Origin of the sequence: Porphyrobacter sp. AAP82 (genome assembly GCF_000331285.1) — a bacterium.
Taxonomy (GTDB): Bacteria; Pseudomonadota; Alphaproteobacteria; order Sphingomonadales; family Sphingomonadaceae; genus Erythrobacter.
In genome coordinates, this window is the sequence record NZ_ANFX01000012.1 from 1 (window position 1) to 57,671 (window position 57,671).

At 65.1% G+C, this 57,671-nt stretch carries 40 protein-coding genes and 2 pseudogenes (1 of these 42 running past the window's edge); 20 read left to right on the plus strand and 22 right to left on the minus strand.

The features are described 5' to 3' along the window. Positions 1-7,379 (minus strand): peroxidase family protein (locus D620_RS16520; RefSeq protein WP_017664165.1); only part of this gene is annotated, 7,379 nt, incomplete at its 3' end. 874 nt (positions 7,380-8,253) lie between these two features. On the opposite strand from D620_RS16520, the gene D620_RS15650 reads away from it, so the two are divergent. Beyond that, on the plus strand, positions 8,254-9,159 hold the full coding sequence (locus D620_RS15650) for a response regulator (protein WP_081596504.1): 906 nt from the start codon (positions 8,254-8,256) through the stop codon (positions 9,157-9,159). A 283-nt stretch (positions 9,160-9,442) separates the two neighbouring features. Here D620_RS15650 and D620_RS0102305 read toward each other — a convergent pair whose 3' ends face one another. The 7 genes from D620_RS0102305 to D620_RS0102350 form a co-directional block, all read right to left on the minus strand. After that, positions 9,443-10,762 (minus strand): HlyD family type I secretion periplasmic adaptor subunit, encoded by a 1,320-nt coding sequence (locus tag D620_RS0102305; protein WP_026091889.1) that lies wholly within the window; start codon positions 10,760-10,762, stop codon positions 9,443-9,445. A gap of 34 nt (positions 10,763-10,796) precedes the next feature. Continuing rightward, positions 10,797-12,548, minus strand: a complete 1,752-nt coding sequence (locus D620_RS14500) for a type I secretion system permease/ATPase (RefSeq protein WP_017664169.1) — start codon at positions 12,546-12,548, stop codon at positions 10,797-10,799. Further along, positions 12,549-14,459, minus strand: a complete 1,911-nt coding sequence (locus tag D620_RS14505) for a TolC family outer membrane protein (RefSeq protein WP_081596506.1) — start codon at positions 14,457-14,459, stop codon at positions 12,549-12,551. A gap of 642 nt (positions 14,460-15,101) precedes the next feature. Then, complete coding sequence (locus D620_RS0102330; RefSeq protein ID WP_017664174.1) at positions 15,102-15,707, minus strand: response regulator; 606 nt, start codon at positions 15,705-15,707, stop codon at positions 15,102-15,104. Continuing rightward, positions 15,707-16,072 carry a response regulator gene (locus D620_RS0102335; RefSeq protein ID WP_017664175.1) on the minus strand — a complete coding sequence of 122 codons (366 nt, stop codon included), beginning with the start codon at positions 16,070-16,072 and terminating at the stop codon, positions 15,707-15,709. The genes D620_RS0102330 and D620_RS0102335 overlap by 1 nt, the downstream gene beginning before the upstream one ends. Beyond that, positions 16,069-17,637, minus strand: a complete 1,569-nt coding sequence (locus tag D620_RS0102340) for a PAS domain-containing sensor histidine kinase (protein ID WP_033375983.1) — start codon at positions 17,635-17,637, stop codon at positions 16,069-16,071. Before D620_RS0102340 ends, D620_RS0102335 begins: the two co-directional genes overlap by 4 nt. A gap of 243 nt (positions 17,638-17,880) precedes the next feature. Next, positions 17,881-18,429, minus strand: coding sequence for a PilZ domain-containing protein (locus D620_RS0102350; protein WP_017664178.1), 549 nt, complete (start codon positions 18,427-18,429; stop codon positions 17,881-17,883). Positions 18,430-19,091: 662 nt separating this feature from the next. Here D620_RS0102350 and D620_RS15500 point away from each other — a divergent pair. From D620_RS15500 to D620_RS15905, 5 genes and pseudogenes are all read left to right on the plus strand, one after another. Further along, positions 19,092-19,606, plus strand: a pseudogene (locus tag D620_RS15500) (DDE-type integrase/transposase/recombinase); the annotation flags it as partial. A gap of 432 nt (positions 19,607-20,038) precedes the next feature. Next, positions 20,039-20,491, plus strand: a complete 453-nt coding sequence (locus D620_RS0102360; protein WP_017664179.1) for a TonB-dependent receptor plug domain-containing protein — start codon at positions 20,039-20,041, stop codon at positions 20,489-20,491. 10 nt (positions 20,492-20,501) lie between these two features. After that, positions 20,502-20,846 (plus strand): hypothetical protein, encoded by a 345-nt coding sequence (locus tag D620_RS0102365; protein WP_033375985.1) that lies wholly within the window; start codon positions 20,502-20,504, stop codon positions 20,844-20,846. Positions 20,847-21,110: 264 nt separating this feature from the next. Then, on the plus strand, positions 21,111-22,298 hold the full coding sequence (locus D620_RS0102370; protein WP_017664181.1) for an acyl-CoA dehydrogenase family protein: 1,188 nt from the start codon (positions 21,111-21,113) through the stop codon (positions 22,296-22,298). A gap of 45 nt (positions 22,299-22,343) precedes the next feature. Next, positions 22,344-23,195: pseudogene (locus D620_RS15905) on the plus strand (hydantoinase/oxoprolinase N-terminal domain-containing protein); the annotation flags it as partial. A 1,871-nt stretch (positions 23,196-25,066) separates the two neighbouring features. Here the strand turns inward: D620_RS15905 and D620_RS0102380 are convergent. The 8 genes from D620_RS0102380 to D620_RS0102415 all read right to left on the minus strand — a co-directional run bounded on the left by D620_RS0102380 (position 25,067) and on the right by D620_RS0102415 (position 34,159). Beyond that, positions 25,067-25,396, minus strand: coding sequence for a hypothetical protein (locus tag D620_RS0102380; protein WP_017664183.1), 330 nt, complete (start codon positions 25,394-25,396; stop codon positions 25,067-25,069). Continuing rightward, entirely contained in the window at positions 25,393-26,610 is a 1,218-nt protein-coding gene (locus tag D620_RS0102385) for a molybdopterin-dependent oxidoreductase (protein WP_017664184.1), read from the minus strand. Before D620_RS0102385 ends, D620_RS0102380 begins: the two co-directional genes overlap by 4 nt. Continuing rightward, positions 26,607-27,218: a 3,4-dihydroxy-2-butanone-4-phosphate synthase gene (locus D620_RS0102390; protein WP_017664185.1), complete on the minus strand. Its 612-nt coding sequence runs from the start codon at positions 27,216-27,218 to the stop codon at positions 26,607-26,609. The genes D620_RS0102385 and D620_RS0102390 overlap by 4 nt, the downstream gene beginning before the upstream one ends. Beyond that, positions 27,218-27,790 (minus strand): NADPH-dependent FMN reductase, encoded by a 573-nt coding sequence (locus D620_RS0102395; RefSeq protein ID WP_017664186.1) that lies wholly within the window; start codon positions 27,788-27,790, stop codon positions 27,218-27,220. Before D620_RS0102395 ends, D620_RS0102390 begins: the two co-directional genes overlap by 1 nt. After that, positions 27,787-29,277 (minus strand): glycerol-3-phosphate dehydrogenase, encoded by a 1,491-nt coding sequence (locus tag D620_RS0102400; RefSeq protein ID WP_017664187.1) that lies wholly within the window; start codon positions 29,275-29,277, stop codon positions 27,787-27,789. The genes D620_RS0102395 and D620_RS0102400 overlap by 4 nt, the downstream gene beginning before the upstream one ends. Then, on the minus strand, positions 29,274-30,371 hold the full coding sequence (locus D620_RS0102405; protein WP_017664188.1) for a putative sulfate exporter family transporter: 1,098 nt from the start codon (positions 30,369-30,371) through the stop codon (positions 29,274-29,276). The genes D620_RS0102400 and D620_RS0102405 overlap by 4 nt, the downstream gene beginning before the upstream one ends. 94 nt (positions 30,372-30,465) lie before the next feature. After that, a complete protein-coding gene (locus D620_RS0102410) occupies positions 30,466-31,728 on the minus strand; it encodes an MFS transporter (protein WP_017664189.1) in 1,263 nt (420 codons plus the stop codon). A gap of 103 nt (positions 31,729-31,831) precedes the next feature. Next, complete coding sequence (locus D620_RS0102415) at positions 31,832-34,159, minus strand: TonB-dependent receptor (RefSeq protein ID WP_017664190.1); 2,328 nt, start codon at positions 34,157-34,159, stop codon at positions 31,832-31,834. Between the two features lie 164 nt (positions 34,160-34,323). Between D620_RS0102415 and D620_RS0102420 the strand changes: the two genes are divergently transcribed. The 9 genes from D620_RS0102420 (at position 34,324) to D620_RS0102455 (ending at position 43,444) form a co-directional block, all read left to right on the plus strand. Then, positions 34,324-36,312, plus strand: coding sequence for an alpha-glucosidase (locus tag D620_RS0102420; protein ID WP_051020516.1), 1,989 nt, complete (start codon positions 34,324-34,326; stop codon positions 36,310-36,312). Next, positions 36,309-37,313 (plus strand): LacI family DNA-binding transcriptional regulator, encoded by a 1,005-nt coding sequence (locus D620_RS0102425; RefSeq protein ID WP_017664192.1) that lies wholly within the window; start codon positions 36,309-36,311, stop codon positions 37,311-37,313. Before D620_RS0102420 ends, D620_RS0102425 begins: the two co-directional genes overlap by 4 nt. Positions 37,314-37,315: 2 nt before the next feature. Continuing rightward, a complete protein-coding gene (locus tag D620_RS0102430) occupies positions 37,316-38,230 on the plus strand; it encodes an aldo/keto reductase (protein ID WP_026091893.1) in 915 nt (304 codons plus the stop codon). After that, positions 38,230-39,321, plus strand: coding sequence for an LLM class flavin-dependent oxidoreductase (locus D620_RS0102435; protein ID WP_017664194.1), 1,092 nt, complete (start codon positions 38,230-38,232; stop codon positions 39,319-39,321). The genes D620_RS0102430 and D620_RS0102435 overlap by 1 nt, the downstream gene beginning before the upstream one ends. A 496-nt stretch (positions 39,322-39,817) precedes the next feature. Continuing rightward, positions 39,818-41,014, plus strand: coding sequence for an acyl-CoA dehydrogenase family protein (locus D620_RS0102440; RefSeq protein ID WP_017664195.1), 1,197 nt, complete (start codon positions 39,818-39,820; stop codon positions 41,012-41,014). Positions 41,015-41,039: 25 nt separating this feature from the next. Next, a complete protein-coding gene (locus D620_RS0102445) occupies positions 41,040-42,170 on the plus strand; it encodes an acyl-CoA dehydrogenase family protein (RefSeq protein WP_017664196.1) in 1,131 nt (376 codons plus the stop codon). A gap of 102 nt (positions 42,171-42,272) precedes the next feature. Then, positions 42,273-42,428 carry a hypothetical protein gene (locus D620_RS16895; RefSeq protein WP_324603060.1) on the plus strand — a complete coding sequence of 52 codons (156 nt, stop codon included), beginning with the start codon at positions 42,273-42,275 and terminating at the stop codon, positions 42,426-42,428. 135 nt (positions 42,429-42,563) lie between these two features. Further along, positions 42,564-42,797 carry a sigma factor-like helix-turn-helix DNA-binding protein gene (locus D620_RS16900; protein WP_017664198.1) on the plus strand — a complete coding sequence of 78 codons (234 nt, stop codon included), beginning with the start codon at positions 42,564-42,566 and terminating at the stop codon, positions 42,795-42,797. A 2-nt stretch (positions 42,798-42,799) separates the two neighbouring features. Next, the gene (locus tag D620_RS0102455; protein WP_017664199.1) at positions 42,800-43,444 is read left to right on the plus strand and encodes an NrsF family protein; all 645 of its coding nucleotides are present in this window, start codon (positions 42,800-42,802) and stop codon (positions 43,442-43,444) included. A 26-nt stretch (positions 43,445-43,470) separates the two neighbouring features. On the opposite strand, the gene D620_RS0102460 is transcribed toward D620_RS0102455, so the two are convergent. Both D620_RS0102460 and D620_RS0102465 read right to left on the minus strand, forming a co-directional pair. Continuing rightward, a complete protein-coding gene (locus D620_RS0102460) occupies positions 43,471-44,502 on the minus strand; it encodes a LacI family DNA-binding transcriptional regulator (protein ID WP_017664200.1) in 1,032 nt (343 codons plus the stop codon). 10 nt (positions 44,503-44,512) lie between these two features. Further along, entirely contained in the window at positions 44,513-45,841 is a 1,329-nt protein-coding gene (locus D620_RS0102465; protein ID WP_017664201.1) for an MFS transporter, read from the minus strand. 176 nt (positions 45,842-46,017) lie between these two features. Between D620_RS0102465 and D620_RS0102470 the strand changes: the two genes are divergently transcribed. The 4 genes from D620_RS0102470 to D620_RS0102485 all read left to right on the plus strand — a co-directional run bounded on the left by D620_RS0102470 (position 46,018) and on the right by D620_RS0102485 (position 51,485). After that, positions 46,018-48,480, plus strand: a complete 2,463-nt coding sequence (locus D620_RS0102470; protein ID WP_026091894.1) for a TonB-dependent receptor domain-containing protein — start codon at positions 46,018-46,020, stop codon at positions 48,478-48,480. A gap of 95 nt (positions 48,481-48,575) precedes the next feature. Beyond that, positions 48,576-49,661 (plus strand): glycoside hydrolase family 68 protein, encoded by a 1,086-nt coding sequence (locus D620_RS0102475; RefSeq protein WP_017664203.1) that lies wholly within the window; start codon positions 48,576-48,578, stop codon positions 49,659-49,661. Continuing rightward, positions 49,661-50,536: an ROK family protein gene (locus D620_RS0102480; protein WP_017664204.1), complete on the plus strand. Its 876-nt coding sequence runs from the start codon at positions 49,661-49,663 to the stop codon at positions 50,534-50,536. Before D620_RS0102475 ends, D620_RS0102480 begins: the two co-directional genes overlap by 1 nt. Positions 50,537-50,582: 46 nt before the next feature. Beyond that, positions 50,583-51,485: an alpha/beta hydrolase gene (locus tag D620_RS0102485; RefSeq protein WP_017664205.1), complete on the plus strand. Its 903-nt coding sequence runs from the start codon at positions 50,583-50,585 to the stop codon at positions 51,483-51,485. On the opposite strand, the gene eda is transcribed toward D620_RS0102485, so the two are convergent. From eda to D620_RS0102505, 4 genes are all read right to left on the minus strand, one after another. Next, complete coding sequence (gene eda, locus D620_RS0102490; protein ID WP_017664206.1) at positions 51,482-52,090, minus strand: bifunctional 4-hydroxy-2-oxoglutarate aldolase/2-dehydro-3-deoxy-phosphogluconate aldolase; 609 nt, start codon at positions 52,088-52,090, stop codon at positions 51,482-51,484. The two genes, D620_RS0102485 and eda, sit on opposite strands and share 4 nt — an antisense overlap. A gap of 2 nt (positions 52,091-52,092) precedes the next feature. Continuing rightward, positions 52,093-53,907: a phosphogluconate dehydratase gene (gene edd / locus D620_RS0102495; protein WP_017664207.1), complete on the minus strand. Its 1,815-nt coding sequence runs from the start codon at positions 53,905-53,907 to the stop codon at positions 52,093-52,095. Further along, positions 53,900-55,339 (minus strand): glucose-6-phosphate dehydrogenase, encoded by a 1,440-nt coding sequence (zwf, locus tag D620_RS0102500; RefSeq protein WP_017664208.1) that lies wholly within the window; start codon positions 55,337-55,339, stop codon positions 53,900-53,902. Before zwf ends, edd begins: the two co-directional genes overlap by 8 nt. A 69-nt stretch (positions 55,340-55,408) precedes the next feature. Further along, the gene (locus D620_RS0102505) at positions 55,409-56,737 is read right to left on the minus strand and encodes a sugar MFS transporter (protein ID WP_051020517.1); all 1,329 of its coding nucleotides are present in this window, start codon (positions 56,735-56,737) and stop codon (positions 55,409-55,411) included. A 162-nt stretch (positions 56,738-56,899) separates the two neighbouring features. On the opposite strand from D620_RS0102505, the gene D620_RS0102510 reads away from it, so the two are divergent. Next, positions 56,900-57,671: the 5' portion of a LacI family DNA-binding transcriptional regulator gene (locus D620_RS0102510; protein WP_017664210.1), read on the plus strand. The gene runs 248 nt beyond the window's last position; 772 of the gene's 1,020 nt are visible here — the first part of the coding sequence; it begins with the start codon at positions 56,900-56,902; its stop codon lies off the right edge, out of view.

The window sequence follows — 57,671 nt, forward strand, 5'->3', positions numbered from 1 at the left end:
GGCAGGGTCTCTTCGACCGGAGCCGCGGGGGTGTCGACCACCGGAGCGGGGGTCTCTTCGACCGGAGCCGCGGGGGTGTCGACCACCGGAGCGGGGGTCTCCTCGACCGGAACCACGGGGGAGTCGACCACCGGGGGCAGGGTCTCTTCGACCGGAACCACGGGGGTATCGACCACCGGAGCGGGGGTCTCTTCGACCTGAGCCGCAGGGGTGTCGACCACCACAGCGGCGGGTTCTTCGGCGAAGATGAACTGGGCCGCAGTGAGCGAGACCGCGCTGGTGTCGGCCACCAGCATCGATTCCGCTCCGATGGTGATGCGAGCACCGCCGCGAGCGGCGTTGATCGAGACCAGCTCGGCAAAATTCGCCGCCGTCACGCCCAGGGCGCTGAGGTCGATCTTGTCGAGGTCGGCCGCGAAATCGGCCACGGTATCACCATTGCCGAAAGCGAAGATGTCGTTGCCGGTGCCCCCGGTCAGCTCGTCATCGCCTTCGCCACCGTAGAGGTAGTCGTTACCCGAGCCCCCCGAAAGCATGTCGTCGCCTTCGCCGCCGTCGAGGGCGTCATTGCCCGAACCGCCGGAGATGACGTCGTCGCCGAACATCCCGTAGAGGAAGTCGTCGTTCGAGCCGCCGGCCAGGCGATCGTCGCCCGCGTCGGCCATGAGGATGTCCGAGGCGCTACCGCCCTGGAAGTCCTGATCGAGCACCGGTACCGCTTCGATAACGGGGGCCGGGGTTTCGAGCGCGACCGGCGCGATATCCGCGGTGGTCATCGGGGCGTGTTCCGTCGCCGACAGGACAGTGCTGTGCGACAACATGCCAGGAGTTGCTGGATCCATGTTGACGATGTCCTGAGGCCTCAGGTCACCGATGATCGTGTCCTGGCCGCCGTTCGAGGTGAAGACGATACGGTGCGCGGATTCGAGCGCCGAAATGTCAACCGTGTCGTTGCCGGTGTTGCCATCGATGGTGATGGTGTTGAAATTGAGGCTGGTCTGGTTAAAGTCGCCGACCACCGTGATGCTGTCGCCCGAGACAGTGCCGCCGCTGGCGCCGCCGGGAGAGGTCACACGCAGGGTGCTGACGATGATTTCCTCGATGTTGTCGAGTTCGGCCATCACGGCGCCGTTGCGGGTGATGACGATTTCGGTGTTGGCATTGAGCACCACGCCCGGGATCGCAGCGATTGCTGCTGCACGGGTGTAGATGATGAAGGCCTCGGCTGTCGTGGTATCCGTTGTGACAGTGAAGGTGTCTTCGTCAGCACCGCCGTCAACGAAATCACGTCCACCGGTGGCGCTTGCCTGGGTGATCGAGTCCGCACCGCCACTGGCGTAGACGAGGTCGTTGCCGCTTCCGCCGTTGATGGTGTCGTTGCCCGCCAGAGCGAAGATCGCTTCGTTGCCGGCGCCACCGTTGATGGTGTTGGCCAGCGTCGTACCTGTTACCACAGTGTGGTTCGTGCCGTTGAAACGCAGGGTCTCAACCGTCGCAACAGTGTCGACGCCTTCGGCACCCGTGTTGTCGGTCACGGTGATGATCGTGCCATTCGAGCTCAACGTGAAATTGCTGCTCGCCCCGGCATAGGCAGCCGTGTCGGTACCCGTGCCACCGTTGATGGTGTCGTTACCGGCACCGCCCCTGATCACATCGTTGCCGTTGCGGCCATTGAGCACGTCGTTGCCGCCAAGGCCGTTCATGGTGTCCGACCCGCCAAGGACGTTCGACGCATCGGCACCATTGGCAACGTCGTCGCCGGCTGTCCCGTTGAAGGTGGTGAGCAGCAGCGGGGTACCCGTCCAGCTGTCCCCGACCACACCGGTGGCGGTCGACGTCAGGCTCTCGGCCGTGCCGATGCCGTCAGTGAAGCTCGCCGTGACCCGCAGGATCGAACCGACCTGGGCCTGACCCGGCGTGAAGCTAGCCGCATTTGCCCCGGCGATGTCCGTCCAGGTGGTGCCGTTGTCGGTCGAGGCTTGCCACTGGTAGGACAGGGTGCCCAGCCCGTTCTCGTCGGCAATGCTGCTGACGTTGAGGGTCAAGGACTGGCCTTCAAGCGGCGTCTGGTCGCTGACAACCGGAGCACCGGTCGCCGCCACAGGGCCGCGCACGATTGCCGAGGTCGCCGCCGAGGTCAGGGTTTCCAGCGTGCCGGTGGTGACGTCGGTGAAGGTGGTGACGACCTTCAGCAAGCCACCGATCTGCGCCGTTGTCGGCGTGAAGCTGGTGCCGGTCGCGCCGGCGATATCGCTCCAGGTCGCCCCGTTGTCGGTCGAGATTTGCCACTGGTGGGACAGCGGACCAACGCCGTTGGCATCGGCAATCGTTGCGGTATCGATCGTCAGGACCTGATCGGAGAACGGCGTGGTATCGCTGATGATTGCAGCACCGGTCGCGGCCTCCGGAAGATCCGCCACAGGAGCGGTCGGAGCCGAGACGAGGACTTCAGCCGTTCCTAGCCCATCGGTAAAGGCAGTCGAGACGCGCAGGATCGAACCAACCTCTGCCTGTGCGGGGGTAAAGCTAGCTTCAGTCGCACCAGCGATATCAGTCCACGTGACGCCGTTGTCGGTAGAGGCCTGCCACTGATAAGCAAGAGTTCCCACACCGTTGATGTCGGCAATGCCGCTGACATCGACGCTAAGGGCCTGCGTTTCAGTGGGCGTCAAATCGCTGATCATCGGAGCACCCGTGGCAGCGATTGGACCCTCCACGATTGCTGCAGTCACTGCCGAGGTCAGGGTCTCCAGCGTGCCAGTGGTGATGTCGGTGAAGGTCGTGACAACCTGCAACAACGAACCGATCTGCTCGCGCGTCGGCGTGTAGCTGGTGCCGGTTGCGCCATCAATGTTCGTCCAGGTCGCACCATTGTCGGCCGAAACCTGCCATTGGTGGGAGAGCGGGCCGACCCCGTTGGCATCAGCAATCGTTGTGGTGTCGATCGTCAGCACTTGACCGGCGAACGGAGTGGTGTCGCTGATGATCGCAGCGCCGGTCGCAGGTTCGGGCAGATCGGCAACCGGAGCGGTGGCAGCCGAAGTCAGCGACTCCGGGGTCCCGGTCAGGTCGAACCACGAGACCTGCACCCGCACCAGCGATCCCACCTCGGCCTGCGTCGCGGTGAAGCTGGCGGCGGTGGCGCTGGCGATGTCGGTCCAGGTCACACCATTGTCAGTCGAGGACTGCCACTGGTAGGCCGGGTCGATCACGCCGTTGGGGTCGATGATGGTGGAAAGGTCGACAGTCAGCACCTGACCTTCCATCGGCGTGGTGGCGCTGAGCGTCGGCGCACCGGATGCGGGCACCGGCACCACGGCATTGATGTCATAGATGACGGGGTTCCCGTCGGCGTCGACGAAGCTCAGCTTCTCGATGTTGAACAGGCGGTCGGTGCCGTCGGTCTCGTTGTTCGCCAGCACGGCATTGTGCGTCACCGTGGTCGAACCGTCGGCGTTGCGGACAAAGCTGTAGTTGGTGTGGATGTCCCGGAAGACGGCCACGTCCTGGTCACCTGCCTGATTGCCGTCGAGGATCTCGCGGATGATCGAAAGCTGGCCGGGGTTGAGCGAACGGTCGAGCATCAGCTGGTCGAGCGTCCTGCCGCCGAACAGCAGGTTGCCCTGCAGATCGACGACCTGGCTGGTCATGTCCTCCGCCGAAGCCATCGGGTTGCCGTCGAGATCGTTGATGCCGATGCGCACGTTGAGCCAGCGGTCGCCATCGATGATGTCGTTGCCGCCATCGCCCTTGATGATGTCGCTGCCGCCACCACCAATGATGATGTCGTGAGCACCATCATTGATGTCGGTCGCAGTTCCGTTGGCATCGAACACCACGTCGGCCGCATCGCGCACCAGCACGGTGATGGTTTCTCCGCTCGTCGTGTTGAGGGTTTGACGGTCGAGATGGTTCACCAGCGCAGCGAAGCCGTCGATACGAGCCACCGACTCCTCGGTGAGCGCGCTCGAAAGCGACAGGAAGGGCGCAGTCGGATCGGGCACGGCGCCCGCGGCTCCGGGGGCAAGCGCCGCACCAAGCTGCTTGTCGCGGCCGGTCAGCACGTCGTTGAGATTCCAGCCCGAGAGGCCTTCGACGAGGTCGTACCTGTCGCGCAGGGTGAACTGCGGCTGGGTGGCAAACAGCGGGATCCCCATGTGCGAGTCAGCGGCAACGGGATTGCCCTTGTTGATCGCCCAGTCGAACCCGGCCATGCCGTTGTTGCGCTGGATGCCGACGCCCTGGAACATGATGTCGTCGCCGGATTCGCCGTCGTAGTCGGTGTCGTTCCCGTAGCCGTTCATCACGTCATGGCCGATGATGGGGCTGTTGAAGAACAGTTCGGAGTTCTCGCCGGCGATGCCATCGAACCCGTCACCGCCTTCAAGCCAGTCGTCGCCTTCATTGCCCATGATGACGCTGGCGTCGTTGCCGCCCTTGGAGAAGTCGTTGCCTTCGCCAGAAGTGACGGTCTTCATGTCGCGTCCGCCGATAATGAAGTCCTGGCCGAGGCCGCCGAACAAGAGGTCTAGACCTTCGCCCGCACTGATCACGTCGTTGCCGGCATCGCCATGGATCACGTCGGCCGCGCCCACAGGGGTGCCGCTGTCGGTGATGATGTCATCGCCGGAGCCGCCGAAAATGTGGTCCACGCCCTGCCCGCCTTCGAGCCGGTCGTCACCGCCGTCACCCCACAAGGTGTCGTCGCCTTCGCCGCCGATCAGCGTGTCCGAAGCCTCGGTACCGCCGAGCACCACATGGTCGACGCCGGTATAGCGCAGGTAGTCGTTCACGCCGTCGCCATCCATATCCTTGCGGATGACCATCGGGCTGATCGCCTGGAGGATCATGTTGTCATGCACCGGATCCGCCATCGACTGCAGGCCCTGGTTCAGTTCGAGGATATAGGCCGGGGTCAGGAACAGCGAGCTCGGCAGGTGCGTCGCGTTGTCGGCATGGAGATCGGTGTTGCGCATCGCCAGTTCGGCCCAGGAGTCGGCTTCGAGCTGGTTCAGCAGGTTCATCCCCTGCGAACGACTGATGTAGTAGAAGCGGTCGCCCGCCTGAAGGTTCTCCATCTGCGCTTCGAAGATGAAGGTGAAGGTCGTGCCGAGCAGGCCGCCGAACGCCATCTTTTTCTCGGCAAGGCCGCCGATCCAGAAGTCGACGAGGTTGAGGCCCGTCTCCTGACCAGCCCAGGCGCCGGTGCCGTTGAGGAAGTCGAGCCGGTCTGCGGGCGCACCCGCCCCGCCCATGACGAGGCCGATCGCGGCGTCGCGCTTCTGCTCGACCGTCACCGCATCGAGGATCGTCTGGTGCTGACCATAGGCGGCAATGAAGTTGATCACCGAAGCCGGGGTCTTGATCGCCAGAGCGAAGTCAAACCAGTTGGCATAGGGTTCGAGCTGCGTGTCACCCGTCTGGGCGAAGAGGTCCGCACGCACCGCATTGAGCGAGGGCACGCCGGTGTCGCGACCACGGGCGATGTTGAGTGCGGCAAGGTCGAGCGGCAGGCCGACGAGGTTGTTGCGCAGCGCGTCGGTGACGAATTCGTCGATTTCGTTGCCGACCTGGCGGGTCATGCCGCGGATGATGGCCCCTGCGGATTCTTCTGCGGTGGTACCGGCCGCTTCGAATGCGACAGGGTTGAGGAAGGCCTCGACCAGACCCATGTCGGTCTGCGTCTGCCCGTCCGCACTGATCATCGGCACGGTCTCGTTGAGCTGCGAATGGCCGAAGCGGTAGACCGCATGGGCGAATTCGGCGGTCACGGCCGGATCGATGTCGACCGTATTCGAGAACACGAAGGCATCGATGTTGGGGCTGACGAGACGCACGAATTCTTCGAACACGAGGTGCTGGTAGACCTGCTCGGTGGTGAATCGGGCGGCATGGAACAGACGCTCGCCGTGCCACTGCAGCGTGGTGAGGTCGGCGGGGATTTCGGTGACGTCCACGGCCAGCCACTCGTTGAGCAGCGCCACATCGCCATTGGCGATCAGTTCGTTCTTGATCTGGTTGACGCGGTTGTTGTGTTCGGAGTGGAACACATGATGGATCGCGGTGAGTGCGATGTTCTCGTTGCCGCGACCGTCACCGACGATGTAGTGCTTGTCGAGCAGTTCGTTGTCGTAGGTCGCGCGGTTGCCGCGCTCGTCGAGCGGGATGGCATTGCCCACGTCGCTGTCGGCGTCGGCGGTCTGGCCGGCCTTCGGATTGGCGTTGTGCGCGATGTCGGCAAGGAAGACATGGCCGGTCGCCATCGCCGTGGAGGCCAGCACCGGTGCGGTAAGGTTGCCTTCGACCAGCGTATCCGGGCTGATCACCAGCTGCGGGAAGCCGTTCGCGCCGGGGATGAAATTGCCATAAAGATCGGTGGCGAGCAGCGGAACGCGGTGCACGTCCATGTCACCAAGCTCGATGCCGAGCACGTTGAGCGCCTGCGCCTTGATGTCGGCCCAGGTCGGCGGGCCGCCATTGGCGCCCTCGAGCAGCCAGCCGGTGGCAACGGGCTTGCCGTCGACCAGCTTGTATTCGCGCAGGAACACCTGATGCGACTCGTTCGAGGTATAGATCTGGTTGAGGTCGATCCACGGGGTGGTGACATTGGTGGCTTCGCGCACGTCGTCCGCCGTGCCGAGGATGCCGTCGGCGCCCGGCTGGTTGGTGGCGCGCGTCAGCACCATGAAGTTGGTCGGGCTGCCCGGCACATAGAGCGGATCATCCGGCTGGAGCGGGATGAACACCGTACCGCTGCCGCCCTTGTTGATCATGGTCAGGCCGTGATCGAAGAACTGGCCGAAGATCGTCATGAAGCCGTTGAGCGGCGCCGTGCTGCCGAGGTCGGTCATGACGTTGGGCAGGACGATCGATGTGCCCTCCACCCCGATCCCGGCGAGCGAAAGCTGCTCGACGGCATCGGCGACGGCGGCATCGCGCTGCGCGAGCGCGTTGGTGAGCAGGCCCGATGCCTCCTGGAGCGCAGCGCCTGTGTCACTCGCTGTCAGCGAACCGGCAGCCGTGAAGGCGCTCTCGGCGGCTGCGAAGTTTGCCTGGGCGCTTTCCGCGGCAATGATCGCGGTGCGCGCCAGATCGGCGCTGGCCATCACACTGTTGTAGAGCGCGCCGCTGGTGATGCCGACCGATGTAAGGGCGGTCATGACCGCGACCTGGTTCTTGAGCGACTGATCGGCGATCAGGTTGGAGATCATGCGCGGGTCGGCGTCATAGACCGAGCCCGAGGTCTGGGCATAGCTGGTTGGCTGGCCCGTGCTCGGGTTGGCGTCAGCCGCGATCCAGGTCGGAGTGGTCTGACGCGGCATCAGCTGGTCGGCCGAACCGCCCGTGGGAGTGACGAGGTTGTTGTATTCGCCGCTCACAGTCCGAAGACCGTAGGGAGTCAGAGCATTTAGAGGATTGCCGAGATTGTCGACAAGCTGACCAGTGGCAGAATGGTTCTCAGCGATTTTAATCTGCTTCAGAATATGAACGAGATCATTGATGTTCAACTTGAGCACTGACTTTACTCCCCACATTACCGTCAAATGGACACCCGCGGTCATTAGATTGTGCGGCTGGCTAGGAACGGAAAAAACTCGGAAATGAGATTTCGATGGGGGCGTCTATTCACGAACGTCCGAAAAAAACAACTGCGTGGCCGAATAATTAACTATAAATACCGTTTCATTCCAAAAATTTAAGAAAATATTTACCATTAATACGAAATCTGTTAACTATTCATCATCCTGAAAATCATCGATTTCCCGATCATTCCATAAAGAACAAATTTCCTATGGGTTTTAGGGCTGGCATTACCGTAAATCCGAGCATCATGACGATTAACCAGCAATAGAAATCATGGCGCTGCCGAATCGCCGATGATCCCGGTCATCTGATGGTGTCAAAAATGGCCTCCCAAGGCGATGGCGGCGCCCGCTCATCATGCGATCCGCCCCATGCGAAAGCGGGGCTTTGGGTGCGCTGTGAACCACGACCGCCTATTCAGCGGCGTGATCCCTGCTTGGACGCTGCCCGGGCCTTTCGCACTAACGCAACCCCCCTTGCCGAGGTTTCGGCACTGGCGGCGCCGCCGGAGCTGTAGCCCATCCTTACGGGTGTATACACTAGCGCGTCGGCATGGCGTAGACGTTAAGGAGGATAAGGCGGATAAGTTAGCAAATGCCCCGGCCCAAGCCAGCGCCGCAATCGGTTTCCGGATGATCCGTCTTTAATACAGGGTGGGACACTTTCAGAATGTATCCATTCTATCTTAATCAGACATCTGTAATCAAAGAAGAATTACAGCCAAGTGTTTCCGGTCGAGAGGCGTATTGCACGGTCATTATTGTCGACGGCGGTGTTGATAGCCGCGATGCAACCGGCGAAGCGATGCAAAAGCTTGGCTATCACTGCCTGGTATCGGCCGATCCGATAGGCGCCATCGAGTTGCTCGAGAATGAACCGGGAATTGGAGTTGTCATCGCCGATGCATCGACAGCCTTCGGGGATGATTTTAATCTTCTGGAAGAAATTGACGCGCGGTTCGGTCTGCTTCGACCGGTCGTGCCAATCATTATGGCGGATATGCCATCGTTGGATATTGCCACCCGGGCGATGCATGGAAATGCAGTCGATCTTCTGAGCAAGCCCTTAAGTGATGAAGAATTGGCGCGCGCGCTGCGCAGAGCCTTTTTGCGGCGCTCTCAACTAGCGAGCATAAAACTTTTAGCGGCCTTTGCGTCGGCCCAACCGATTAATGAGTGTGAGAAGGGCAACACCAGGGCCAATGCGCTTGACGCGGCCCCGGAGCAGACGCTGATAAAGCTGATACGCAGGACGAAAGCCTTCCGGCAACGACGCAATGAATATCTGGGGAGCGAGCTGTTCTCTGATCCGGCCTGGGACATTATCCTCGAACTGACGCTGGCAAAGCTGCAGGGAGAGCCGGTGCCCGTGTCGAGCGCCTGCGCCGCGGCGGCAGTCCCGTTCACGACGGCCTACCGTTACATCGGTAATCTGGTGGATCATCGGATGGTGCGCCGATGGAAGGATCCGCTCGATCAAAGGCGAGTTCTCCTGGAACTTGAGAACGAGACGCTTTCGGTCATGTCCGAAATAATGCTCAAGTCCGAAATATTCACTCGACCTTTGGAGGACTAGAAGCGCGTCATGCGATTGTAATCGTACACAATCGGCTTCGTCGGAGTGTATCCTTCAACCTCCGGTCCTTTCCAAATTTTGGACCTGAAAATTTTTTAAGGCGCTAAAATATGCTTTGGAAAGTTATTTTATTCAGCCTGTCGACAGTGGTAATTTCATTTATCCTTATGAAACTAATTGAAATATTTGCTGTCGAGGGTTGGCAGGACGAAAATGGCTTCCATCGCGGTCAAGAAAGTGAGAGCCGCGACGATCTTTGCCCGTGATAGCTTCTTCAGCATCATCACTGGGTAAATGCCTTGCGTATCTGATCGAGAAGGGGCTTCAAAAGATAGCTCATCAGTGATTGCTCGCCGGTGGCAATGTAGGCCTCGAGAGGCATGCCATTAACCAACGCTGTCTTACCGACAGCATCCAACTCGCGCCCGCTGCTATCGATCTTTACCTTGAAATAGGGTTGCCCGGTTTGCGGATCCTCGATCCGATCCGGGGAGATGAAGGCAACCGTCCCCAATATTTCGGGAGACGACTCCAACTGGAGTGTCGAGAAGCGGAGCCGCACATCCTGTCCGATCCGAACCTGTTCGATATCTGCGGGGCTGACCCGGACTTCCGCAAGCAGCTTGTCCTGGTCCGGCACGATCCGCAGAATGGTCTGGCCGGGCGGTACGAAACTTCCGGGCGTCACATAGGCGACCGAGTCCACAACCCCTGACTGCGGCGACCTGATCGTCGAGCGCTCGAGGGCATCCCCGGCATCGACCAGTCTTAAACGACCTTCACCGAGCTCGGTGACAACTTCGTTGAGTTCTTGACCAGCCGAAGTCCGCAAGTTCTGACGAGCATAACTGATCTCTCTGTTCGTCTCCGTAATCCGCGCCTGAGCCTGACGGATACCGGCCTCTGCAGCGGCGATTTCCCCCCTTAGCACGACGTCGGATCGCTCGATCTCGTTCAGTCTGTTGATCGTTACCAGTTCCTGTTGGTACAGCTTGCGAAGACCCTCAAGCTCTGGGGCCAGAAGCGCCTGCTGCTTGCGCAGCGAAGCAATCCGGCTTTGATGTCCCGCTATCTCTGCCTCAAGCTGCCGAAGTCGTGCCACCAACATGCCCACCTGGGCCTCGGTCTCCGCCCGTCTGGCTTGAAACAGCTCCTGCTCGCGCGCGAGTGAGGTCCCATCGGCGAGGTTTTTACCTGAGGGATCAATCGTGGCAAAGCCGGCATTGCCTGCGCCAAGGAGTTCGGCTTCCAGTCGCTTGCGCCGGGCCGCCAGCGCCGAGACACTATCTGCCGATACCGCAGCGGTCGTTTGGGCGACGTTCGTATCAAGCCGCAAAAGCACCTGACCTTCTGAAACATGCTGACCGTCTGCAACAAGCAAATCGGACAAAACTCCGCCTGTCGGGTGGGTTATGAGCTTTGTCTGACTGGAAGCCGACAGGCTGCCAGGGGCGATCACTGCACCGGATACGGTCACCACGGTCGATAGGGCAGTCATCGTTGCTGCGGTGATGCCGATGCTGAAATAGGCAATACGCGCCCGCCGCTTCAGGTTGGCTTCCGGCAGGGGGCTGTCAGCATCGAATAGGAAATCAGGTGTCATGGTCTGCTTTTCGCTTCCGGGTTGAACGTGCGGCTCAGACACGAGCGGCTTCGGCCTCAGGCATGGTCTGGACATTGCTCCGGTCCTTGATGGCCTGAAGCACAGCGTCGCGAGGGCCGAACGCAACGACCTTGCCGTCAGCAAGGTACAGAATGTGTGTGGCAAACCGCAGCATCGCCTGCCGATGTGTAACGACGACCGCGGTCGAATGATTCTTGCGCAAATTGATCAGGGCCGCGGCAAGCGCCTGCTCTCCTGCCGGATCCAAGTTGCTGTTGGGCTCGTCGAGCACCACCAGGCTGGGTTTCTGATACAAGGCGCGGGCAAGGCCGACACGTTGTCTCTGACCGGCGGAAAGTCGTCGCCCCTCCTCTCCCACTTCCGTTTCGTACCCATCGGGCAACTGCAAGATCAGTTCATGCACACCGGCGTGGGTTGCGGCCTCAATGATGCCTTCCGAAGTTGCGGATGGATCGAAGCGGGCGATGTTTTGTGCAACCGTCCCTTCTAACAGTTCGACCGTCTGCGGCAGGTAGCCGATGAGGCTGCCTAGGACGTCGCTGTCCCACTGAGCAAGCGTCGCACCGTCCAGCCGAATGGTTCCGCCGCTGGGGGGCCATATGCCCACCAGCGCCCGCGCGAGCGAGGATTTGCCAGCTCCACTGGCACCTATCACTCCCACGATCGAGCCCGGCTCGCAGGCAAAGCTTACGCCGTGGAGCGTAGGGGTCTCTTGCCCGGGAGGCACGATCTGCAACTCTGCAACGTCCAACTGACCCTTCGGCCTGTTCAAAGCCACGCGTGTTTCCGGGACTCCAAACTGAAGTAAGGTCTGATTCAGGCGAGCCCAACTCGTCCGCGCCGAAGAGAAATTTCGCCACTGGGCAATCGCCTGATCGATCGGGGCAAGCGCACGTCCTGCAAGAATTGAGCTGGCAAAGATAACGCCGCCCGATGTCTCTCCCGAAATGACAAGCCAAGCGCCTACAGCCAACAATGCGCTCTGGATGAACATCCGCATCGTTTTGCTAATTGTCGAAAGGACGATCAGCGTCTTGTTGACCTCAGCCTGCCGGAGGTTGAGTTGGGCATTGAGTGCAAGGAACATCCGCGCAAATCGTTGCCGCATGCCCAGTGCCTGGATCGTTTCAGCACCCCTGCGCTTGCGATCGAGCAGGTACTGCCTTTTCTGCCCCAGTTCGCTGATCGTGCTAGCGGATTTCTTGTGAAGCTGTTCCGTGACAACTGTCAGCGCGACCAGCACGCACGCGCCGACCAACGCGGCCACGCCAAGCCAAATGTGCAACATGGACAGAATGGCCAGGAAAAAGAGGATCCACGGAAGGTCCATGAACGCACTCGGGCCCGGGCCGGCGATGAAGTTCCGGACCTGCTCGAGATCGCGCATTGGGCCGCCCGTGCGATCTGCCGGATCATTCCTGATCGACAGCTCGTGTGCCGCCCGGATCGCCAATGGATTGATCGAGTGTTCAAGGCTGGAGGCGATGTCTGCGAGAACCGCGCTTCGTTGCACTTCGAAAAACCCTTGTGCCACATAGATAATAGCAGAAAGGCCGAAGAGGCCGAACAACGTCGACAAATTTTGTGATGGAAGCGCCCGATCATACACCATCATCATGTAAATAGACCCGTTCAAGACGAATATATTCACAATCACTGAAATTATAAAGATCGCGATGATCGCGCTATATGATCTTTTCAAAGAGGTCTTGAGATAATTATTTGACTCGCGAAATTCGGCGAGAAGTGCGGATTTCGGTTCCATTCAACGCTCTCCTTCTTCGCCAGAAAGCGGACCGGTCCACTGCGGTACGCCGAGCGTCGAGAAGCGGCGGACGATGCAATTCTGCTTTCCCAACCTCAGATCGTGACACGCCGCTTCGGCGGCCGCGAAGTCCGGGAAAGGCCCGAAAGCAAGACGGAACATCTCGTTTCCGGCGGATCTGAAGCTGGTGATGACCGGCCGTCCAGGCCCAATGAGTCGCTTGGTTTGGCCTTCGATCTCCTGCCAATGCTGCTGCGCGGAGGCCTGCGTGGAAAAGGCTGCCAATTGAATGACCCATTGAGTTGGCTCGAACCGGGTGCTTGGACGAACAGGTTGCGGGGAGAATTCGGGTGTGGCCTTCCGGACGACAGGCGTTTCCTGGCGCTCGGGCGCGGCAGGTCGCACCGGCGGCACTGGAGAGCTGGCTGCCGCAATCGGCAGGTCTTCCACTGCGATTTTTGGCCACGGACCAGCACTCGAAGAAGCGGCGAGCTCCGGTTCGTCGGTCTCCGGGGCGAATGCCAGATCGGACGTGAGGTCGGTTTCAGGCTCGGGAACCAGCTCGGTAGCGCGGTTCCCGACACCCAAGTGATGCGCCTGAGTCCGCCCCATCGTCGTAAGCAGCGCGAATGCGGCCACGTAAGAATCCCGCTGCGCTGACACTAGCTGAACCTGAGCATTACGCAGCTCTTGTTCGGCATTGAGGATGTCGAGGATCGTGCGAGTTCCCACGTCGCTTTCTGCACGGACGCCGGCCAGAGCACTGCGCGCCGCCGTGACGGCGCGTTGACTTGCCATGACGACTGAGCTGGATGCCTGCCAGTTGGCGTATTCGCTTCTGGCTTGTGCAGTCAGTCTCCGCTCAAGATCGCTCACTGCAAGGAGCGCTTGGTTTTCCCTGAGGTTGGCTTCGCGGATACTGGCGGACGTTCGGCCACCCTGGAATAGCGGAACATTTATCGAAAAGCCGACGGTCGCCCCGAAACGGCTGTTATCTGCCTGCGCAGGAGCCTGCATGGAGTTTCCATAACGGCCATTGGCCACGGCAGACACAGAAGGCAACGCGCCCCCCCTTGCTGCGCGCCATTCGTAACGCCGGGCCTCGGAAACAGCGCGCGCCCGCAAGATATCGGGATTTTCGTCAACCGCCGATCTGGCCGCAGTTTCAGGATCCGGAGGCAGGTTCCGAAGAACCGGCATGGGAGCCAGATCGGTGGCCTGCATTCCTGTAACTCTCTGGAATTCCTCCATTGCCTCGATCAAGTTGGCCTCGGCCGTTTCCACCTCGCCTTGCGCAAGGGCAACGCGAGATTCAGCCTGCGCAACATCGGTCCGGGTCAGGTCGCGCACCTGGAAGCGTGCGCGCGTGGCATTGAGGGTCGTCGTCAGCGTATCCAGGTTTTCCCTGCTCAAAACCAGAATCTGGCGATCACGAATCACATTCGCATAGGCCGCGACAACTTCGGAGAAAACTTGCGCTTCGGCAGTTCGCTTGCCGACGTACGAAGCGTCAGATTGTGCCTTAGCTGCCTTGATTTGGTTCTTCACGCTCCCGCCGCGATAAAGGGGGAGGGAAATCCCCCCCTGGACGCTCAGCAGATCGGGGCCAATCCGGGGTCCGACAACAGCTTCGTTGACACTGAGGCTTGCATTGACTTCTGGAAGTCCTGCGGCTCTGGAAATGGTGACCCGCTCGAGATCGGCCTCGTGCTCTGCGGCGGCATTGGCGATGATTTCGCTCCGCGAATAAGCAGCTTGCAGCGCTTGCGTCAGATCTTCAGCCAGGCACGGTCCCTCAATATTATAGACAAGCGCGCCAATGCAAACAACAGGCAGAAGTAACTTTATGGACCTCTGCCTATGTTGGACGACCAATCCCGAATAGATTGAAATTTGGTGCTTGTTTTGCATGGAAAATTGTGTAAAAGATATGTCCTAATCACCCGTTAAGCCCCGCAAGTTCCGATCAATAAATAAGTTTCAATTCAGATTGAAATACTTTCAGTTTGAAAATGCATGATCGGAGTGGTGGAGCGATCCAATGACCCCTATTTGTAAGAGCGGGGTAATTGGCGCTGCCGCGCAAAAGCCCTTTTTTGCGTTTCACGGCAGGTGGTGCGGATTGATGTAGAGTGCAGCGGACTGGTCAGCGCCGCTGCCGACGGCAGCGAAATTCCGCAGGATGTCAGTGCAGGGGCGTCTGGGGGGGGGCGAGGGGCAGGGCCGGCGGGCAGGGCCAGTGGCGCAGGGCGCCAGCGACTTTGATCAGGCCAAGGACCTGGAGAGCAAAGTGGAGGAGCTTTGCTCGGTCAACGCGATCTCGCGTATGGGTCGCCTGCGACTTCAGCATATATCTCAAGTGCAGCGGGCTAGAGGGCATTGGCGCCGGGGCAAATGAGGGGCCTAGTGCCGCGCCGATGTGCGGAAAGCGGGAGGCCTAATCTACCTGAACATCGCCATTAGCGCCGCCGAGGTCGCAACTGCATAAAGCGCCTGCGCCATAAACATTCTCGGCCGAAGCGTGTAGATGCCGTGTAATGAAAACATCTCTGATTAAATCAAATTAAAATTACGTGCAATCAAGATTGCCTGAGTGCGACTATTCACGCCCAATTTTGCAAAGATCATCTTGACATGCATCTTTATCGTTGCCTCAGTGAGCTTCAGGTCCCTCGCAATCTGCTTGTTTGACAGGCCTGAGCAGATGCAGCGCAAAACCTGCTCCTGACGCGGCGTCAACGTCGGGGTGTCCGCGTTGCCAGCCTGACCGGCAGAACCGGAATATGGTGGGACAAAACTGCCGTTGATGACGCTGACAATTGCGACCTTGAGCTTTTCGACCGACATTGTCTTGCTGAGCACCGCAACCGCACCCGAGCGCAGAGCCGCTGCGGCTGTACCATCTGTCGCTACACCCGTAAGGAGCATGACCGGGCGGGGATCTTGTGCAGCAACTATTCGCCTGAGGCCGAGAAGTCCGTCCATGCCGGGGATCTGGTAATCAAGCAGGACGAGATCGAACGGGCCCTCATGTGCAATCCCGACCAACGCCTCGTCAACTGTCGAAGCAAGTTCGACCGTAAACTCCTCGTCCGCCTCAAGGTAGGCCTTGAGCGCATCCCTAAGAAGATCGTGATCATCGGCGAATAGGATCCGCATTACGCACCTTCAACACTCGTGTTATTAAGCAGGCGGATAAGTGCCTGATTAAGACTGTTGGAAATAGCTGACTTTATGATTCGTTCGTCGAAAAGCGAGGGGGAGACTTCTATTTCGATTTCGTGCAGAGCGGTGCACAGCAGGATGGGAAGCGGCGGCCACATGTCACGAATTCGCGCTGCCAGTTGCGCGCCGTTCATTTCCGGCATGTCGTAATCAAGAATAACCGCGTCCCAACCTGATGGATTGGCTTTCAGTTCTTGGAGCGCCTGAAGCGGAGAATTCATCGTAATCGCCTCCGCCCCCAGCTTGCTTACCTCACTTGCAATGAGATCGAGAACCGACGGGTTGTCATCGACAATCAAGATTCTTGCGTCCGCAAGTTGGTGCTCTGGGCTGACGTCCTCGCCGTAGCGGTGCTCAAGGGGCGTGTGTCGAGCGGCCAGGTCAGCTGGAATGTCGTCCCGTGCGCCCCGCTTTTGACGTTGATTGAACCACCTGCTTCGGCGATCATTTCCGATACGACACTGAGGCCCAGCCCCATGCCGTAAGATTTCGTGGTATGGAATGGCTCGAATATGCGCGCGAGTTCTTCTTCTGCGATGCCACAGCCGGTGTCTCTCACGGTGATCAGCGCACTTGGCAGTTCGGGCTTCTCGCCAATCATCGGCTTCGATATCCGTCGCGCCGGATTGAGCCGCTCAAGGGTGACCTCGATCGACCCCGCTCCATCGGCCGGCAGTGCATCGCGGGCGTTGTTGCAAAGATTTATCATCACGCGCAGGAATTCGGTCTCAACCGCCTTCAGCGCGATATCGTCCTCTTGCGCCTTGAGCCTGATGGAGTGATTGGGCTTCAACGTAACAGCGGTGAGTTCGATGACGGTTTCGAGGGCCGATTTCGCATCGAGCGCACGGGGCGGCTGCTTGGCAGTATTTGGCGCAAGCACCGAATCGAGCAGGCTGCTTGCCTGCTTCGCGACGCCTTCGATCCGCTTCAGTTCAGGTGGGCACGGCCGACACTTGGTCCGCAGCGTGGTTGCCGAGAAACCTATAACCGCAATGAAGTTTGCCAGATCGTGAGCCACGCCGGAAACCGCGCGGCTGATCATCTCCTTGCGCTTAACCAGCAACAGTCTCTCGCGCGCGCGAATGCGGTCCCTCGTCGCACGCTTGATTTCTCCGATATCGCGGGTCGTGCATACCAGTCCGCCAGAAGGACTTTGCGCAAGCGTTACGTCCTGCTCGACAATGCCGCCGTCCCGCCGAACACCACACGCCTCTCCCCGCCAGCTGCCCTCCTTGAAAACCGACGGCATAGCGACCTGTTCGATGCGCTGGGCTTCCTGGCGGTCATAAAGGATCGACCAATGCCGTCCGACAAGCGCGGTCGCATCGCTATAGCCGAACATCGTGCAGTGGGCACGATTCAGATAGGTGAAGAAGCCCTCCGGGTCGGTGATCGCCACGCCGTCCGAGGTCGCCTCAATTGCAGAAAACTGATCCTCCAGTTTCCGCTGGTAAGCATCCCGCTGGTCCTCGAGATTGCGGCGCTCACTGGAGTCTCGAACGATTGCGGCATAGCCTGCCGGCTTCCCGGTTTCGGAATCCTCCCAGTGAGTAAGCGACAGTTCGACCGGGACCAATCGGCCGTCGCGACAAAGAGCGGTGACGGACGTCGTTTTCCCCAAAAGCCGTGATTGCCCCCCTTCGGTCAATCGCCGCATTCCCAACAGGTGATTGGCCCGGTGAATTTCCGGTACGATAAGATGAAGGCTTTGGCCAATTATTTCATCGGCTCGCCAACCGAACAAATTTGCGGCGCCTTCGTTCCAATAGATTACGCGATTGTCCGGGTCGACAGCGACGAACGCATCACTCGTCGCTTGGGCAATGAGGTGGGACAACTTCTCCTGATCTTGATAATGCACGGATACTCACTTGCCTTCCCGTTTCGTCTAGACAAATGATGCGCTTTCGGATCGCCCGACCAGCACTGGACGGGAAACAGTGCATCCACAATCGTGCGGCTGTCGACGCTTGAGCCCGCTTCGACTTAGCCGGCCTTTGCCTCTCAAGGCCATACATCGGAACGGACGTATCCGTAAGAATGTCTTGTGTATATTAAATATGATATTTTTTTGCGGATTCGTCCCTAGCGAAACTACGTAATCTCACCCTCGCGTTATCTTCGTTTGTCGAGCCATGCCGATCTCGCCCTGGCCGATGCCGGCGTTCCACCAATCCCTTGCCGCTACATACTCTCTGCGCTGCTCGATGCGGATCCAGTCCCGTGCATAGATCCGAAGGCTCGCGATCTGGTCCCGCGTCAGCCGGTCGTCGAACATCACGCCGGTCAAAGCAGGAGCTTCCTGGTTGGAGTCCTTGCGGACGGCGACAGCGAAGATTTCGCATGGCCCGGCGCGCAGGTAGGTGCTTGCACCAAGAGAGAGCGGGCTCGCCGATCTGACAAGCGCACCGACCCCCGAAAGATCGAGGAGCTCGCACTCTAGAGTGCCATAGACGCAGGCGAGCTTTGCGGGGAAAGCCATCGGCATTCGCGGTAAGGCGCGCAGCTCGGGGATGGTGACATTTGCCATGCCCTTGCGGGTGAAATAACGCTCCACGAAGGTGACTCCAGCGAATTTTTCCAGGGGGACCAGTGTACCTGCCTCGACCACCGGTTCAGCCGCAGCTGCGATTACTGCCGCCCGAAGCGGCATCGGTGCCCCCTTTTGCAAATCGTCGTGCAGTTCTTCAGTTGCGGAACTTGCGGCGTGCCGGTTTCGATCGGGGTTGCCGACCGAGGATGGGGAATGTTCACGTTATCTGATTTCATCATCGAGGAGAATCATTCGGCTCAACGGAGAATTACCCCGGTGTGCCCGCCGCTCGATGCACCGGGACCAGACGTTACATCGAGCGGCGGTATCCGTAATGGCAGGGTGGCTACCTGAACGTGCTGCAACCGGAGACAGGGTCGCTGCCCACCTCAGTTAGCTCTTGCTCTTCTCATGCATTTTCAACGGTTCGAAATTTATTGTGAAGGCCTTGTTTGAAACGTCACAAGACATTTACGATAGAAATCACAATAAGCATAATAACCAATCCGTATTCAATAATATCTCCGCTGCTTGTATTTTCAAAAATACCGCGGGCGGAATCCAATATACTCATTCTCGTGTGCCACCTCCTCTTTAATTTTTTTGTTCTCTTGATTTTTTGAAAATAGCGATCCGACCTCTAAATATTTGTTAAAATAAGATTACCCATTCGGTATGCATTCGTTCGGATGTAATTCGGGGTCAAATGCCGCAGTCCGTATCAGCCAAACTTCAATGCGAGGCGCATTCGCGGTGGGCAAATGTCTAGGAAGGAGGGCGACGTGGCCTTCGTGATCGACGTCTGCGCCCGCCAAACCGCGGGCTGGCGGGTGAGCAGGGCGGCGCATGCCAGCTTCGTGCTGGATGCCCTGGAACAGGCGATCCATGATCGGCGTCCCGTCCAACGTGGCGGCCTGATCCACCCCAGCGACCGCGGCACCCAGTATGTCTCGATCAAGTATGCCGATCGCCTTGCCGAAGCCGGGATCGAACCGTCGGTCGGAAGCGTCGGCGACAGCTATGACAACGCCTGGCCGAGACGATCAACGGTCTTTACATGGCTGAGATGATCCACTGACGAGGACCGTGGCAATCCTTCGAAGCTGTTGAATGGGCCGCGCTCGAATGGGTGGACTGGATTGACAACCGACGCCTGCTCGCGCCCATCGGCAACATCCCGCCTGCCGAGGCCGGGGAGCGCTTTTACGCGATGCCGGAGGGTCCGGGCAGCATCCAAAGGCGAGCTATCATAGGGTCAGAGATTTTCTTGCGCCGCCCTGAGCTGCGAGGCGCTTGACGCCTTATCTCAACTGATTTAGTTGAGATGGTGCTGGAGGGGATTCCCTCCCGCAAGTCTGGCCCGCTCAAGGGCCCGCGGCATTTGATCAGGAAGCAGCTTGCTCCGCGTCACCAAAAGCTAAAGCGCGCGATGCTGGGGCGGCAGCGCCAGGCTTCGTGTTCCTCCCATTGATGATGAGGCAATACGATGCGAACCGACCCCTGTAGTCTCTGACAGCCATGACCGGACGCGCCCCGTTGCGGCGGCGTGTAGCCTGAAACAGCTCCTCGGTGCCGCTGCCGCTTCGTCGCGGCGCGCGCCCGGTTCTGCCTGTCCTTCATCCGCGACATCTTCATCGCCCGCTGCATGCGTCTCCCGCTGTGCCACCATGGCCTGCGGTGTGGGGAGGCTGCGCCTGTAGCGGGCCTTGCCAAGGCTTCTTTCTGACCCATGACACATTCTCTGTTCCTTTCGCGCAAGGCGCTGCTCCTGACCTCCGCCGCCGCAAGCCTTGCTATCGGTTCGGCGGCCCATGCTGCCGAGACCGTCCCTGCCACCGCGCTGGCCGAGGGGGCAGTCGATGCCGCCGGGACCGCCGAGGCTGACACCGGCAACACCATCGTCGTCACCGGCGTGCGCCGCCGCGATGAAGACGTGCAGACCATCCCGGTCGCGATCTCGGTCATCGATGCGGGCACGATCGAAGATGCGGGCATCAACCAGCTGGGCGATTTCCAGCAGCTCGTCCCCAGCCTCAAGGTGGTGAGCTTCAACCCGCGCAACACCAACATCAACATCCGCGGCCTCGGGGCGAACATCGCGCTCACCAATGACGGGCTCGATCCCGGCGTCGGCTTCTACATCGACGATGTATTCTACGCGCGGCCCGGGCACGGTCCTTGAACTCGCCGGGGTGGATCAAGCAGCCAGCAAGCCGGCCAGCCCTGGATCGGTCCGCCCGATCACCGGCCTCAGCTGGGCCTCGTGGCTGCGCGGCAAGGCGGCCGCGGTGCGCGGGCCGGGCGATGCGCTGGGCACCGAGCTGTTCGGCTCGCGCGCGCTGCGCCAGGGCGAATGGAAGATCACCGACATCGGCGATGGCCGCTGGCGCCTGTTCAACCTCGCCGCCGACCCGGGCGAGACGCGCGACCTTGCTGCGACCAATCCCGCCAAGCTTGCCGAGCTGGCGCGGCAATGGGAGGCCTATGCCAAGGCCAATAACGTCGTGATCCCCACCGAGGCGCGTTACCGGCCCTGAGGGTTTTCCGGTTGGGTGGCATCGTCACAGGCGCCTGCGTGTCATGGGTGGCCTGAACGTTGTCGGCACAAGGGGGGGCGAGCGTGGGCGGAGCGACCCCTCCGCCCACGCCGCAACAATCTGCTGGGAGCGCAGAGGGCTTTATGGCCGTGCCCGCGGGGATCGCCACCATCGCCTCACCCTTTTCACCACTTGAAGCCACGGCCAGGCGCGCGCATCAGCCCGCCTCGTGGCCGCAGGGCGATACAAGGGAAGGGTTCAAGCATGACGATCAGCAACGAAGCGCTGGAGATGGCCGCGAGGGTCGAGGCGTTCGTGCGCGGGCAGATCTTCGCCTACGAGCAGGACCCGCGCCGCGACCACCACGGCGCGCCGACCGACGCGCTGGTGATGGAGCTGCGCGAACTGGCGCGCGCGGCGGGTGTGCTGACTCCGCATATCCGCCCCGATGGCAGCCATTTCAACCAGCGCGAGACCGCGGTGATCCTCACAAGATCGGGCCTCACGCCGCTGGGAATGCTGGCCTGCAACACCCAGGCGCCCGACGAGGGCAACATGTATCTGATCGGCAAGGTGGGGAGCCGCGATCTGAAGGATCGCTTCCTCAATCCGCTTGTCTCGGGCCATGCGCGCTCGGCCTTCTTCATGACCGAGCCTGCCGAACTGAACGGGGCGGGTGCGGACCCTTCGATGATGATCACCACCTGCCGCAAGGATGGCAACCACTGGGTGGTGAACGGCAAGAAATGCTTCATCACCGGGGCCGAGGGCGCCAAGGTCGGGATCGTAATGGCGAAGTCAGAAGATCCTGACAGCGCGGGTGGGGCCTGCATGTTCCTCGTCGATCTGCCCGATCCGGCAATCCGGATCACCGGCGTGCCCAATACCATCGACAGCTCGATGCCCGGCAGCCATGCCGAAATCACCATCGACAACCTGCGCGTGCCTGCCGACCAGATGCTGGGCGATGCCGGCGAGGGGTTCAAATACGCCCAGATCCGCCTGTCGCCGGCACGCCTGTCGCACTGCATGCGCTGGCTCGGCGGGTGCATCCGCGCACAGGAAATCGCGACCGATTATGCCAACCGCCGCATGGCCTTCGGCAAACCGCTGATCGACCATGAGGGGGTGGGCTTCATGCTCGCCGAGAACATGATCGACCTGAAGCAGTGCGAGCTGATGATCGACTGGTGCGCGGGCGTGCTCGACACCGGATCGCTGGGCACAGCCGAAAGTTCGATGACCAAGGTCGCCGTGTCCGAAGCGCTGATGCGGGTCGCGGACAAGTGCGTGCAGGTGATGGGCGGGACGGGGGTGACCGACAAGACCATCGTCGAGACCATGTTCCGCGAGATCCGCGCCTTCCGCATCTATGACGGGCCCACGGAAGTCCACAAGTGGAGCCTCGCCAAGAAGCTGCGGCGCGACTGGAAGGCGGCGCAGGAGCACTAGCGGCGCGGTTGCTTTGTCGCAGCCCTTGGTCAAAACAGGGGCGGCATGACTGTGGCATCTCCTCCAGCCTGGCGCTTCGCGGTCGACCGCGGCGGGACCTTCACCGATGTCGTCGCCACCACCCCCGATGGCCGGCTGGTTACGGCAAAGCTCCTGTCCGAGAACCCCGGCCACTATGCCGACGCGGCCAGCGAGGCGGTGCGGCGGCTGATGGCGGAGCATGGGGAGGGGCCCGTCGCCGAGCTCAGGATCGGCACCACGGTCGCCACCAATGCGCTGCTCGAACGGAACGGCGAACGGCTGGCGCTGGCGATTACGCGCGGGTTTGGCGACGCGCTGAGGATCGGCACGCAGGCGCGGCCCCACATCTTCGCGCGCCATATCGTGCTGCCCGAACAGCTCTCTGCCAGGGTCGTTGAAATCGCTGAACGCGTCGCGGTGGACGGCACTGTGCTGCGCCCGCTCGACGAGGTCGCGGCCCGCGCCGCATTCGCACAGCTTCGCAACGAGGGCTTCGATGCGCTCGCCATCGTGCTGATGCATGGCTGGCAGCACCGCGACCACGAAGCGCGCCTCGCCGCCGTCGCGCGCGAGGCTGGCTTCGCGCAGGTCAGCGTCAGCCACGAGGTCGCCCCGCTGATCCGGCTGATCCCGCGCGGCGATACCACTGTGGTCGATGCCTACCTCTCGCCCGTGCTGCGGCGCTACACCGACCGGCTCGCCGCGAGCCTGCCGGAGACCGGAGCGCTCAGGTTCATGCAATCGAACGGCGGCCTCGCCGAAGTCGGCGCGTTTCGCGGCAAGGACGCGATCCTTTCCGGCCCGTCGGGCGGCGTGGTGGGGATGGTGGCGGCCTGCGAACCGCTCGGCTACAGGCGGCTTATCGGCTTCGACATTGCCATCCTTGATCGCTCGGGCACGCTCGGTCTGATCGAGAACAGCGGCACGATCGCCGCGACCGGGGCGGACAGCACCTCCACCCGCAACATCGCGATCGACCTGTCGGCCCGCACCGGCGACAGCATCGTGCGCCAGACCGCGGTTGCGGCAGGGGTGAGTGCACCGACGATCACCGGCGACATCCGCTTCGGCGGCGGCTCTGACCTGCTCGAGCTCGCCGACGGGGGCTTTGCCGGCAATGTCAGCTTTGGCGCGGGCACCAACCGCCTTGTCATGAGCGGCGATGCCCTGATGAACGGCAATGCCGATTTCGGCGGCGGGGCGGGGACGCTCAGCCTCGCGGGGACGGCGGCCTATGCGGGCAGGCTTCTCAATGCGCAGAACGTCGCCGTCACCATCGGCGGCGGATCGCTGGCGCTGATCGGACCGACCAGCATCGCCAGCCTCGATGTTGGCGCGAACGGCGTGATCGGCGCAACGCTTGGCGGGACGGCAGGCACCAGCACCGCGATCACCGTCAGCGGAGCGGCGAGCTTCGGCACGGGCGCCAAGATCCGGATCCGTCTTGCCGACATCAACACGGCCGTCGGCACCTACACCGTCATTTCGGCAGGCAGCCTGACCGGCGCGAACAACCTCGCCGCCGATAGCGCGCTGGTGCCGTTCCTCTACAAGGCCGCGCTCGCGGTGAGCGGCAACAACATCAATGTCGCGATCAGCCGCAAGGCCAACACCGAACTGGGCCTCAACGCCTCCGAAGCGGCTGCCTTTGACGGGCTTTTCGCCGCCTTCTCGAAGGACATCAAGGTTGCCGACCTGTTCCTCGGCATCAACACTGCGGCGGTGTTCCAGGCCTATGTCGCCCAGACCCTCCCCGACCATGCCGGTGGCAGCTTCGAGGGCATTTCGCAGGGTCTGCGCGCCTTCGACCGGCACTTCATGGACCCCAATTCGCCTTTCGACGAGGAAGGGAGTTTCCGGATCATCGCCGACTTTGCCAACTGGAACGTAGAGAAGGACCGTGGCCAGACCGCCGCCTTCGATCTCTCCGGTCTCGGTTTCCGCGGCGGGGCGGAATACCTCACCCGGTTCGGCGCTTTCGGGGTGACCGGCAGCTGGCTGTGGAACAAGCACAAGAACGGACCCTTCGACAATTCCGTCCTCTCCGACAGCTACGAGGCGGGCGCGCATTGGCGGGGCAAGTTCGGTCCGGTGATCGCCTTCGCCCGCGCCGGGGCGGGCAAGGCCGATTTCTCGGGCAGCCGGGTCTTTGCAGGTTCGGGCACGGGCGCTGCCAACTACACCATCACCCGCGCCTGGAAGGGCGATTTCGTCACCGCAACCGGCGGCGCCTCGATCGAGGGGGGCGGGCAATTCTTCTTCTTCCGCCCCTCGGTGGTGGTCGATTACCTGCGCCTCAAGGAAGATGGCTACACCGAAGCGGGCGGCGGCACGGCGCTGAACCTCACGGTCGCGGACCGCGCGAGCAAGGAGATCGGCATCAACGGCGCGGTTGCGGTGGGTGCGGACCTGTTCGGCATGCAGGCGCGCGATCGCGGCTGGCTCAGGATCGAGGCCGAGGGCGGCTGGCGCGAACTGCTCACCAGCGAGCTTGGCGCGACCCGCGCGCGTTACAACACCGGCACGCTGTTCACGCTCACCCCCGAAGCCCGCGACAGCGGCTGGTTTGCCCGCACGCGGGTGCTGGGCGGGGACGGCAGCTACAAGATCGCCGGCGAGCTCGGACTGGAAGAGCAGTTCGGCAATATCGGCTATGCTTTGCGCGCATCCATCCGCATCGGCTGGTGAATGCAGTGCAGGGTGCCGGCCGGCGTTGCCCCCCCGCTTGCCCGGCCGGCACCCAACCGCTAGCGCGCCGCCTCCGGCTGGCTCTGGACGTGCACCATGTAGCCGACGATGGCGGGCACTGCGTCATCGTCGATGGGGGCCTTGTAGAGCTTCTGCATCTTGCCGACGATCGCTTCCCACTTCTCCCGGGACACCTTCGGCTGCTGGAGCATGGTCGAGGGCGAGTGGCAGGCGGTGCAGTTTTCCAGCACGGCATCGCGCCCGGGACCTTCGGGAAGCTCCAGCGGATCATCGGGCAGGGTGATGCTCGCATCCTTGAAGGTGACCGCAGGGGCGCTGTCGCAGGCCGCCAGGATGAGCAGCGCGGGGAGGATGGCGAGCCGGCTCATTGTGCCCTCAGGGTGATGCGTTCGATGACGTTGCGGGCATAGCCCGAGCGGTTCCAGACGAGGCTTTCGGGCTGCACGGCGCCCTTGACGTTCTTCGCCCGCACCCCGATCCCTTCGAAGTCGCCCGCCACCTGCGGCAGCCTCACCGACCAGCGGCGGAAGGCATATTGCCCCCCTTCGTCCGGTCCGAGGTCGCAGGGGATCTCCCAGCCCCCTCCTCTCCCGGTGCCGACCAGATCGACCCGTTCGAGCGCCGCGTCCCCGCCGAATGCGAAGCCCTCCAGCGTGAGCGGTTCGCCCTTGGCCACCACCGCGCCGTCGGCATGGCTGGTGATGAAGGCGCGCGGCGGCATCGCGGTGATGGGGACGGTGGGGAAGTCCTTGGCTTGCGGCGTCACCGGCACGCTCGGCCAGCGATAGGTCTCGGCGACGTAGTGGCTGTCATCCTCGCCGGTCAGCACCTCGATGGCGGCGAGCATCTTGACCCAGTAGGTCGAGAACCAGCCGGGCACCACGATCCGCAAGGGGAAGCCGTGGAGTATGGGGAGCGGCTCGCCATTCATCGCCCAGGCGACAAGCACGTCATCGCGCATCGCCATGTCCATGGGCAGCGACTTGATGAACTGCGGCGCGCCCTCGGTTAAGGTCACATCGAGACCCGCGTAGCGCACCCTTTTTGCGCCCTCGGCGAGCCCGGCCTTCGCCAGCACGTCGCGCAAGCGCACCCCGGTCCACTTGGCGCAGCCCATCGCGCCGTTGCCCCACTGGGTGCCGGTGACGCGCGGCTCCGACAGACCCCGGCCATTGCCAGCGCACTGGTTTATCGCAACGATTTCAACATGTTCTCCCGCGCCTGCAATCTCGTCGAGACTCAATGACACCGCCTGCTTCACCGCCCCGCCAATCGCCACCCGGTGTTCGGCCGCCTTGACCTCGGTCGGGAAGGGCCAGTTCCAGCGCACGAACATCCGGTCGTTGGGAGTGATGATCCCCTTGGCGAACGCCTCCATCGGGGTTTCGAGCAGCGGGGGCCGGATACGCTGGACGATCATCTCGCCCTTGCCGGGAAAGGCAGGGCTCAAGGGCCTGAGGCCCGGCCCGCCGGGCAGGCCCAGGTCGATCATCCCGCCGAGCTTGGCGAGCGCCGGTGCCGCCAGCGCCGCGGTGCCGGCCCCTGCAATCAGCGCGCGGCGGGAAAGTCTGCTGTCGTTCATGCCCTGACGCCCTCCAGCCGTTCGATCAGCGCGGCGATATCCGCCACCTCCAGCCCGTGCCCGGCGATCAGATCGCCGATATCCTCAAGCCGCGCCATTTCGCCATCGTCGCGCATGATCGAGCAGATCACCGCCGCATCGCCCGCGCCCGCAAGCCGCGCCAGATCGATCGAGGCCTCGCACGCCGCCGCGCGCTCCAGCACGCCGCCTGCGCGCGCGATCAGCGGGAAGACATGGCCGGGAGAATGGATGTGCGCCGAGGTCGCGCCCTCGGCGATGGCCACCTTCACCGTATGTGCCCGGTCGGCGGCGGAGATGCCGGTCGAAACGCCTGTCGCCGCCTCGATCGAACGCGCAAAGGGCCGCCCGGTCTGGCGCGCGGTGCCGGGATTGACGAGGCTCAGCCCCAGTTGCGCCGCCCGGCCGGGCGTCACCGCCAGGCAGATCAGGCCGCGGCCATGCGTGGCCATGACGTTGATCGCTTCAGGCGTGACGTGCTTTGCGGCGATCATCAGGTCGATGTCGCCCCCGCGCAAGGCATCGCCCGCGATGACGACGATCCGCCCTGCGGCAATCGCCGCGAGCGCCGCGTCGAGACCCGCGCGCATCACGCCAGATCCCTTCCCGCCGCAAAGCTCTTCGCGCCCAGCACCACCTGCTTGCCGACCAGTTCCAGCTGCCCGCGCGCGCGTTCGTCAAGACATTCGCCATCGGGGGAGAACATGCCCTGATAGGTGCGGATCGTCGCGCCCATCGGGGTCGGCCAGCCGCGCAGGGCATGGGTGATCGCGCGCATGGTGAGCAGGGTGCTCATCGAGGCCTGATCGCCGAAAGCTGTGGCGATGAGGCCCACCGCGCGGCCATCAAGATAAGGGCGGTCATCGCGCGCGAGGTCTTCAAGGTAATCGAGCGCGTTCTTGACCACCCCCGATATGGTCCCGTGATAGCCGGGGGCGGCGACCAGCAGGCCATCGGCCGCGCGCACCGCCTCGACCATCTCGGCTCCCATTGCCGTGGTGTAGCCGGGGCCGCGGTAATGCGCGAGCGCGGCGAGATACTCCCCGCCGAACACCGTCACCTCGGCCCCCTCGCCGACCGCGATACTGGCGGCAAGGCGCAGCGCCTGTTCGGTCGAGGAGCCGGGGTTCACCGTGCCGCCAAGGGCTACGATACGGGTCATGCGGAGGAAATCCTTTCAGCGAGATAGGCCGCCAGCGCAGCGGCTTGTGCGGGCGAGAAATGGAGGCCGAGCTTGGTGCGGCGCCACAGGATGTCTTCGGGTTCGCGCGCCCATTCCTGTGCGACCAGGTAATCGACTTCGGCGGCGGTGAGGCCGTGGCCGAAATCCGCGCCGAGATCAGCGGCGCCGGTCGCCTTCCCGAGGAAATCGAAGGCGCGGGTCCCGTATAGACGGATCAGCCGCTGCGCCTCGCGCGGGGCAAGGAAGGGGTAGCGCTGGCCGAGTTCGGCGATCTTCGCCTGCGCCCCGGTCATGCCGAAATCCCCGCCGGGCAGCGGTGCGGTGCCGGTCCAGTCGCCACCTTCCAGCGCCGGGAGGAAGGGCTGGAGCTGCTCGACCGCCTCGGCGGTCAAGTGCCGATAGGTGGTGATCTTGCCGCCGAACACCGACAGCAGGGCAGGGGTGCCATCTGCCCCGCCGTCAACCTCGAAGCGGTAGCCGCGGGTCGCCGCCTCGGGCTTGCCCGAGCCATCGTCAACCAGCGGGCGCACGCCTGAATAGGTCCACACCACATCGGCAGGCGTCACAGGGGTGCGGAAATATTCCGAGGCGCCCGCGCACAGATAGGCGATCTCTTCCGCGCTGGCCTTGACCTCGTCGAGCCCGGCCTTGTGATCGACATCGGTGGTGCCGATCAGGGTGAAGTCGCTCTCGTAGGGGATGGCGAAAAAGATCCGCCCGTCGGGCAGCTGGAAGAAATAGGCGAAGTCGTGGTCGAACAGCTTTCTGACGACGATATGCGAGCCGCGCACGAGGCGCATCTTCTGCGAGGAAGGCTCGCCCGCGCGGCCGAGCAGGTCGAGCACGCGGGGGCCGGCGGCGTTGACCACGGCGCGGGCGTGGAAGACCTGATTGCCCGCCTCGATCCGCCAGACGTCCCCCTCGCGGGCGAGCGCCGTGACCTCGCAGCGGGTGCGCACCTCCGCACCCCGATCCGCCGCATCGCGGGCGTTGAGCACCACGAGGCGCGCATCGTCGACCCAGCCATCGGAATAGGCGAAGCCGCGGGTGTATTCGGGTTTCAGGGGCGCGCCTGCTGCGTGCCGGGCAAGATCGACGCTCTCGGCCGCCGGAAGCCGCTTCCTGCCGCCGATATGGTCATAGAGGAACAACCCCAGCCGCAGCAGCCAGCGCGGGCGCAGGCCGGGGCGGTGGGGGAGGATGAAGCGCAGCGGCCAGATGATGTGCGGCGCGATGCCCCACAGCACCTCGCGCTCGGACAGGGCCTCGCGCACCAGGGCGAATTCGTAATGCTCGAGATAGCGCAGGCCGCCGTGGATCAGCTTGGTGGAGTTGGACGAGGTGCCGGCCGCCAGATCGCCGCGTTCGAGCAGCAGCACCCTGGCCCCGCGCCCGGCGGCATCGCGCGCGATGCCTGCACCGTTGACGCCGCCGCCGATCACCGCAAGGTCGAAAATCTGGCTCACCCGATCACCCACTGCGCATAGGCGAGCGCCACCGCGAGGCTGGCGATGGTTGCCGCCAGCACCGGCATCACCGCCCGCCAGCCGAGGCCCAGCAAGAGATCGGTGCGGGTGCGCATCGCGGTCGCCGTAACCGCGAGCAGCAGCAAAGTCTTCGACAAAGTCAGCGCATGGGCGGCGAGCGGGGCAGGGAGAGTGACGAGCGAGTTGACGCCGACCAGCGCGAGAAAGGCGAGGATGAAGCCCGGCAGCACCGGCACCCGCGCCCGGCCTATGCCAGCAGGGAGCGGCTCTGCCCGCGCGATCCACAAGGCGGCGAGCGTGACGAGCGGGGCGAGGAGGGCCACACGGGTCAGCTTCACCACGGTCGCCTGCGCGCCCGCCGTGTCCGAGATGGCAAAGCCGGCGCCGATCGCCTGCGCGACGTCATGGATCGATGCGCCCACAAGGAACCCCGCCTGCGCGTCGGTGAAACCGAGCATGGTGGTGAGCGGCGGATAGGTGACCAGCGCGATGGCGCTGGCGGCGGCGAGGATCACGAGGGTGAGCGTGAACAGCGCCTGGTCGATCCGCTCGCGTCCGATCACGCCGTAGAGCGCGAGCGCTGCGGAAGCCCCGCAGATCGCGGTCGCCCCGCCGCCCAAGAGGCCGATGGCGGGGCTCTGCCCGGTCGCGCGCGCGGCGGCGAGGGCAGCGATGAGCGCCGAGGCCATGACGAGGGCAAGCCCGGCAAAGGGCACGATGCCCATCTGTGCGACCTGCATCGCGGTGACCTGAAAGCCGAGCAGCACGATCCCGGCTCGCAGGCCGTGGCGGCTGACGGCGTCGAGCCCATCGTGCGTGCGCGGATCGGCGGCGGCGAAGTTCACCGCCAGGCCGATCAGCAGCCCGGCAAGGATCACCGGCACGCCGTAATTCTGGCTGAGCCACGCCGCCGCCGCGCCGGCGATGGCGCTGATCGCAAGGCCCGGCACGAAGCGCGACAGCGGCTTTCGCACGCCGCGCGCGGCATCGGCTGCGGCGCTGTCGGCGAGCATGATCTCGCCGAACAGATCGCCGGCGTAAGCCTCGAAATCAGGGGTCGATCCGCGCTTCATCGCTGTTGCCGCCTCGCCCCCTTGTCCCACGCTTGTGTCCTACGGTGTCACAAGCCTAACGCGCGGTCCGTACGATTGCAACCGCGCGCGCGGCTCAATCGAACAGCGTCGCCTCGTCCTCGGGCCGGCGGATCACGGGGAGCAGCAGGTGGAACCACGCCAGCGCCACGAGGTAGGAGGCCGAGGCGAAGGCGAACAGCGGCCCGTAGCCCAGCCCCGCATCGAGCACGCGCCCGGCGACCAGGCTGATCGCCACGCCGCCCATGTTCCCCATGAAGGCACCAAAGGCCGTCACCCGCCCGACCTTGGCGCCCGGCACCACATCGGTGATGGTCGAGAACAGCGAGAGCGAGAAGCCCTGATGCCCGGCCATGACCACGCCGATCATCACCGCCACCGGCCAGAACCCGCCGAGCTCCAGCACCAGCGGCAGCGGCGCGACGACAGCCGCGCAGAGCAGCATCACGCTCTTGCGCACGCGGTTGGGGCTCCAGCCGGCCTCGAGCAGCCGGGTCGAGGCCCACCCGGCCAGCAGCGCGCCGAGCCCCGATCCGGCAAAGGCGATGGCGAGCGGGACGGCAAGGTCCAGCGTCGCTAGGCCGAAAGCCTTGCGGTAATAATCGGCGAGCCAGAAATTGATGAACCACCAGGTCATGTCGCTCAATGCCTTGGCGATCACGATCGCCCAGGTCTGGCGGTTCATCAGGATCGGGCCATAGGCCTCGCCCCCCGCAACCTCTGCTGCCGAGGTGCCGCCGCGCGCGTTGAGCTGCGTCAGGCCGCGCGCGAGCCACATCCAGGCGAGCAGCGACACGAAGCCGCCGATCCCGCCTGCGACCAAGGCTCCGCGCCAGCCTACCGCCAGCGCCAGCGCCGGGATAACGAAGGGCATCGCGATCGTCCCCGCGCCCGCCAGCATGGTCGCAAAGCCCAAGGCGAAGCTGCGCTTGTCGGGCGGAAACAGCGTGGCGACGGTCTTGATGGTGAGCGGGGTCTGCACCGCCTCGGTGACGCCAAGGCCGACGCGCGCGGCAACCACCTGCCAGGTCGACAGCGCCCAGCCATGGGCCATCGCGGCCAGGCTCCACGCGCTCGCGCCGACCTGCATCGCGCGGTTGACGCTCAGCCGGTCGACCAGCCAGCCGGTGAACAGGAAGGCGAAGGCGGCCGAGAACTGCGTGACCGCTGCCAGATTGCCGAAGTCCGTGTCGCGCCAGCCGAAATCCTTCATCATGTCGGGCTTGAGGATGGCGATGATCGGACGGTCCATTGCGTTGAACACCCCCGCAACGCACAGCACGGTGAACAGCGCCCAGCGCAGGCGGGGGGCGATGGAGGAGTGGGGGTCTGCGGCCATCACGTGTTCCTAGGGCTCGGGGGCACAGGCAGGCAAGCGCGAGACCAAAAGGGCCGCCGGATCGCTCCGACGGCCCCTTGGTCAGTCACACTGTCACGCGCGCTCAGCGGGTCCGCACGCGCAGCGAGACGCCGAAATAGCGGTCCGCATCGCGCGGGATCTGCAGGCGGCGGCCGTTTTCGATGTTGAGCAGCACGTAGCTTTCATCGGTGATGTTGCGCGCATGGAAGGTCACGCGATACTTGTCTTCCGGGTCCGAGAAGCCGAGCGAGGCGTTCCAGATGCCGTAGGGATCGATCCGGGTCGAGGCCGCCTGGCCAAGGTCCGAATATTGCGTGCTGGTGTGGCGATAGTCGGTGTTGAGATAGAGCGTCACCGGCCCCAGCTCGCGGGTGTAGTCCCCGCCGATGGTATACGTGAACTTGGGCGCCAGCGGCAGCACGGTGCCGTTGCGCGCGTCGGGAGCGTTGGTGGTGGGGTTGGGGTTGAACTCCTTGACCCGCGCGTCGGCATAGGCCGCGCTGGCGCGCAGGTTGAGGCCATCGACGGGGTTGACGATCAGGTCCGCCTCGAAGCCTTCGCTCTTCACCGTGCCCGCATTGGTCAGGTTCGAGATCGTCGCGCCGTTCACCACGATGAAGTTGTTCGCCTGGAACCCGTCATACTCGACCGTGAAGGCCGCCACGTTCAATTGCACGCGGTTGTCGAGGAACTGCGACTTCACCCCGATCTCGAAGCTGTCGGACAGCTCCTCGGCAATCGGCACCGCGTTGTTGGGGGCGGTGTGGTTGAAGAACACGTTGAAGGCCGGACCCTTGTAGCCACGGGTGTAGGACCCGTAGAGCATGATGTCCTCGGTCGGCTTGAACTGGATCGCCGCACGGCCCGAAAGGTTGCTGTTGCTGGTCTCGCCGCGGCTGGTGTTGGTGCCGTTGCCGCCGCTGGCGATGGTGCCGCCGGCCGGGTTGCCGTTGGTCCCCGGGCCGGTCGCGGGCAGGCCGGTGGTGGCGTTCACCGCGGGCGCGCGGGTGTGGGTGAACTGGAGGTCATCCCAGGTGTAGCGCAGGCCGCCGGTCAGCGAGAGCTGCTCGGTGATCTCGTAGGTCGCCTGGCCGAACAGCGCATAGTTCACCGAACGCACGTCCGAGCGCGAGGTGGCGAAGGGGAACAGCGTGTTGACCGTGTCGTTGAGATTGCACGGGATCGCTCCGCCCGGCAGCGCCGCGAGGGTCGAGGTGGTGCAGGTGACATTGCGGCGGGTAAAGTCCTGGGTGTTGTCCGATTGCCAGATGAACCCGCCGACCTGGTAGTAGAAGGGCTTGGACTGGTCCGAGGCAAGGCGGATTTCGGCCGAGACCTGTTCGGTCTTGACCGTGCCGACATCGTGCAGCTGGCCCGCGCCGACGATCGCGCGGGGCAGGAAGTCGCCTTCGCGGTTTTCGGTGTTCTCCCAGTTGCGGTAGCCGAGCACGACGCTCAGCGTGTGGGTGTCGGTGATGTCGAAATCGCCGGTGCCGGTCAGGCTCCACTGCTGGTCCTGCGTCGAGGTGACGAGGTCGTTGTTGACGAAGCGCTGGTCCTCGCCCAGCGCGACGCCGCCCGGCAGCGCGAGCAGCGCATCCTGCACCGCACCGCGGCTGGCGCCGGTCACATCGACGCAGCAATCATCGTCGGCCTTGTAGTAATCGGCGATCAGGCGGACCTTGTTGCCGCCATCGTCGTAATCGACGATGCCGCGTACGCCATAGCGCTCGTAGCCGTTGATCTTCTCGTTGCGGCCACCGAAGATGTTGGTGATGTTGCCATCATAGCTGCCGTAGAAGCCGGTCAGGCGGGCGCTGAGGTTTTCGGCGATCGGGCCGCTGACCGCGGCGCGCAGGCGGTATTCCTCGCCCTCGAACCAGTCGGCGTTGAATTCGGCCTCGAGCGTGTCGGTGCCGCCCTTGGAGACGATGTTGACGAGGCCGGCGCTGGCGTTGCGGCCGAACAGCGTACCCTGGGGGCCGCGCAGCACTTCAAGCCGCTGGAGATCGACGAGGTCCATGAAGGCCTGGCCCGAACGCGACAGCACCACGCCGTCGACAACGGTGGACACAGACGGCTCGGCCGCGACCGAGAAGCTGATGGTGCCAACGCCCCGCATCACGATCGCGCTGTTGGCGCTGGTGGTGCCCTTGCGGAAGGTCACCGAGGGCACGACCGTGCTGATGTTTTCAAGGCTGGTGACGCCCGCCTGTTGCAGCCGGTCGCCCGAAACCGCGGCAATCGCGATCGGCACGTCCTGGACGTTTTCCTCGACTTTCTGGGCGGTGACGATGATTTCCTCGACCTGAGCAAAGGCCGGTGCGGCCGAGGCGAAGGCGAGCGAGCTGGCCGACAGGGCCAGCGCCCTGAGCATGGTGGCGCGCGCAAAACGGGTGGTGGCGGACATTGTGTTCTCCCCTCTGGACATGATCGGCTCTATCGGGCGGGTGGTTGCAGATGTCCGCCCGTGCGGTCGATCTTTGGCGTGTCGGGTTGCGCTTTCCGCTGCATTCTGTCAAGCGGTGTCAGATCGGGCGGAGGGACAGCCCGGGGTAAGGATGCAGGGCTGGAATGGTGCGGCTGAAGCCGGAAGCGGGGGGCGTTTGGTTGCGGCTGGCAGGCCGGACGGTGCTCCGTCATGCGCCAGATTGTCTCGCAATTTCAGTTGCTAAGGGCGCTGCACAGGTCTCCATGGTGCGCGGCAATTTCCGGCTTTCGGATGCTGCTGTGGCAGCGATGCCACTGTGCCGGGCAGAAGTGGATGGCGCGGGTGGCGTGGTGCTCGCCAGCGCCGATGGCAGCGCGCAGGTCGCGCTGGCGCTTGCGGCGGATGCATCGCGGCTGACCCTCAGGGCGCTCGGCGGCCATGACCGCATGACGATCGACTTCGCGCTCGCCCCGGGCGATGTGCTGTGGGGCGGGGGCGAGCAGATGAGCCATCTCGTCCTCAATGGCCGCAACTTCCCGATCTGGACGAGCGAGCCTGGCGTCGGCCGCGAACCGGGCACCCCGCTCACCGACATGGCCAGCGCCGATGGCAGCTTTGCGGGCGGCGATTACTGGACCACCAACTATCCCGAGCCCACCGTGCTGTGTTCGGGGGGCTGGGCGCTGAGCCTGGCCAATAGCGAATATGTTGAACTCGACGCGCGCGATGACGGCATCTTGCGCATTCACGTGTGGTCGGGCGAGGTCGCCATCGACCTGTTCGAGGGCCAGCCTGCCGATCTCGTCCGCCAGCTCGCCGCGCGCTTCGGCCCGCGCCCGCCGCTCCCCGAATGGGCGCAGGGCGGTGCGGTCATCGGCCTCAAGCAGGGCGCGGCCTCTTTCGACCGGCTCGAGGCGCTGCTCGCGGCGGGCGCAGCGATCAGCGGCCTGTGGTGCGAGGACTGGGTCGGCATCCGCGAGACCAGCTTCGGCCGCCGCCTGTTCTGGGACTGGCAGTGGAACGCCGAGCGCTATCCCGATCTGCCCGCCCGCATGGCCGCTTTGAAGGCGCGCGGCATCCGCTTTCTCGGCTATGTGAACCCATACCTTGCGGTCGACGGCCCGCTCTACCCGGAAGCCGCCGCCAAGGGCTGTTTGGCCCGCGAGCTGGAGAGCGACGAGCCCTACCGCGTCGACTTCGGCGAGTTCCACGCGGGCGTCGTCGACTTCACCAACCCCGCCGCCGCAGACTGGTTTGCCGAGGAGGTTATGGCCAAGCGCATGCTCGATTTCGGGCTCGATGGCTGGATGGCGGACTTCGGCGAATACCTGCCGACCGACCTCAGGCTTCACGATGGCGACCCGATGCGCGAGCACAACCGCTGGCCGGTGCGCTGGGCCGAGGTCAACGCGCGCGCGGTCGCCTCGCGGGGGCGGACCGGCGATGTCCTTTGGTTCATGCGGGCAGGGCATACCGGGGTTCAGGCCCATTGCCCCTTGCTGTGGGCGGGCGACCAGTCGGTCGATTTCAGCCGCCATGACGGGATCGGCACGGTGATCACCGCCGCGCTGTCATCGGGCCTCCTCGGCAATGCCTTCAGCCATTCGGACATCGGCGGATATACCAGCCTGTTCGGCAATGTCCGCAGCGAGGAGCTGATCCTGCGCTGGTATGAACTGGGCGCCTTCTCCCCCGTCTTCCGCACCCACGAGGGCAATCGGCCTGACGACAATCTCCAGATCGACAGCACGCCGGCGCTGGTCGCCGGCGTTGTGCGGTGGAGCCGGGTGCACACGGCGCTTGCCCCCTATGTCCGCCACCTCGTCGCCGAGGCGCGGGCCACCGGCCTGCCCGCCCAGCGCGCGCTGTTCCTGCATTACCCCGGCGAGCGCGAGGGCCTGACCATCCAGGACCAATATCTCTACGGCGCGGACCTGCTGGTGGCGCCGGTGATCGAGGCGGGGGCGGTGATGCGCAGGGTCTACCTGCCCGAGGGTGCGTGGAGGCACCTGTGGAGCGGGCGGGACCTCGCCCCCGGCTGGCACGATGTGCCCGCGCCGCTGGGCGAGCCGCCGGTCTTCTACCGCCATGACAGCACCTTTGCTGCGCTGTTCGAGGACCTCCGCCGATGAGCCGCGCCAACATCCGCGATGTCGCCGCGCGCGCCGGAGTGGCGGTCAAGACCGTCAGCCGCGTGATGAACGGCCACCCCTATGTCAGCGCCGAGCTGCGCGAGCGGGTCGAGACGGCGATGGCCGAACTCGACTACCGGCCCTCCGTCGCCGCGCGCATCCTGTCGGGCGCGAAGTCGGGGCAGGTCGCGCTGATCTACGACAATCACAGCCCCTACTACATGTTCCAGATTCAGAAGGGCTGCTGGGAGGTGTGCCACGAGGCCGGCATCCGCCTGCTTGCACAGCCCGTGGACGTCGCCGATCCGCAGGTGGGCGATCAGGTGCGCGGGCTGGTGCGCGAGACCCACGTGGACGGCATCATCCTGTCCTCCCCCGTCACCGATTGCGACCCCGTTCTGCGCGCATTGGAGACGATGGATGTGCCCTTCATCCGCATCTCTCCAGGCACCAACCACGCGCTCACATCCTCGGTGTTCATGGACGACGCGCAGGCCGCCGACGACATGACCACCCACCTCATCAACGCCGGCCACCGCCGGATCGGGTTCATCAAGGGTCACACCAATCACATGGCCTCCGACGATCGCCTGTTCGGCTATCGCCGCGCCTTGGACCGCGTCGGCATCCTCTTCGAGCCGAGCCTCGTGGTCGACGGCGAGTTCGACTTCGACAGCGGGGTGAGGGGCGCGCGCCTGCTGCTCGATCAGCCCGCCCGGCCGACCGCGATCTTCGCCTCCAACGACGACATGGCCGCAGGCGTCCTCGCCGTGGCGCACGACCGCGGGATCGTGGTTCCGGGCGAGCTTTCGGTGACCGGCTTCGACGATACCACGCTGGCGCGCACCGTCTGGCCGCCGCTCACCACGATCCGCCAGCCGATGGCCGAGCTTGCGCGGACCGCCACCCGGATCCTGATCGCGGGCGGGGACATCACCCACAAGCGCCTGCCCCACGAACTCGTCGAGCGCGCCTCGGTCGCGCCCCCACAGAGGAACTGACCATGAGTGAACTGCCCCTTCCACCTGCCACCCGCCGCCTCGGGGCGAGCGATATCGCGGTCTCGCCCATCGCCTGGGGGATGTGGCGCCTTGCCGAAAACGGCCGCACCGCCGCCGATGCGGCAAGGCTGGTCCACGCGGCGCTCGATGCCGGGATCACCTTTCTCGACACCGCCGACATCTACGGGTTCGACGGCGCTGGCGGCTTCGGCGATGCCGAGGCGCTGCTTGGCGAGGTGCTGGCGGCTGACCCGTCGCTGCGGGGCCGCATGGTGCTGGCGACCAAGGGCGGCATCCTCCCGCCGCTGCCCTATGACCAGAGCCCTGCCTACCTCGCCAAGGCGATCGACAGCTCGCTGCGCCGGCTCAAGGTGGACAGTGTCGATCTGTGGCAGATCCACCGGCCCGATATTCTCGCCCACCCGCAGGACGTCGCCCGCGTGCTCGACGATGCGGTGGCCTCGGGCAAGATCCGCGCGCTCGGCGTCTCCAACTTCACCATTCACCAGACCGCCGCGCTGAACCACTTCCTCGGCAACAAGCTGGTGGCGACCCAGCCGGAGATCAGCCCGCTGCGCATCACCTGCTTCGAGAACGGCGAGCTTGATCAGGCGATGATGCTGGGCCTCACCCCGCTTGCCTGGTCGCCGCTCGGCGGCGGCAGGCTCGCCGCGCCGGAAACAGCGCGCGACAAGGCGGTTGCCGCCGCGCTCGATGTCGTGGCCGGGGCGCAAGGCGTATCGCGCACGGTTGCCGCCTATAGCTGGCTGATGGCGCACCCAGCAGGGATCGTGCCCATCATCGGCTCGCAGAACGAGAGCCGGATCGCGGAGGGGGCCGAGGCACTGAAGGTCCGCTGGACCCGGACGGATTGGTACGCGGTGCTGGTCGCCGCGCGTGGAGAAAGGCTTCCCTGATGACCCAGCAGCAACAATGCGAAATCGCGTGGTTTTCCGCGCTGTGCGACGACGATTACGAGTTCCTCGGCGTCCCCGATCCCTATCTGCAATCGAGCTGGGAGCATTGCCGCAACCTCGTGCTGCGTGCCGAGGAAGGCGGGTTCGACAACATCCTGCTGCCTTCGGGCTACCAGCTGGGCGTCGATACCACGATCTTCGCCGCTGCCGTCGCCACGCAGGTCAAGCGGATCAAGCTCTTGTGGGCGACCCGCATGGGCGAGGACTGGCCGCCGCAGCTCGCGCGCCGGATCGCGACCCTCGACCGTATCCTCGGGCCGAACGCGAGCGGGACGGGCGGGCGATTGAACGTCAACATCATCTCCTCGGACATGCCGGGCGAAACCATCGAGAGCGGCCCGCGCTACCGCCGCGGCACCGAGATCATGACAATCGTGCGCACCTTGCTGAACGGCGAGCACCTCGATTTCGACGGCGAGTTCTACAAGCTGAAGCTCGATCCGCCGCGCATCACGACGCTCAGCGGCAAGTGCCCGCCGTTCTACTTCGGCGGCCTCAGCCACGAAGCCCGCGAATGCGCAGCCGAGGCGGCGGACGTTTACCTGATGTGGCCCGATACGATGGACAAGGTGCGCGAGAACATCGCCGATCTCAAGGAACGCGCGGCGAAGTATGGCCGCACCCTCAGGTTCGGCTACCGCGTCCACGTGATCGTGCGCGAGACCGAGGACGAGGCGCGCCGCTATGCCGACCGGCTGCTCTCCAAGCTCGATGACGAGGCGGGCCGCGCGATCCGCGAAAAAAGCCTCGATGCCAAGAACTACGGCGTCCAGCGCCAGCAGGAACTGCGCGGCGCGGCCGATGGCGACGGCTTCGTCGAGGAGAACCTGTGGACCGGCATCGGCCGCGCACGCTCGGGCTGCGGGGCGGCGATCGTCGGCACGCCCGATCAGGTGCTCGCCAAGCTGCGCGCCTACCAGGCCGAAGGGATCGAGGCCTTCATCCTGTCGGGCTACCCGCACGCGGCTGAAGCCGATCTGTTCGCGCGCCATGTGCTGCCGCATATCCAGCACGGCCCACTGGAGATGTAGAGGGCAAAGTTCACGAAGTTCACATTGCAAATTCTGCATTCCTACAGGAATTTCGGTGTGATTTCAGAATATTGTGCGGCAAATCCGAAGTTCACACATGTTCGCCGCGCGCTGCGCTACGGGCGGCGGCCGTTGCCAGGGCGAAGTTTGCAAAGCTGCCACTGCAAACGTCGCGTTCCTACAGAATTCGTCCTTTCGATTCAGAGAGATGGTGGGTAAAGCCGAAGCTGGCATGCGGCCTTGCGGTTGCATCCGCGCAGGGGCGGTGACGGGTTGCGGGCGGACAATGCGAAAGAGCGCTCCTGCCCTATAGCGCGCGGCGCGCCTGTAGGAAAATCCGCGCGCTGCCCGCCCCGATTCGCGGCGGTCAGGCCCTGCTGGCCAAGCCCCTTGCCGCTACGGCGCCGCGCCCTTGCGCGAAAGCCTCTTTTCCGCGTCCGCGCGCCGTGACAAAGCGTATCTCAACGCGGCAAAACGCAACTCGGAGAGAGACCCCATGAACCTCGAATTCACCCCCGAAGAACAGGCCTTCCGCGAGGAAGTCCGCAGCTTCATCGCCGAAAACTATCCCAAGCACCTCGCCGATTTCGGCATGCGCGAGGATATGGCGCGCGAGGATTTCGTCGCCTGGCACAAGATCCTCGGGGCGAAGGGCTGGTCGGTTCCGGCATGGCCGACCCAATATGGCGGCACCGGCTGGAGCCCGACCCAGCGCTACATCTGGTCGGAAGAGAACGCCCGCGTCAACGCGCTGATGCCGCTGCCCTTCGGCGTGTCGATGGTCGGCCCCGTCATCTACACCTTCGGTTCGGAAGAGCAGAAGGCCAAGCACCTCCCCGGCATCCGCAGCGGCGAGGTGTGGTGGTGCCAGGGCTATTCGGAACCGGGCGCGGGCTCGGACCTTGCCAGCCTCAAGACCACCGCGGTGCGCGACGGCGACCATTACGTCATCAACGGCCAGAAGACCTGGACGACGCTTGCCCAGCATGCCGACTGGGGCTTCTTCCTGTGCCGCACCGATCCCGCCGCCAAGCAGCAGGAAGGGATCAGCTTCATCCTCGTCGACATGAAGACGCCGGGGGTGGAAGTGAAGCCGATCAAGCTGCTGGACGGCGGCTACGAGGTCAACGAGACCTGGCTCACCGACGTGCGCGTGCCGGTCGAGAATCTTGTGGGGGTTGAAAACAAGGGCTGGACCTATGCAAAGTTCCTGCTCGCGCATGAACGCTCGGGGATTGCGGGCGTGGCGCGCAGCAAGCGCGGCGTCGAGAAGCTGCGCGAGATCGCAGCGCACGAGACGCTCGATGGCGCGCCGCTGATCAAGGATTTCGACTTCGCCAAGAAGGTGAGCCAGCTGGAGATCGATCTCGCCGCGCTCGAGATCACCGAACTGCGCACGCTGGCGGGCGAGCAGGCGGGCAAGGGTCCGGGACCGGAAAGCTCGATCCTCAAGATCAAGGGCACCGAAATCCAGCAGCGCCTGACCGAACTGACGCTGGAAGCGGTCGGCACCTATTCCGCGCCCTACATGGGCGGGGTGTCGAACGACAACGGCTCGAACGAGCACCCGGTCGGCCCCGACTACGCAGCCCATGCCGCGGCGACCTATTTCAACATGCGCAAGACCAGCATCTACGGCGGATCGAACGAGATCCAGCGCAACATCATCACCAAGATGATCCTCGGCCTTTAACAGCGCGAGCGACGGGAGAGAATTCGTGGATTTTAACTTCACCGAAGAACAGGGCATGGTGCGCGACAGCCTCTCGCGGCTGGTGCGCGAGCAATATGGCTTCGAGGAGCGCCGCAAGGCGATCGCCAGCGCCGATGGCTGGCGGCCCGAAGTGTGGGCGCAGCTCGCCGAGCTCGGCATTCTCGGGATGCCCTTCTCGGAAGCCGACGGCGGCTTTGGCGGCGACGCGGTCGATGCGATGGTGATCATGGAGGAGTTCGGCAAGGGTCTGGTGATCGAGCCTTTCCTGCCCACCGTGGTCTGCGCCGGCGGCTTCCTGAAGCACGGCGGGACGGCGGCGCAGAAGGAAGAGCATATCGGCGCGATCGTCTCAGGGACCGCGGTGTTCGCCTTCGCCTATGCCGAGCCCAGGGGCCGCTATGACTATGCCGACCTCGAAACCACCGCCAGGAAGGACGGCGGGGCTTACGTGCTCAACGGCCACAAGGCGGTCGTCATCGGCGCGCCGTGGGCGAGCCACCTTGTCGTCACCGCGAGCACCGGCGGCGAGCGGCGGGACCGGGGCGGGGTTTCGGTCTTCGTCCTCGCCAAGGACACGCCCGGCGTCACCACCCGCGACTATGTGACGGTCGATGGGCGCCGCGCCTCGGAAGTCTTCTTCGAGAATGCCGCTGTCGGCGCCGAAGCCCTGATCGGGGCCGAGGGCGAGGGGCTGGCGCTGATCGAGCGCGTCACCGACGAAGCCATCGCCGCGCTGTGCGCCGAGGCCTGCGGGGCGATGAAGGTCGCCCATGCGATGACCGTGGAATATTCTCGCCAGCGCAAGCAGTTCGGCGTGCCGATCGGCAGCTTCCAGGTGCTCCAGCACCGCATGGTCGACATGTACACGGCCTATGAAACCGCGGTCTCGCTCACCTATCTCGCCACGCTGCGGCTGGGCAGCGACGAGCGGACCCGCAAGCTCGCGGTCTCGGCCGCGAAGGTCGGCGTCGGCCAGTCGGCGCGGCTGATCGGGCAGGAAGCGGTGCAGATCCACGGCGGCAACGGCGTCACGGATGAATATGCCATCGGCCACTACTTCAAGCGCCTGACGATCTTCGACAGCGAGTTCGGCAATGTCGACCACCACCTGAAGCGCCACGTCGCGCTGAGTTGAGGCGCGCGCCATGGCACCGCAAACCCCGCGCCCGGCAGCCCCGGGGGCGGGGTTTTCTTATGGCGCTGTAACCGTCTGCCGCGCGCCGGCGAACCGGGCGGCATGAGAGCGGACGAACCGACCCTTGCGCGGCTGATGCGCCTCTCGCAAGCGGGCGACAAGCAGGCCTATGCGACCTTGCTGGAAAGCTGCCAGCGCTGGCTGCGGAGCTATTACGCCCGCCGCGTCGCGCCCTCCAGTCTCGATGATCTGGTGTAGGAGACGCTGATCGCGCTCCACACCAAGCGCGCCTCGTGGGATGCCTCGCGGCCGTTCCTGCCGTGGCTCGCGGCGATCGCGCGCTACCGCTGGGTCGATCACCTGCGCCGCCTCTACCGCGCCGACGAGCACGAATTGCACGAGGAGCTGATCGGCACCGATGATGAACCCGGCATCGCCGCGCGCATCAGCCTCGATCGGCTGCTCGGCCTGCTCCCGCCCGCGCAGGAGCGCGCCATCGCGCTCGTCAAGATCGAGGGCCTCTCCATCGCCGAGGCGTCCGCCGCGACCGGGCAGAGCGAGAGCCTGGTCAAGGTCAACATCCACCGCGGGCTGAAAAGGCTCGCGGCCATCATCGAGAAAGAATGACAATGCCGCAGCGTTCCGATGCCCTGATTGCCGAACTGGTGGACGGTCTGGAACCGGTGAGGCCGCTACACTTTGCCGAGGGCGTGGCGCTGGCGCTGGGCGCGGCGGCGGTCACGGCGGTGGCGGTGGTCGCCGCCTTCGGGCTGCGCGCCGAGTGGCTGGCGGGCCACCTCGATCCGATGCAACTGGTCTCGACGCTGCTGTTCCTCGGCCTGGCGCTCGCGGCGAGCGTGGCGGTGGTGGTGATGAGCCGCCCGCAGGTGGGCAGCGATCATTCGGGCTGGCGCTGGGCGGCGGCAATGGCGGGGCTGCTGCCGCTGGCGGGCGTGATCGTGGCGCTGGCGCGCGGCGCTTCGGGCCTGTCGCCCGAACTGATGCGCCACGGGGCCGAGTGCCTGGCGGGCGGCAGCGCGGCCTCGCTGCTGGTCTTCGCGCTGCTGACGGCGTGGCTGCGGCGCGGCGCGCCGACCGCGCCCGAACGCGCCGGGCTGGTGGCCGGGGTGGCGGCGGGGGCCTTCGGGATCTTCGCCGCCTCGCTCCACTGCGGCGACAACGACATCGTCCACATCGGCCTGTGGCACAGCGCGGTGGTCGCGGTGACCGGGCTTGCGGGCCGCGCGCTGGTGCCGCGCCTCATCCGCTGGTGAGCGGGTTCAGGCGCTGGTGAGCGGCTTCAGGCGGTCGCGCGCATCACCAGTTCGGGCGGCAGCACCAGGCTCTCGGTGGTCTCTCCCGCCAGCCGCCGCAGCAGCAGATCGACGAGCCCGCGCGCGCCAACCGCGATATCCTGCCTTACGGTGGACAGCGGCGGGATGGTCTGGCGGGCGATCGGCAGATCGTCGAAACCGACCAGCTTGATGTCCTCGGGCACCGACAGGCCTTGCGCGCGCAGTTCGGCAAGGCACAGCGCGGCGAGGGTGTCGGTGGCGGCGAAGATGCCGTCGATCGCGCCCGCGCAGGCCGCCAGATGGCCCGCGATCTCCTCGCTCGCGCGGTCGGGAGAGAGGTGGGTGGCAAGCGCCCGCACCGCCGGCAGCCCCATCCGCGCGGCAACATCCTGCGCGCCGGCAAAGCGCGCGGCAAATTCCATCGGGCCGGTATCGCCGAGAAACGCCAGCCGGCGCGCGCCGGCCGCAACCAGGCGCTCGGCCGCGAGCCGGCCCCCCAGCCGGTTGTCGGTGCCGACCACGCAATGCCGCTGGCCTTCGGTGTGGTTCCCCCACACCACCATCGCGCGGTAACCGTCGGCGACCTCCTCGATCCGCTCGAACTGGTCGGACTGGCCGATCACGATCACCCCGTCGATCATGCCCGAACCGATGAAGCGGTCGAGCCAGTCGGGATCGCTGTCAGGCACCACGCGGCGCAGCATCAGGTCATAGCCGTGGGTGGTGAGTTCGTCGGCGAGGAAGCCGAGCAGGGTCATGAAGAAGCTGTCGGAAATCTGCTGGCGGATATCATGGCCGAGCGGGATGACGACCCCGATCACCCCGGTCTTCTGGCGGCGCAATCCGCTCGCCATCTGGTTGGGGCGAAAGCCGTGTTCGCGGGCGAGCGCCTCGATCTTCTCGCGGGTGCGGGTGTTGACGAGGCTCTTGCCGGCAAGCGCGCGGCTGACCGTGCCGGGCGAGACCCCGGCAAGGCGCGCCAGATCGGTGATGGTGCGCACGCTGGTGCGCGCAGTCCTGTCGTCGCCGGCGGCCATGTCTCTCCTCTCAGCCGGCCGCGAGCCCCTGTTCCCGGGGGCTGCGATGGCCCGCATCGACCAGCAGCGTAGCGATGGCGCCCGCCAGCATCAAGATACCCCCCAGCATCAGCACATTGCGCGGATCGCCGCCCAGCAGCGGCTCGTAGATCAGCGGCATGGTCAGGGTCTGGATCAGCATCGGCACGACGATGAACAGGTTGAAGATGCCCATGTAGATGCCGTTGCGTGCCGGCGGGATGCAATCGGCGAGCATCACATAGGTGTTGCCCATCATCCCTGCCCAGCCGATGCCGATGCCAATCATCAGCACCATGAGGCCCGGCACGCTCGAGACGCCCGGGATCAGCAGCATCGCCGCCCCCGATGCGGCAAGGCAAGCCGCATGGGTGGGCCGCGCGCCGAAGCGGCGGACGATCGGGATCAGCGCCAGCGCGCCGAGAAAGGCGACGAAATTGTAGAGCGCGCCCGCCTGCTGGGTGGTCAGCGTCGCCTCGCGGAAGGCGGTGCTGGCCGGATCGCTGGTGTCGTAGAGGCTGCGGCCGACCGCGAAGGTGACATACTGCCAGTAAGCGAACATCGCGTACCACTGGCACAGCATCGCGCCCGCCAGCTGGCGCATCGGGCGCGGCATTTCGGCAAGCGCGTCGCGGATCTCGGCAAGGGTGCCGCGCGCGGTCAGCGGCTTTTCGGCCAGCCCGGCCCTGGCGGCGGCATCCAGCGGCAGCTCGCGCACCCGCAGCACCGACCACAGGATCGTCGAAAGCGAAAGCACCGCGCCGATCACGAAGGCGATCCGCACGATCACCGGAATGCCGTTGGCATCGAGCACGTCGCGCGCCACGAACGCGGTGAGCAGCGAGGGCGCGAGGTAGGACAGGGTCTGGGCAAGTCCGGTGAACGCGCTCTGCGTGAGGAAGCCGACCGAGCGCTGTTCGGGCGCGAGCCGATCGGCGACATAGGCGCGGTAGGGCTCCATGGTGATGTTGTTGCCGGCATCGAGGATCCACAGCAGCGATGCAGCCATCCACAAGGCGGACGAATAGGGCATGGCAAAGAGGCTGAGCGAACAGATCACCGCGCCGACCAGGAAATAGGGCGTGCGGCGGCCGATGCGCGTGTCGGTGCGGTCGCTCATCGCGCCCACGATCGGCTGGATCAGAAGCCCGGTCATCGGCCCTGCCAGCCACAGCAGCGGCATCGCAGCCTCGTCCGCGCCGAGGAAGCCATAGATCGGCCCCATGTTCGCCTGCTGCAATCCGAAAGAGAATTGCAGGCCGAAGAAGCCGATGTTCATCTCGATGATTCTGAGCAGCGAAAGCCGCGGCTTTTCCGACATGTGAGGCCTCATCCCAATTGTGTCCTTGCGCCTTATAACCGACGCTGTGGCTGGGAGGTGACATGAATCCGCGCCATTTGCAAACGATTGCAAGATTCCTGTTGCAAACGTTTGCAAGATGTTTAGGCCTCGCATCGTCAGCGCCCGAAGATGCGCGAACCGAGAGGAGAAGACCTATGAAATTGCGTTACGCGCTTTGCGCCGGTGCCGCCGTGTCGGCCTTCATCGCCGCCACTCCCGCCTTCGCGCAGGATTCGGCCGACGAGACGGTCGAGGGCGAGGAAATCATCGTCACCGCGGTCGCCCGCGGCCAGAACCGCCTCGAAAGCTCGGTCTCGGTCAGCGCCATCGGTGCCGAAGCCATCACCAAGCTCAACGCGCCGTCCTCGGCCGATCTCATCCGCCAGATCCCGGGCATCCGCTCGGAAGCATCGGGCGGTGAAGGCAATGCCAACATCGCGGTCCGCGGCATCCCCGTCTCGACCGGCGGTGCGCGCTATATCCAGCTTCAGGAAGACGGCCTGCCGATCCTCGAATTCGGCGACATCATCTTCGGCAACGCCGACAACTTCCTGCGCGCCGACCGCTCGGTCGCCCGCGTCGAAGCGGTGCGCGGCGGTTCGGCCTCGACCTTCGCCTCGAACGCGCCGGGCGCGGTGATCAACTTCATCTCGAAGGACGGCAAGGAGGAAGGCGGCGCGATCCAGGGCAGCGTCGGCCTCGATTTCGAGACCTATCGCCTCGATTTCGATTACGGCGCCCCGCTCGCCGAGGATCTCTATTTCCACGTCGGCGGCTTCTACCGCACCGGCGAAGGCCCGCGCGACATCGGCTACAACGGCTATGACGGCGGCCAGATCAAGGCCAACATCACCAAGGAATTCGAAGGCGGCTACATCCGCTTCTCGGCCAAGTATCTCGACGACAAGACCCCGACCATCCTGCCCCAGCCGGTGCGGGTGACGGGTTCGAACGGCTCGCCCGATTACCAGGCGATCGCCGGCTTCGATCCGCGCACGGATTCGCTCTACAGCCCCTACCTCACCCCTGCGGTGAGCCTTGACGGCAACAACAACCCGGCCACCTACGACTTCCGTGACGGGCTTTCGGTCCAGTCCAAGGCCTTCGGGGTCGAGGCCGAGGTCGATGTGGGCGGCGGCTGGACGCTGACCAACCGCTTCCGCTTCGCCGACAATTCGGGCGGCTTCATGTCGCCCTTCCCGGCCGGTGCCGACAGCGCGCAGAATGTCGCCAATTCCATCGGCGGCGCGGGCTCGACCATCCTGTTTGCCACCGGCCCCAATGCCGGGCAGGTCGCCAATGCCGGCACGATCGGCGGCAACGGGCTGCTGACCAACGTGGTGGTCTTCAACACCCGCCTCAACAGCCTCGACAACGTCACCAACGACTTCCGCGTCAACAAGAGCTTCGATGTCGGCGGCGGCACGGCCAACTTCACCACCGGCTTCTACCTCTCGCGCCAGACGGTCGATACCGACTGGCTGTGGACCAGCCATGTCCAGACCGTGCAGGGTGATGGCGAGGCGGTGCTCGTCAACATCCGCAACGCTGCCGGGCAGGTCGTCACGCAGAACGGCACCGTCGGCTTCGGCGCGACCTTCTTCGGCAATTGCTGTCGCCGGTCCTATGATGTCGACTACTCGACCTACGCGCCCTTCGCCTCGCTCTCGTTCGAGACCGGCCGCCTCACGCTCGATGCTTCGATCCGCTACGATTTCGGCGATGCGAGCGGCACGATCACCGGTTCGGACACGGGCTTCGGCACGGGCCTTGGCAGCTTCGATTTCGACCGCAACGGCACGATCAGCACCGCCGAGGCGCAGACCAGCGTGCTGCCGCTCGGCAATGCCCGTCCGGTCAATTACGACTTCGACTACTTCAGCTATTCGCTGGGGGCGAACTACCTCGTCTCGGATGATCTCGGCGTGTTCGCCCGCATCAGCCGCGGCGGGCGTCACACCGCCGACCGCTCGCTGTTCTCGCCTGCGGTCAGCACCACCGACGGCAGCCTGCCGGGCGGTGACGCCGGGGTGATCGCGAAGGTCAACCAGATCGAAGTGGGCGCCAAGTACCAGTCGGGCGGCATCGGCTTCTACGCCACCGGCTTCTTCGCCAAGACCGAGGAAACTAATGTCGAGCTCGCCCCGCTCGAACTGTTCGACAGCACCTACGAGGCCTTCGGGATCGAGCTTGAAGGCTCCTACCGCACCGGCCCCTTCAGCCTGACGGCGGGCGCGACCTGGACGGATTCGGAGATCAAGGACGCGCTCGATGCGACCACCATCGGCAACACCCCGCGCCGCCAGGCCGATCTCGTCTACCAAGCCACCGCGCAGTACGAGACCGACCAGTTCACGCTCGGCGCCAACCTGGTCGGCACCACCGACAGCTACACGCAGGATAGCAACCAGCTGAAGCTGCCCGCCTACACGCAGGTCAACGCCTTCGTCGCCTTCCGCCCGATCGATCGGATCGAGGTCGGCCTCAATGCGTCCAACCTGTTCAACGCCGTCGGCTACACCGAAGCGGAAGAAGGCTCGATCCCGGCGAACGGGATCGTGCGCGCCCGCTCGATCGCCGGGCGCACCGTGCTTGCCTCGATCCGGTTTGACTTCTGACAACCGGACCGCGTGCAAAAGGGGCTGGCCGCCAACTCTCCCCGGCGGCCAGCCCACTTGTTTTCCTGAAGTGACGTGACGGGATGACGCCTCGCATGACCAGCGTGTGGACTGCCGAACAGGTGCGCGGGATCGCTGCTGGGCCACCAGCTGCGGCGCTGATCCCGGCGGTGGAGGGTGCTGCGCGCGGGTCTCTCGATGCGGGGCGGCTTTACTGGGACATGTGGCCGTTGCAGGACGCGGACGGCCACCGCACGGTGCTTGCCGGGCGCGAGCTGTGGATGGCGCTGACCGCGCCCGACCGCGGCGATCCCGCGCTCAGGCACTTCGAGGCAAAGATCCACTGGCTCGAACGGCGCGGGGACGATTGGTTCGATCACGGGCCCGTCCTTCCCGATAGGCCGGGCCCCTACGAACGCGAGTGGGCGGGCTCGGCGCTCTACCGTAACGGCATCGTCACCCTGTTCTTCACCGCCGCCGGCACCGCCGCGCGCAGCGGCGGCTACCAGCAGGAGCTGTGGGCCGCGAGCGCGCCGGTCGGCGCGGATGGCTGGCCCGCCTTCTGGTCCGCGCCCGCGCCGCTCGTGACCGGCTACGGCCCCCATTACATGCCCGCCGATGCCCACGAGGGCGCGCCCGGAACGATCAAGGCCTTCCGCGACCCGGCATGGTTCCGCGACCCGGCCGACGGCGCCGAATACCTCGCCTTCACCGCCAGCCTTGCAGGCTCTGCCAGCGCCTTCAACGGCGCCTTCGGCCTCGCCCGCAAGCGCGCCGACGCCAGCTGGGAGCTGCTCCCCCCTGCGATCCACGCAGAGGGCGTCAACAACGAGCTTGAACGCGCCCATCTGGTATTCCACGCCGGTTCCTACTACGCCTTCTGGTCGACCCAGACATCGACCTTCGCCGATGGTCTGGGCCACGCACCGGGAGGGCTTTACGGGATGGTGGCTGGCAGCATGGAAGGGCCGTGGAGGCCCCTCAACGGGACGGGCCTCGTGCTCGCCAACCCCGAGGATGCCGCGCAGCAGACATACAGCTGGTATGTCGATGCAGACTTCACCGTGTGCAGCTTCGTCGATGTGCTTCCCAACGACAGCTTCGGCGGCGTCCCGGCCGCGCTGCTGCGCCTGACGCTCGACGGCGAGACCGCAGGGCTCGCGCTGGAGCGTGCCGTCTGATGCTGGCTGCGATCGAGGCGGGGGGCACCAAGTTTGTCCTCGCGGTCGGCCCGTCGCCTGACACCATCACCGCCCGCCACACCATCCCGACCCGCGATCCGCAGGCGACGCTTGCCGAGGCGGCGGCGTGGTTCGCCGCGCAGGGGCCCTTGACCGCGCTCGGGATCGGCAGCTTTGGCCCGGTCGAACTGGACCGCGCCGCTGCGAACTGGGGCTTCATCACCACCACCCCCAAGCCCGGCTGGGCGCACACCGATGTCGCGCGCCGCCTGGCAGGCGCGCTCGGCGGAGTGCCGGTCGGCTTCGACACCGATGTCAACGCCGCCGCGCTCGCCGAACACGCCGCGCGGGGCGGGGCGGGCGCGGGAGCCGGGAGCCTCGCCTACCTCACCAGCGGCACCGGCATCGGCGGGGGGCTGGTGGTGGACGGCAGGCCCGTCCACGGCATCGCCCACCCGGAAGTCGGCCACATCTACCCGCGCCGGGCGCCCGGGGACAGCGACTTTCCCGGCGTCTGCCCGCATCACGGCGACTGCCTCGAAGGCCTCGCCGCCGGGCCTGCGGTGATGGCCCGCTGGGGCGCCTCGCTCTCCGAGCTTGGCGAAGGCCACCCCGCCCACGCGATCATCGCCGATTATGTCGCGCAGGCCTGCCACACCCTCTTCGCGAGCGTCGCGGTCGAAGAGGTGGTGATCGGCGGCGGGGTCGCGCAGACCCCCGGCCTGGTCGAGCGCATCGCCGCGCGCGCCCGCGAGCTGGACGCAGGCTACCTCCCCGGCGGCGCGCGCCACCGCATCATCGCCCCGCGCCTCGGCACCGACAGCGGCATCACCGGCGCGATGCTGCTCGCCGCAAGGGCCGCTGCCGAGGCTTGAACCGGCCTCCGGCTCCCGCGATAAGGGGGGCAAGGGAGAGATACTGATGTTCCGCTTCATCGCGATGCTGGCCGCTCTGATCGGGTTTGCCATGCCGCTTGCCGCCGCCGACACCGGCCGCCTCGTCGAATACCGCGAGGTCGCCGCCGCGGGCCTGCCCGCCCAGCGCCTCTCGATCTGGCTGCCGCCCGGCTACGACGCGGGCGAGCGCCGCTACCCGGTGCTCTACATGCATGACGGGCACAACCTGTTCGATGTCAAGAACAGCAACTTCAACAAGATCTGGGCCGCCGATGCCGCGATGCTGGCGGCGATGGCGAGCGGCAAGGTCGAACCGCACATCATCGTCGGCATCTGGGCGCCGGGGAGCGACCGGCACCGGCAATACCTGCCCCGCAGTCTCTACGACATGACCAGCGGCAACCTGCGCGCGCAGATGGACGGGATGACGAAGGGCGGGGTGATCTCGCAAGCCTATCTGGCGTGGATTGCCGGGCCCTTGAAGAGCTGGGTCGACACCTCCTTCCGCACCCGCCCGGGCCGCGACGACACCGCGATCGTGGGATCGAGCATGGGCGGGCTGATGAGCTGCTATGCCTTTCTCGAAGCGCCCACCGTGTTTGGCCGCGCGGGCTGCGTCTCCTCGCACTGGCCGGCGGTCGATCCGCGCGCCATTGACGCGGGCGAGCTCAAGGCGCTGTGGGACGGCTGGTTCGCCGCGCGCCTCGGCGCGCCCGATGGCCGGCGGGTGTGGATGGACCACGGCACCGCCACGCTCGATGCCTTCTACGCGCCCTACCAGCAGGTCGTCGACGCGCGGTTCGCCAAGGCAGGCTGGCAGAGGGGCCGCGACTGGGAGAGCCGGATCTACGAGGGCGCCGAGCACGAGGAGAACGCCTGGGCCGCGCGGCTTCCCGAGGTGTTCGGGTGGTTGCTGGCGAAGGATTAGCGCAGGGCGAAAGCCTGTCTCGCCAGTGCCTCGATCGCCGGCTTGTCAGGCGCGCCCTTGGGCGAGACCCAGCTGCCGCCCACGCACAGCACTGGATCAAAGGCGAGCCATTCAGGCGCGTTTGCAAGGCTGATCCCGCCAGTCGGGCAGAACCGGACGCTTCCGAAAGGCGCGGCGAGCGCCTTCAGTGCGGGCAGGCCCCCTGCCGCCATCGCCGGGAAGAACTTGAAGCGGTCAAGCCCGAGGTCGAGCCCGCGCATGATGTCGCCCGCATTGGCGATGCCGGGGAGGAAGGGCACGCCGCTCGCCACCGCCGCACGCCCGAGCGTCTCGGTCAGGCCGGGGGAGACGATAAATTCGCTCCCCGCTTCCAGCGCCGCATCAAGCTCGCGCGGATTGGTGACCGTGCCAGCGCCGACGATGGCGCCCGGAACCGCTTTCATCGCCCGGATCGCAGCCAGCGCGGCAGGCGTGCGCAGCGTGACTTCGAGCACGCGAAGCCCGCCTGCAACCAGCGCTTCGGCAAGCGGCACGGCGTGGGCCTCGTCCTCGATCACGATCACCGGGATCACCGGCGCGGTGCGCATGATGGCGTCGATATTCATTTTCACATTCCTCCGGTCGCCAGCATCGCGCTGGCCCCTTGTTCCGCCCCGTCGGCGAAGCGGCGCAGCATGCCGAACAGCTCGCGGCCCACGCCCTGATCTGCGCGCGGATCGGGGGCGGGGTCGCGCGCGGCGAGATCGGCGGTGGTCGAAAGCTCGCCGGTGACCGCGCACACGCGCACGATGTCGCCATCGCGCAGACGGGCGAGCGGGCCGCCGCCGAGCGCCTCGGGCGTGCAGTGGATGGCCGCGGGCACCTTGCCGCTCGCGCCCGACATGCGGCCATCGGTGACCAGCGCGACCTTGAAGCCGCGGTCCTGGAGCACGCCCAAGGGCGGGGTGAGCTTGTGGAGTTCCGGCATCCCGTTGGCGCGCGGGCCCTGGAAGCGCACCACCACCACCACGTCGCGGTCAAGCTCGCCCGCCTTGAAGGCGGCGGCGACGGCGGCCTGGTCCTCGAACACGCGGGCCGGGGCCTCGATGGTCCAGCGCGCTTCATCGACCGCCGAGGTCTTGAAGCAGGCGCGCCCGAGATTGCCTTGGATGAGGCGAATGCCGCCATCGGCCTTGAAGGGGCTGGCGACCGGGCGCAGCATGGTGTCGTCGCCGCTCGGCCCGACCTCGCGCCAGACGAGGTCATCGCCCTCGAGCCCCGGCTCCTTGGCGTAGTCGGCAAAGCCCCCGCGCGCGACGGTGAGGATGTCGCCATGCGCGAGGCCCGCCTCGAGCAGTTCGCCGATGACAAAACCCATGCCGCCCGCATTGTGGAAATGGTTCACGTCGCCCGCGCCATTGGGATAGACCTGCGCAATCAGCGGGACGGCGCTGGACAGCTCGGAAAGGTCGTTCCAGTCGAAGAACACGCCGGCCGCGCGCGCCATCGCGGGCAGGTGGATCGCGTGGTTGGTCGAGCCGCCGGTGGCGAGCAGGCCGACCGCCGCGTTGACGATCGCCTTCTCGTCGACGACGAGGCCCAAGGGGCGGTAATCGCCGGTCTTGCGGCCGATCTGAGCCACCCGGTGCACCGCCGCGCGGTCCAGCGCCTGGCGCAGCTTGGTGCCGGGGTTGACAAAGGCGGAGTTGGGGACGTGCAGCCCCATCATCTCCATCATCATCTGGTTGGAATTGGCGGTGCCGAAGAAGGTGCAGGTGCCCTGCGAATGGTAGCTGCCCATCTCGCTTGCCAGCAGTTCGGCGCGGGTCGCCTTGCCTTCGGCATAGAGCTGGCGGACCCGCTGCTTTTCCTTGTTGGCAATGCCGGTCGGCATCGGCCCGCCGGGGACGAAGATCATCGGCAGGTGGCCGAACCGCAATGCGCCCATCAACAGGCCGGGCACGATCTTGTCGCAGATGCCGAGCATCAGCGCCCCGTCGAACATCGCGTGGGAGAGCGCGACCGCAGTCGAAAGCGCGATCACGTCGCGGCTGAACAGCGACAGCTCCATCCCCGTCTCGCCCTGCGTCACCCCGTCGCACATCGCCGGAACGCCGCCTGCGACCTGCGCGGTGGCGCCGATTTCGCGGGCGTAGAGCTTGAGGCGTTCGGGGTAGCGGTAATAGGGCGCATGGGCGCTGAGCATGTCGTTATAGGCGCTGACGATGCCGATATTGGCGCCGCGCGCGGCGACCAGCGCGGGCTTGTCCTCCTCCATCCCGGCATAGGCGTGGGCGAGGTTGGAGCAGGACACGGCCGAACGCTCGCCCATGTTGTCGCCCTCGCGGCGGATCAGGTCGAGATAGGCGGCGCGGGCTTCGCGGGAGTTGGCGATGACGCGCTGGGTGACGCGGTGGAGGGTGTCATGAAGGGGCTTACTCATGCCAGGTCACTCCGTCCCGCTCGGCCAGCGCGATCGCGGCAGACGGCCCCCAGCTGCCCGCGGTATAGGTCTTGGGGGTCAGGCCATCGGCGTCCCACTGGCTGCGGATCGCATCGACCCATTCCCACTGCGCCTCGACCTCGTCCCTGCGCACGAACAGCGTCTGGTCGCCTTCAACCAGATCAAGCAGCAGGCGTTCGTAGGCGATGCGCCGCACCGCGCCCGAGAAGGCATCGGGCATGGCGATGTTGAGCGGCACCTGGCGCAGGCGGATGCCCTCGCGGTCGAGGCCCGGGACCTTGGCCATCAGCGAGAGGGTGATGTTCTCTTCGGGCTGGATGCCGATGACGAGGCGGTTGGGCTGCATCGTGGCGCCCTTTCCGGCGAAGATCGAATGCGGCACGCAGCGGAACTGGATGACGATCTCGGTGACGCGCTTGGGCATGCGCTTGCCCGTGCGCAGGTAGAAGGGCACGCCCTTCCAGCGCCAGTTATCGACATGGCCCTTGATCGCGACGAAGGTTTCGGTGTCAGATGGCTTGCCGAGTTCCTCGTCATAGCCCGGCACCGCCTGGCCCTGGATCGCGCCCGCGCGGTACTGGCCGGTGACGGTCTCGTTCGAGGCGACCCGGCGCAGCGCGCGCAGCACCTTGACCTTCTCGTCACGCACCGCGGTTGCATCGAAGTGCGCGGGCGGCTCCATCGCCACGAGCGCGAGCAACTGGAGCATGTGGTTCTGCACCATGTCGCGGATCGCGCCGGCATCGTCGTAGAAGGCGACGCGGCCTTCGAGGCCGACGGTCTCGGCAACGGTGATCTGCACATGCTCGATATGGGCCGCGTTCCACAGCGGCTCGAACATCAGGTTGGCAAACCGCAGCGCGAGGAGGTTCTGCACCGTCTCCTTGCCGAGATAGTGGTCGATGCGGAAGATGCGGTTTTCGGGGAAGGCGGCGGCGACCGCGTCGTTGATCTCGCGGCTGGTGGCAAGGTTGGTGCCGAGCGGCTTTTCGAGGCACATGCGCACGGTATCGCCGGTCAGCCCGGCCGATTGCAGCCCCTTGATGGTCGGCTCGAACAGGCTTGGCGCGGTCGAGAGGAAGATGGCAAGGCCGCGTTCGGGGGTGCCGACCTTGGCAGCGAGCGCGGCGTAGCCTTCCAGCGCGGTCGCATCCAAGGTCTGGTAGGCGAGGCGATTGAGAAACCCCGCCATCTGCCCGCGGCGTTCGGCCGGGAGGTATTTCTCGAGCGCCGCGCGGGCGAAGTTCCTGTATTCGCTGTCGCCCAGCTCGGAACGGGCGGTGCCGATGATCTTGAGGTCGGGCGCGAGCAGCCCGTCGGCATCGAGCGCGAACAGGCTCGGCAACAGCATGCGCTGGGCAAGGTCGCCGGTGGCTCCGAACAGCAGCAAGCGGTCAGCGGTGAAGCTCATGGCGGATAGCCCCCTTCTTGTCGCGCCCTACCTAGGCGCGTGGGGGATTATCCGCCAGTGGGCGCATACTTATTCAAATATGTCGGCAACGCCCGAGGCGTCCGGGCCGACCGCCGGCTTCCTCGCGAAAATCCCGAAGCCGGCGATGATCGCGTAGCACGCCGCGGGCAGCACCAGTGCAAAGGCGAGGCTCGTCGCATCGGCGAGCGCGCCGTACATCGGCGGGATGATCGCACCCCCGGCGATCGCGACGTTGATGATCCCCGATCCGTCCGCCGCGCGCGGGCCGAGCTTCTCGCAGGCGAGGCTGAAGATCGTCGGGAACATGATCGCGTTCATCAGGCCCACCGCGAGCAGCGCATAGCCCGCGACCACGCCGGTGGTGTTTGCCGAGACCGCGATCAGCGTGATCGCCCCAGCGGCCACTGCCGCCAGCGTCAGGCCGGGGCTGACGAGCCGCAGCACCGCCGAACCGATGAAGCGGCCCACCAGCGCGCCGAACCAGTAGAGCGAAACCATCCAGCCGATCACGCTTTCCGGCTGGCCGAGGATATCGGCCTGCGCGAGGTAATTGATGATGAAGCTGCCGATCGCGACTTCCGCGCCGACGTAAAGGAAGATGCACGCTGCGCCGTAGCCGAAGCGCGGGCGCTTCAGCAGGGCGAGGCCTTCGGCGAGACTGGTCTGTTCGTGCGTCTCGCCCTTCAACCGGTTGCGGAACAGCCACACCGCGCCCGCCACCAGCGCCAGCGCGGCGGCAAGGCCGAGATAGGTGCTGGTGATGATTGCGCTTTCGGTCTGGCGATAGGTCTGCAAGGCCTCGCCCGAAAGATCGGCGGCGCTGACATTGGCGATGCTGCCGAGGATGATGCCCGCGCCCACGATCGGAAAGACCGTGGTGCCCAGCGAATTGAACGCCTGTGCAAAGGTCAAGCGGCTATGCGTGGTGCGTTCCGGCCCCAGCAGGCTGATCAGCGGGTTGGAAACGATCTGCACCAGCACCACGCCGGTCGCGAGGATGAAGTAGGCGAACAGGAACATCGGGAAGAGCGCGGTCTGGCTCGCCGGGATGAACAAGAGGCAGCCGCCCATCATGGTGACAAGCCCCGCCGCCGCGCCGCGCATGTAGCCGAGCCTTTTGACCAGCCGCGCGCCCGGGATGCCGACAATCGCGTAAGCGATGAAGAAGCAGAACTGCACCAGGCTCGCCTCGAAGAAGTTGAGCGTGAACAGCTCCTTGAGTTTGGGGATGATGATATCGTTGAGGCTGGTGATCCCGCCGAAGATGAAGAACAGCGCAAAGACGAAGTAGTTGAGGCCCGGCGCGTCGACCTGCGGCGCATTGCCGCTCGCATGCCCGAAATCCCCCGCGGCCGTGCCGCCCGGTGCCATTGCCATCGCTGCTGTCTCCCCAAGCGCTGTCTGTTGCGAACGTTCACAATCCGCGCATCGCTGTCAACCTGCAAGAAGCGCCGCCGCATTTCCAGTGCGAATAGGAATGCAGGCCAAAGAACCCGGACCCTTGCGCGGGGATGACATCGCGCCCTAGAGAATAATCCCATGAACGGGGGATCAAAGAGGCGGCCGACATCCTTCGATGTCGCGGAACGGGCAGGCGTCAGCCAGCCGACGGTCAGCCGTGCCCTCTCGGGCAGCCCCGCGATCGCCGAGGCGACCCGCCGCAAGGTCATCGAAGCCGCCGAGGCGCTGGGCTATTTCGTCGACGAGCGCGCCGCGCGGCTCAGGCGCGGTTCGACCGGCACGCTCGCGGTGGTGGTGATCTGCCGCGAGGGGGACAGCGCCTCCTCCATCAACCCTTTCGCCTATGCCCTGCTCGGCAGCGTGTGCGTCGCAGCCTCGGAAAAGGGGTTCGAGACGCTGGTGAGCTTCCAGGCGCGGCCGCAGGATTTCTTCGGGCATTACCAGGAACAGGGCCGCGCCGATGGCCTCGTGGTGATCGGCACCACCACCAATGCTGCCGCATGGGAGCATTTCCGCGGGCTCGATGCAGCGACGCGCCGGGTCGCCTATTGGGGATCGCCCTTCGACGAGCTTGACTGGGTGCGCTCGGACAACCGCGCCGCGGGCCGCCTTGCGACCCAGCATCTGCTGGCGCAGGGCTACCGGCGCCCGTGTTTCCTCGGGGCGCTGGGCACCCCGCAGGTGCAGTTCACCGAACGCTACGAAGGCTATGCCGAAGCGATGCGCGCAGCCGGCCTCGAGCCGTGCCTTGCCCCCACCGTCAACGCCGCCACCCGCGAGGAGGAAGGCCGCCGCGCCGCGCGCCGCCTGATCGAGCGGGGGGAAGATATCGACGCGGTCTTCGCCGCCT

What these genes read in the sequence shown, in the direction of transcription:
- D620_RS0102395 (WP_017664186.1), bottom strand. Translation starts at nt 27,790, where the DNA reads ATGACCCGTATCGTAGCCCTTGGCGGCACGGTGAACCCCGGCTCCTCG.
- D620_RS0102330 (WP_017664174.1), bottom strand. Translation starts at nt 15,707, where the DNA reads ATGCGGATCCTATTCGCCGATGATCACGATCTTCTTAGGGATGCGCTC.
- D620_RS0102485 (WP_017664205.1), top strand. Translation starts at nt 50,583, where the DNA reads ATGTTCCGCTTCATCGCGATGCTGGCCGCTCTGATCGGGTTTGCCATG.
- D620_RS0102380 (WP_017664183.1), bottom strand. Translation starts at nt 25,396, where the DNA reads ATGAGCCGGCTCGCCATCCTCCCCGCGCTGCTCATCCTGGCGGCCTGC.
- zwf (WP_017664208.1), bottom strand. Translation starts at nt 55,339, where the DNA reads ATGAGCTTCACCGCTGACCGCTTGCTGCTGTTCGGAGCCACCGGCGAC.
- edd (WP_017664207.1), bottom strand. Translation starts at nt 53,907, where the DNA reads ATGAGTAAGCCCCTTCATGACACCCTCCACCGCGTCACCCAGCGCGTC.
- D620_RS0102305 (WP_026091889.1), bottom strand. Translation starts at nt 10,762, where the DNA reads ATGACACCTGATTTCCTATTCGATGCTGACAGCCCCCTGCCGGAAGCC.
- D620_RS16895 (WP_324603060.1), top strand. Translation starts at nt 42,273, where the DNA reads ATGAGAGCGGACGAACCGACCCTTGCGCGGCTGATGCGCCTCTCGCAA.
- D620_RS0102350 (WP_017664178.1), bottom strand. Translation starts at nt 18,429, where the DNA reads ATGCCGCTTCGGGCGGCAGTAATCGCAGCTGCGGCTGAACCGGTGGTC.
- D620_RS0102385 (WP_017664184.1), bottom strand. Translation starts at nt 26,610, where the DNA reads ATGAACGACAGCAGACTTTCCCGCCGCGCGCTGATTGCAGGGGCCGGC.
- D620_RS0102460 (WP_017664200.1), bottom strand. Translation starts at nt 44,502, where the DNA reads ATGGCCGCCGGCGACGACAGGACTGCGCGCACCAGCGTGCGCACCATC.
- D620_RS0102455 (WP_017664199.1), top strand. Translation starts at nt 42,800, where the DNA reads ATGCCGCAGCGTTCCGATGCCCTGATTGCCGAACTGGTGGACGGTCTG.
- D620_RS0102425 (WP_017664192.1), top strand. Translation starts at nt 36,309, where the DNA reads ATGAGCCGCGCCAACATCCGCGATGTCGCCGCGCGCGCCGGAGTGGCG.
- D620_RS0102430 (WP_026091893.1), top strand. Translation starts at nt 37,316, where the DNA reads ATGAGTGAACTGCCCCTTCCACCTGCCACCCGCCGCCTCGGGGCGAGC.
- D620_RS0102465 (WP_017664201.1), bottom strand. Translation starts at nt 45,841, where the DNA reads ATGTCGGAAAAGCCGCGGCTTTCGCTGCTCAGAATCATCGAGATGAAC.
- D620_RS14500 (WP_017664169.1), bottom strand. Translation starts at nt 12,548, where the DNA reads ATGGAACCGAAATCCGCACTTCTCGCCGAATTTCGCGAGTCAAATAAT.
- D620_RS0102415 (WP_017664190.1), bottom strand. Translation starts at nt 34,159, where the DNA reads ATGTCCGCCACCACCCGTTTTGCGCGCGCCACCATGCTCAGGGCGCTG.
- D620_RS0102370 (WP_017664181.1), top strand. Translation starts at nt 21,111, where the DNA reads ATGACGATCAGCAACGAAGCGCTGGAGATGGCCGCGAGGGTCGAGGCG.
- D620_RS0102360 (WP_017664179.1), top strand. Translation starts at nt 20,039, where the DNA reads ATGACACATTCTCTGTTCCTTTCGCGCAAGGCGCTGCTCCTGACCTCC.
- D620_RS0102475 (WP_017664203.1), top strand. Translation starts at nt 48,576, where the DNA reads ATGACCAGCGTGTGGACTGCCGAACAGGTGCGCGGGATCGCTGCTGGG.
- D620_RS0102420 (WP_051020516.1), top strand. Translation starts at nt 34,324, where the DNA reads ATGGTGCGGCTGAAGCCGGAAGCGGGGGGCGTTTGGTTGCGGCTGGCA.
- D620_RS0102410 (WP_017664189.1), bottom strand. Translation starts at nt 31,728, where the DNA reads ATGGCCGCAGACCCCCACTCCTCCATCGCCCCCCGCCTGCGCTGGGCG.
- D620_RS0102470 (WP_026091894.1), top strand. Translation starts at nt 46,018, where the DNA reads ATGAAATTGCGTTACGCGCTTTGCGCCGGTGCCGCCGTGTCGGCCTTC.
- D620_RS0102435 (WP_017664194.1), top strand. Translation starts at nt 38,230, where the DNA reads ATGACCCAGCAGCAACAATGCGAAATCGCGTGGTTTTCCGCGCTGTGC.
- D620_RS0102440 (WP_017664195.1), top strand. Translation starts at nt 39,818, where the DNA reads ATGAACCTCGAATTCACCCCCGAAGAACAGGCCTTCCGCGAGGAAGTC.
- eda (WP_017664206.1), bottom strand. Translation starts at nt 52,090, where the DNA reads ATGAATATCGACGCCATCATGCGCACCGCGCCGGTGATCCCGGTGATC.
- D620_RS0102505 (WP_051020517.1), bottom strand. Translation starts at nt 56,737, where the DNA reads ATGGCAATGGCACCGGGCGGCACGGCCGCGGGGGATTTCGGGCATGCG.
- D620_RS0102390 (WP_017664185.1), bottom strand. Translation starts at nt 27,218, where the DNA reads ATGCGCGCGGGTCTCGACGCGGCGCTCGCGGCGATTGCCGCAGGGCGG.
- D620_RS0102405 (WP_017664188.1), bottom strand. Translation starts at nt 30,371, where the DNA reads ATGAAGCGCGGATCGACCCCTGATTTCGAGGCTTACGCCGGCGATCTG.
- D620_RS0102480 (WP_017664204.1), top strand. Translation starts at nt 49,661, where the DNA reads ATGCTGGCTGCGATCGAGGCGGGGGGCACCAAGTTTGTCCTCGCGGTC.
- D620_RS15650 (WP_081596504.1), top strand. Translation starts at nt 8,254, where the DNA reads ATGTATCCATTCTATCTTAATCAGACATCTGTAATCAAAGAAGAATTA.
- D620_RS14505 (WP_081596506.1), bottom strand. Translation starts at nt 14,459, where the DNA reads ATGCAAAACAAGCACCAAATTTCAATCTATTCGGGATTGGTCGTCCAA.